The 55,853-nt window shown below is 70.1% G+C and carries 53 protein-coding genes, 5 pseudogenes and 1 riboswitch (1 of these 59 only partly in view); of the genes and pseudogenes, 20 read left to right on the top strand and 38 right to left on the bottom strand.

Translation table 11 applies throughout. The annotated features are described in order from the left end of the window. From DK427_RS24000 to DK427_RS23985, 4 genes are all read right to left on the bottom strand, one after another. Window positions 1–1,054, bottom strand: the 5' portion of a protein-coding gene (locus DK427_RS24000; RefSeq protein ID WP_109953572.1) for a peptide ABC transporter permease. Its footprint begins 185 nt before the window's first position; only the first 1,054 of its 1,239 coding nucleotides appear in the window; its start codon is at window positions 1,052–1,054; its stop codon lies beyond the left edge, outside the window. A gap of 137 nt (window positions 1,055–1,191) precedes the next feature. Next, the gene (locus DK427_RS23995) at window positions 1,192–1,716 is read right to left on the bottom strand and encodes a DUF2937 family protein (RefSeq protein ID WP_109953571.1); all 525 of its coding nucleotides are present in this window, start codon (window positions 1,714–1,716) and stop codon (window positions 1,192–1,194) included. Window positions 1,717–1,926: 210 nt separating this feature from the next. After that, window positions 1,927–2,931, bottom strand: a complete 1,005-nt coding sequence (locus DK427_RS23990; protein ID WP_109953570.1) for a WD40 repeat domain-containing protein — start codon at window positions 2,929–2,931, stop codon at window positions 1,927–1,929. An 11-nt stretch (window positions 2,932–2,942) separates the two neighbouring features. Then, window positions 2,943–3,602: a YoaK family protein gene (locus DK427_RS23985; protein ID WP_109953569.1), complete on the bottom strand. Its 660-nt coding sequence runs from the start codon at window positions 3,600–3,602 to the stop codon at window positions 2,943–2,945. A gap of 209 nt (window positions 3,603–3,811) precedes the next feature. On the opposite strand from DK427_RS23985, the gene DK427_RS23980 reads away from it, so the two are divergent. Then, entirely contained in the window at window positions 3,812–4,249 is a 438-nt protein-coding gene (locus tag DK427_RS23980; RefSeq protein WP_109953568.1) for a response regulator, read from the top strand. A gap of 21 nt (window positions 4,250–4,270) precedes the next feature. Beyond that, entirely contained in the window at window positions 4,271–4,645 is a 375-nt protein-coding gene (locus DK427_RS23975; RefSeq protein WP_109953567.1) for a photosystem reaction center subunit H, read from the top strand. A gap of 2 nt (window positions 4,646–4,647) precedes the next feature. Here DK427_RS23975 and DK427_RS23970 read toward each other — a convergent pair whose 3' ends face one another. The 25 genes from DK427_RS23970 to DK427_RS23850 all read right to left on the bottom strand — a co-directional run bounded on the left by DK427_RS23970 (window position 4,648) and on the right by DK427_RS23850 (window position 26,625). Then, window positions 4,648–5,307, bottom strand: a complete 660-nt coding sequence (locus DK427_RS23970) for a DUF2939 domain-containing protein (RefSeq protein ID WP_109953566.1) — start codon at window positions 5,305–5,307, stop codon at window positions 4,648–4,650. A gap of 28 nt (window positions 5,308–5,335) precedes the next feature. Further along, complete coding sequence (locus DK427_RS23965) at window positions 5,336–5,878, bottom strand: RNA pyrophosphohydrolase (protein ID WP_109953565.1); 543 nt, start codon at window positions 5,876–5,878, stop codon at window positions 5,336–5,338. Window positions 5,879–5,931: 53 nt separating this feature from the next. Continuing rightward, window positions 5,932–7,164 (bottom strand): divergent polysaccharide deacetylase family protein, encoded by a 1,233-nt coding sequence (locus tag DK427_RS23960; RefSeq protein WP_109953564.1) that lies wholly within the window; start codon window positions 7,162–7,164, stop codon window positions 5,932–5,934. 182 nt (window positions 7,165–7,346) lie between these two features. Continuing rightward, the gene (locus DK427_RS23955; RefSeq protein ID WP_109953563.1) at window positions 7,347–8,669 is read right to left on the bottom strand and encodes a S41 family peptidase; all 1,323 of its coding nucleotides are present in this window, start codon (window positions 8,667–8,669) and stop codon (window positions 7,347–7,349) included. Then, entirely contained in the window at window positions 8,669–10,015 is a 1,347-nt protein-coding gene (locus DK427_RS23950) for a murein hydrolase activator EnvC family protein (RefSeq protein WP_109953562.1), read from the bottom strand. Before DK427_RS23950 ends, DK427_RS23955 begins: the two co-directional genes overlap by 1 nt. A 15-nt stretch (window positions 10,016–10,030) precedes the next feature. Continuing rightward, a complete protein-coding gene (gene rlmH / locus DK427_RS23945; protein WP_109953561.1) occupies window positions 10,031–10,528 on the bottom strand; it encodes a 23S rRNA (pseudouridine(1915)-N(3))-methyltransferase RlmH in 498 nt (165 codons plus the stop codon). Between the two features lie 9 nt (window positions 10,529–10,537). Next, window positions 10,538–10,891 carry a ribosome silencing factor gene (gene rsfS / locus DK427_RS23940; RefSeq protein WP_204165349.1) on the bottom strand — a complete coding sequence of 118 codons (354 nt, stop codon included), beginning with the start codon at window positions 10,889–10,891 and terminating at the stop codon, window positions 10,538–10,540. A gap of 96 nt (window positions 10,892–10,987) precedes the next feature. After that, window positions 10,988–11,629 carry a nicotinate-nucleotide adenylyltransferase gene (locus DK427_RS23935; RefSeq protein ID WP_109953560.1) on the bottom strand — a complete coding sequence of 214 codons (642 nt, stop codon included), beginning with the start codon at window positions 11,627–11,629 and terminating at the stop codon, window positions 10,988–10,990. A 7-nt stretch (window positions 11,630–11,636) separates the two neighbouring features. Beyond that, window positions 11,637–12,938: a glutamate-5-semialdehyde dehydrogenase gene (locus tag DK427_RS23930; RefSeq protein WP_109953559.1), complete on the bottom strand. Its 1,302-nt coding sequence runs from the start codon at window positions 12,936–12,938 to the stop codon at window positions 11,637–11,639. A 100-nt stretch (window positions 12,939–13,038) separates the two neighbouring features. Further along, window positions 13,039–14,172 (bottom strand): glutamate 5-kinase, encoded by a 1,134-nt coding sequence (proB, locus tag DK427_RS23925; RefSeq protein WP_109953558.1) that lies wholly within the window; start codon window positions 14,170–14,172, stop codon window positions 13,039–13,041. After that, the gene (locus DK427_RS23920; protein ID WP_109953557.1) at window positions 14,169–14,573 is read right to left on the bottom strand and encodes a type II toxin-antitoxin system VapC family toxin; all 405 of its coding nucleotides are present in this window, start codon (window positions 14,571–14,573) and stop codon (window positions 14,169–14,171) included. Before DK427_RS23920 ends, proB begins: the two co-directional genes overlap by 4 nt. A 10-nt stretch (window positions 14,574–14,583) precedes the next feature. Continuing rightward, window positions 14,584–14,904 carry a type II toxin-antitoxin system VapB family antitoxin gene (locus tag DK427_RS23915; RefSeq protein WP_109953556.1) on the bottom strand — a complete coding sequence of 107 codons (321 nt, stop codon included), beginning with the start codon at window positions 14,902–14,904 and terminating at the stop codon, window positions 14,584–14,586. A gap of 83 nt (window positions 14,905–14,987) precedes the next feature. After that, window positions 14,988–16,019: a GTPase ObgE gene (gene obgE / locus DK427_RS23910; protein WP_109953555.1), complete on the bottom strand. Its 1,032-nt coding sequence runs from the start codon at window positions 16,017–16,019 to the stop codon at window positions 14,988–14,990. Between the two features lie 105 nt (window positions 16,020–16,124). After that, entirely contained in the window at window positions 16,125–16,721 is a 597-nt protein-coding gene (locus tag DK427_RS23905; protein WP_109953554.1) for a GNAT family N-acetyltransferase, read from the bottom strand. Window positions 16,722–16,920: 199 nt separating this feature from the next. Continuing rightward, a complete protein-coding gene (rpmA, locus tag DK427_RS23900; RefSeq protein WP_109953553.1) occupies window positions 16,921–17,187 on the bottom strand; it encodes a 50S ribosomal protein L27 in 267 nt (88 codons plus the stop codon). A 91-nt stretch (window positions 17,188–17,278) separates the two neighbouring features. Beyond that, complete coding sequence (gene rplU, locus DK427_RS23895) at window positions 17,279–17,593, bottom strand: 50S ribosomal protein L21 (RefSeq protein ID WP_109953552.1); 315 nt, start codon at window positions 17,591–17,593, stop codon at window positions 17,279–17,281. A gap of 183 nt (window positions 17,594–17,776) precedes the next feature. After that, the gene (locus DK427_RS23890) at window positions 17,777–18,745 is read right to left on the bottom strand and encodes a type II secretion system F family protein (RefSeq protein WP_109953551.1); all 969 of its coding nucleotides are present in this window, start codon (window positions 18,743–18,745) and stop codon (window positions 17,777–17,779) included. A gap of 24 nt (window positions 18,746–18,769) precedes the next feature. Further along, window positions 18,770–19,747, bottom strand: a complete 978-nt coding sequence (locus tag DK427_RS23885; RefSeq protein WP_245930695.1) for a type II secretion system F family protein — start codon at window positions 19,745–19,747, stop codon at window positions 18,770–18,772. Beyond that, window positions 19,744–21,204, bottom strand: a complete 1,461-nt coding sequence (locus DK427_RS23880; RefSeq protein WP_109953550.1) for a TadA family conjugal transfer-associated ATPase — start codon at window positions 21,202–21,204, stop codon at window positions 19,744–19,746. The genes DK427_RS23885 and DK427_RS23880 overlap by 4 nt, the downstream gene beginning before the upstream one ends. A gap of 31 nt (window positions 21,205–21,235) precedes the next feature. Then, a complete protein-coding gene (locus DK427_RS23875) occupies window positions 21,236–22,489 on the bottom strand; it encodes an AAA family ATPase (protein WP_109953549.1) in 1,254 nt (417 codons plus the stop codon). A 55-nt stretch (window positions 22,490–22,544) separates the two neighbouring features. Next, on the bottom strand, window positions 22,545–23,282 hold the full coding sequence (locus DK427_RS23870) for a CpaD family pilus assembly protein (protein ID WP_109953548.1): 738 nt from the start codon (window positions 23,280–23,282) through the stop codon (window positions 22,545–22,547). Window positions 23,283–23,356: 74 nt separating this feature from the next. Further along, window positions 23,357–24,865, bottom strand: coding sequence for a type II and III secretion system protein family protein (locus DK427_RS23865; RefSeq protein WP_109953547.1), 1,509 nt, complete (start codon window positions 24,863–24,865; stop codon window positions 23,357–23,359). Beyond that, on the bottom strand, window positions 24,865–25,665 hold the full coding sequence (gene cpaB, locus DK427_RS23860) for a Flp pilus assembly protein CpaB (RefSeq protein WP_109953546.1): 801 nt from the start codon (window positions 25,663–25,665) through the stop codon (window positions 24,865–24,867). The genes DK427_RS23865 and cpaB overlap by 1 nt, the downstream gene beginning before the upstream one ends. A 124-nt stretch (window positions 25,666–25,789) precedes the next feature. Further along, a complete protein-coding gene (locus DK427_RS23855) occupies window positions 25,790–26,296 on the bottom strand; it encodes an A24 family peptidase (protein ID WP_109953545.1) in 507 nt (168 codons plus the stop codon). Window positions 26,297–26,460: 164 nt separating this feature from the next. Then, window positions 26,461–26,625 (bottom strand): Flp family type IVb pilin, encoded by a 165-nt coding sequence (locus tag DK427_RS23850; protein WP_109953544.1) that lies wholly within the window; start codon window positions 26,623–26,625, stop codon window positions 26,461–26,463. Window positions 26,626–27,525: 900 nt separating this feature from the next. Between DK427_RS23850 and DK427_RS23845 the strand changes: the two genes are divergently transcribed. Continuing rightward, on the top strand, window positions 27,526–28,074 hold the full coding sequence (locus tag DK427_RS23845; RefSeq protein ID WP_204165231.1) for a PaaI family thioesterase: 549 nt from the start codon (window positions 27,526–27,528) through the stop codon (window positions 28,072–28,074). 47 nt (window positions 28,075–28,121) lie between these two features. After that, a pseudogene (locus DK427_RS23840) lies at window positions 28,122–29,306 on the top strand (thiolase family protein). A 1,101-nt stretch (window positions 29,307–30,407) separates the two neighbouring features. On the opposite strand, the gene DK427_RS23835 reads toward DK427_RS23840, so the two are convergent. Further along, window positions 30,408–30,941: a MarR family winged helix-turn-helix transcriptional regulator gene (locus tag DK427_RS23835; RefSeq protein WP_109954355.1), complete on the bottom strand. Its 534-nt coding sequence runs from the start codon at window positions 30,939–30,941 to the stop codon at window positions 30,408–30,410. Between the two features lie 137 nt (window positions 30,942–31,078). On the opposite strand from DK427_RS23835, the gene DK427_RS23830 reads away from it, so the two are divergent. The 11 genes from DK427_RS23830 to DK427_RS23780 all read left to right on the top strand — a co-directional run bounded on the left by DK427_RS23830 (window position 31,079) and on the right by DK427_RS23780 (window position 42,879). Next, on the top strand, window positions 31,079–32,362 hold the full coding sequence (locus tag DK427_RS23830; RefSeq protein ID WP_109953543.1) for an amidohydrolase/deacetylase family metallohydrolase: 1,284 nt from the start codon (window positions 31,079–31,081) through the stop codon (window positions 32,360–32,362). Continuing rightward, window positions 32,362–33,264, top strand: coding sequence for an alpha/beta hydrolase (locus tag DK427_RS23825; RefSeq protein WP_109953542.1), 903 nt, complete (start codon window positions 32,362–32,364; stop codon window positions 33,262–33,264). Before DK427_RS23830 ends, DK427_RS23825 begins: the two co-directional genes overlap by 1 nt. Beyond that, on the top strand, window positions 33,261–35,657 hold the full coding sequence (locus DK427_RS23820) for a xanthine dehydrogenase family protein molybdopterin-binding subunit (protein ID WP_109953541.1): 2,397 nt from the start codon (window positions 33,261–33,263) through the stop codon (window positions 35,655–35,657). The genes DK427_RS23825 and DK427_RS23820 overlap by 4 nt, the downstream gene beginning before the upstream one ends. Next, entirely contained in the window at window positions 35,654–36,520 is an 867-nt protein-coding gene (locus DK427_RS23815; RefSeq protein ID WP_109953540.1) for an FAD binding domain-containing protein, read from the top strand. The genes DK427_RS23820 and DK427_RS23815 overlap by 4 nt, the downstream gene beginning before the upstream one ends. Then, window positions 36,517–37,758 (top strand): xanthine dehydrogenase family Fe-S subunit, encoded by a 1,242-nt coding sequence (locus DK427_RS23810; protein WP_425452503.1) that lies wholly within the window; start codon window positions 36,517–36,519, stop codon window positions 37,756–37,758. The genes DK427_RS23815 and DK427_RS23810 overlap by 4 nt, the downstream gene beginning before the upstream one ends. Before the next feature lie 42 nt (window positions 37,759–37,800). Continuing rightward, entirely contained in the window at window positions 37,801–38,949 is a 1,149-nt protein-coding gene (locus tag DK427_RS23805; protein ID WP_109953539.1) for an ABC transporter substrate-binding protein, read from the top strand. 69 nt (window positions 38,950–39,018) lie between these two features. Continuing rightward, a complete protein-coding gene (locus DK427_RS23800) occupies window positions 39,019–39,891 on the top strand; it encodes a branched-chain amino acid ABC transporter permease (RefSeq protein WP_109953538.1) in 873 nt (290 codons plus the stop codon). Continuing rightward, entirely contained in the window at window positions 39,888–40,925 is a 1,038-nt protein-coding gene (locus DK427_RS23795; protein WP_109953537.1) for a branched-chain amino acid ABC transporter permease, read from the top strand. Before DK427_RS23800 ends, DK427_RS23795 begins: the two co-directional genes overlap by 4 nt. Next, a complete protein-coding gene (locus tag DK427_RS23790) occupies window positions 40,922–41,749 on the top strand; it encodes an ABC transporter ATP-binding protein (protein WP_109953536.1) in 828 nt (275 codons plus the stop codon). The genes DK427_RS23795 and DK427_RS23790 overlap by 4 nt, the downstream gene beginning before the upstream one ends. After that, window positions 41,742–42,446, top strand: coding sequence for an ABC transporter ATP-binding protein (locus DK427_RS23785; RefSeq protein WP_109953535.1), 705 nt, complete (start codon window positions 41,742–41,744; stop codon window positions 42,444–42,446). Before DK427_RS23790 ends, DK427_RS23785 begins: the two co-directional genes overlap by 8 nt. Next, window positions 42,418–42,879 carry a Rieske (2Fe-2S) protein gene (locus DK427_RS23780; protein ID WP_109953534.1) on the top strand — a complete coding sequence of 154 codons (462 nt, stop codon included), beginning with the start codon at window positions 42,418–42,420 and terminating at the stop codon, window positions 42,877–42,879. The genes DK427_RS23785 and DK427_RS23780 overlap by 29 nt, the downstream gene beginning before the upstream one ends. A gap of 155 nt (window positions 42,880–43,034) precedes the next feature. Here DK427_RS23780 and DK427_RS23775 read toward each other — a convergent pair whose 3' ends face one another. The 5 genes from DK427_RS23775 to DK427_RS23755 all read right to left on the bottom strand — a co-directional run bounded on the left by DK427_RS23775 (window position 43,035) and on the right by DK427_RS23755 (window position 50,176). Beyond that, complete coding sequence (locus DK427_RS23775; RefSeq protein ID WP_109954353.1) at window positions 43,035–44,120, bottom strand: acetyltransferase domain-containing protein; 1,086 nt, start codon at window positions 44,118–44,120, stop codon at window positions 43,035–43,037. A gap of 320 nt (window positions 44,121–44,440) precedes the next feature. Then, the gene (locus DK427_RS23770) at window positions 44,441–45,928 is read right to left on the bottom strand and encodes a DUF3526 domain-containing protein (protein WP_109953533.1); all 1,488 of its coding nucleotides are present in this window, start codon (window positions 45,926–45,928) and stop codon (window positions 44,441–44,443) included. After that, window positions 45,925–47,319, bottom strand: a complete 1,395-nt coding sequence (locus DK427_RS23765; RefSeq protein ID WP_109953532.1) for a DUF3526 domain-containing protein — start codon at window positions 47,317–47,319, stop codon at window positions 45,925–45,927. The genes DK427_RS23770 and DK427_RS23765 overlap by 4 nt, the downstream gene beginning before the upstream one ends. After that, window positions 47,316–48,050, bottom strand: a complete 735-nt coding sequence (locus DK427_RS23760; protein WP_109953531.1) for an ABC transporter ATP-binding protein — start codon at window positions 48,048–48,050, stop codon at window positions 47,316–47,318. Before DK427_RS23760 ends, DK427_RS23765 begins: the two co-directional genes overlap by 4 nt. After that, window positions 48,050–50,176: a TonB-dependent siderophore receptor gene (locus DK427_RS23755; RefSeq protein WP_109954352.1), complete on the bottom strand. Its 2,127-nt coding sequence runs from the start codon at window positions 50,174–50,176 to the stop codon at window positions 48,050–48,052. Before DK427_RS23755 ends, DK427_RS23760 begins: the two co-directional genes overlap by 1 nt. Window positions 50,177–50,371: 195 nt before the next feature. Continuing rightward, a riboswitch (cobalamin riboswitch) is annotated at window positions 50,372–50,579 on the bottom strand. A 214-nt stretch (window positions 50,580–50,793) separates the two neighbouring features. Between DK427_RS23755 and DK427_RS23750 the strand changes: the two are divergent. From DK427_RS23750 to DK427_RS23745, 3 genes and pseudogenes are all read left to right on the top strand, one after another. After that, window positions 50,794–51,114 (top strand): annotated as a pseudogene (locus DK427_RS23750) ((2Fe-2S)-binding protein); the annotation flags it as partial. Between the two features lie 10 nt (window positions 51,115–51,124). Then, window positions 51,125–51,352 (top strand): annotated as a pseudogene (locus DK427_RS27620) (hypothetical protein); the annotation flags it as partial. After that, complete coding sequence (locus DK427_RS23745) at window positions 51,294–52,049, top strand: SDR family NAD(P)-dependent oxidoreductase (RefSeq protein WP_425452610.1); 756 nt, start codon at window positions 51,294–51,296, stop codon at window positions 52,047–52,049. The pseudogene DK427_RS27620 and the gene DK427_RS23745, both read left to right, overlap by 59 nt. A gap of 275 nt (window positions 52,050–52,324) precedes the next feature. On the opposite strand, the gene DK427_RS27615 is transcribed toward DK427_RS23745, so the two are convergent. Next, window positions 52,325–52,483 carry an integrase core domain-containing protein gene (locus DK427_RS27615; protein WP_425452502.1) on the bottom strand — a complete coding sequence of 53 codons (159 nt, stop codon included), beginning with the start codon at window positions 52,481–52,483 and terminating at the stop codon, window positions 52,325–52,327. A gap of 22 nt (window positions 52,484–52,505) precedes the next feature. After that, window positions 52,506–53,026, bottom strand: a pseudogene (locus DK427_RS23735) (transposase); the annotation flags it as partial. A gap of 220 nt (window positions 53,027–53,246) precedes the next feature. Between DK427_RS23735 and DK427_RS23730 the strand changes: the two are divergent. After that, window positions 53,247–54,296, top strand: coding sequence for an eS19 family ribosomal protein (locus DK427_RS23730; RefSeq protein WP_162559884.1), 1,050 nt, complete (start codon window positions 53,247–53,249; stop codon window positions 54,294–54,296). Window positions 54,297–54,435: 139 nt separating this feature from the next. Continuing rightward, window positions 54,436–55,425: pseudogene (locus tag DK427_RS23725) on the top strand (integrase core domain-containing protein). Between the two features lie 4 nt (window positions 55,426–55,429). Here DK427_RS23725 and DK427_RS23720 read toward each other — a convergent pair. Further along, the gene (locus DK427_RS23720; protein ID WP_109953528.1) at window positions 55,430–55,738 is read right to left on the bottom strand and encodes a hypothetical protein; all 309 of its coding nucleotides are present in this window, start codon (window positions 55,736–55,738) and stop codon (window positions 55,430–55,432) included. Window positions 55,739–55,853 lie beyond the last annotated feature (115 nt).

Raw genomic sequence — 55,853 nt, 5'->3', positions numbered from 1 at the left:
CGCCCGGGACCAGGAGCGGGTTGTCGCGCCCCGCCCGCCGGATCGAGGCGTGGAGCGCGAAGGCGGCGGCGAGCGAGCCGACCACGCCGAGCTCGTACCAGAACTCGAAGAGCGCCGTCGTCGGGGCGTTCATCGGCACCAGCCCGGCGAAGCGCCCGCGCAGGGCCGTCTCGAAGCCGTGGCCGGTGATGAGGCGCAGGGGTTCGGAGGTGACGACCTTCTGCCAGCTCTTCAGCGACAGAACGCCGGGGGCGAGCGGCCCGAAGAGGGCCGCGCCGACCGGCCGGGCGATGAAGGGCAGGAGCGGGGCGGCCGCGAGCAGGCCGGCGCTGATCCCGGCGGTCAGAAGCACGCCGAGGCGCGGCCGGTAGCTCGTTACCGCGAAGGCCAGCGCGCCCACCACGAGCGCCACGATCTGCGTGAGGTTCGGCGAGATCGCGAGCGCGGCGGCCGTCACGAGCGCGATGGCGAGCGCCTCCCGGTCGCGGCGGCGTGAGCGCAGCCAGGCTACGGCCGGCCAGACCAGCAGGGCGAGCAGCGTCAGGCCGCGATCGAGAGCCCCGTCATCCTCCGGGCCGCCGCGCATCAACTGCTCGCCGAACAGGCCGAGCAACACCGCCACCAAGGCCGCGACGGTGACGCCGAGCGGCAGCAGGTAGAGGTTCGCCGAGCGCATCCGGTCGGGCAGGGCGAGGTAGCCCATCATCGTCAGCAAGATCACCGCGACGAGGTTGGCCAGCCGCTCGGCGGCCGCTCCGAGGAACGGCGTCCAGGCGAGGGAGAGGGCCGACCAGAGCACCACCAGCATCCCGGCCAGGAAGGCCGGTGAGCCGAGAAGTCGGAGACTGAGAGGTCCGAGCCGGCGCTGGCGCCCGTCGATCGCGCTGGCGATCACAAGGAGCACCACGGCGATCGGTGCGAGGATGATGGAGGCGCGCCGCGCCACCTGGGCCACCACCGGGACCACCACGAACAATCCGAAGAACCCGACGCGCCGCAGCAGGGCGGCGGCATCGAGGGCCGGATCGATGTTCGGGTTCGGTGCACGCGCCATCGGTCGGGACTCTGAGCACGGATCCCGGGCGCGCGGAGGTCGCACAGGTTCGTGACTTCTCCCTAGTGCAACGCGCGGGCAAGCGGCTGTAGATGCCCGGACACACCACGCCCGCGATGCAGTGCCGCGAAGCGGCTTCAGGCGGTCGTCGTCTCGGCCCGCGGCCGGCGCCGCACCGTGCGACGGCCGACATCCGAAACCACCCGCCAGCCGCCCCAGGCGGCCAGGAAGCCGAGGAGCCCGGCCACCAGGCCGTCCGCCGTGGTCGGCACCGCCGGCTGGTAGTCGCTGAGCGTCGCCCGCACGAGCCCAGGATCGGGATGACGCAGGATGGCAACGGTCCGCCCGAGCGGGCTCGTCGCCTCGGCGAGCGCCTGCTGCTGGGCGCTCAGGTCCGCGAGGCGCTCGATCGTGGCGCGGGCGGCCGCGCCGCGGCGGGCGACGAGTTCGTCCGGGTTGCCGCGCAGGCGGTCGACCGCGCCGTCGCGGGTGTTGCCGGTGGCGCGCGCGTCGGCGTCGAGGCTCGCGACCTCGCGGCGCAGCTCGTCCACGGCGCCGCCCAAACGCTGGGCGTATTGCTGCGCGAATTCCGGCCCCTGCGCGGCGACGCCGCCGCCGAGGAGCCCGAGCGCGAGGCCGAGGGTGCGGAACACGGCGAACACGGCGACCTCCGATGATGCGCCCGGGACAAGAGCATGCCGGGCGGGCCGAGGCCAGGGGCTCGCCCCCCGTCATGGATTCCAAAGGTCCGAGACCTTTGGCGGGTGCAGGGCTCCTCCGACCCGGCAAAGCCGGGTCGGAGGAGCCGATCCTGGGGCTGCGCGCCCCGGGACCCAGCCCAATGGCCTGGAGGCCCTTGGGGATCCCCGACGTCAGGCCGGGAGCGTCAGCAGGCCGGCCTGCCCGTCGGTGCAGCCGAAGGCGAGGCGGTTGCCGCGGCGGTCCCAGGCGAGCGCCGAGATCCCGCTTGCCTTCACGGCCGGGCGGACCAGCAGCTCGGCTGCGTCGCCGAAGCGCACGAGCAGAATGCAGCCGTCCTCGTAGCCGATCGCCAGCACCGGCGCCTTCGGGTGGAAGGCCACCCGCGAGACACGGGCCGGGCGCACCCCGCATTCCCGCGGGGCCTTGCCGGTGGGCCCCTCCTTCGAATCGAAGGGCCAGATGATCGCGGCCTCTGCGCCGCTGGTCGCGAGCCACTTGCCGTCCGCCGACCAGCCGAGGGAGCGCACCTTGGCGGGATAGCCCGACATCCGCATGTGGCCGGGATCGGGCTGGAGGCGCCAGCCGTGGAGCGCGTTCTCCTGCATTGTCGTGACCACGAAGCGGCCGTCCAGAGACCACGTCACGTCGATATGCGAGCCTTTCCACGAGACCACCTCCGGCGGAGTCTCGAGGTTTGGGTACCAGAGGCTGGCGCCGTTGTAGTGTGCTACGGCCAGCCGGTATCCCTTCGGTGCGAAGGCGAGGCCGCGGGCGGTCGAGGGCGCCTCGAAGGTGCGCTCGCGGCCCTTGGCGTCGAGCGCCACCACGCGGCGCCCCGCCGAGAAGGCGAGGCCGCCGTCCGGGTGCAGCGCCAGCGCATCGATCCAGGCGTTGTTCTTCGCCACTGCCGTCTCGGTGAGCGTCCCGTCCCTGGCGATCGCGACCACCCGCCCGTCGTCACCGCCCGTGAGCAGACGTGTGCCGTCGCCAGCCGCCACGAGGATCGACCCCTCCGGATGGGCCGCCGCCCGCACGGTGTCGCCGTCGGAGGCCAGCACCGCCGTGCCGTCACCGAGCGCCAGCGCCAGTGTGTCGCCGAGCCAGTGCGCCGCTGTCACGTGCGCGCCGGCCTCGACCGGGGCGACGTGGCTCGTCAGGGAGGCGGGCGTGCTCATGCGCGGATCCTTCAGGGTACGGCGGTGACCGTCCGAGCGGATAGGACGGCGGAGACCACCGCGAAAGTCCCCCCGACCAGCGCGGGCGCGAGGAGGGCATAGAGCTGGTAGGCATCGTAGGCGAGCGTGCCCACCAGCGCCCCCGCGAGCAGCGCCAGCCAGACCGCCGCGTCGCCCACCCAGCCGAAGGGCGGCCCCGTATGGGTGAACGCCTCGGCGATCTTCTGGGCGAGGGCGAAGAGGGCGCCGGTGACGAAGGTGGTGCCGGCACGGAACCCCTTCACCTGCGACAGCACCGCGTTCTGCGCGCCCATCGCCATCGCCATGAAGAAGGAGGCAAGGCCGAGCTCGGGCGTGGCGAGGCCGAGCGAGAGTGCAGCCAGGATCAGCAGGGTCTCGTAGGTGAGCACGACCGCCGTGACCCAGCGCCGCGGCAGCACGATGGCCAGCCCGCTGCCCAGCGTCGCGCCGAACAGGAAGCCCGAGACCAGCATGGCGGGTAGCGCGGCGTGCCGGAAGGCGCCGTTGGCGAGCGAGACCGAGAGCTGCGTCGTGTTCCCGCTCATGAACGAGGTGTAGAGGCCGCCGAGCCGCACGAAGCCGATCGCGTCGACGTATCCGGCGAGACCCGTGAGCACGAGACCGGTGCCGACCTGCCAGGATCTGTTCACGAATTCCTCCCCCCGAAAGCTTCGCAATAAGACTCTGTTAACCGTTTCTGGCGCTCCGTTCAGGCGGGGGCGGGCAGGGTTAAGGCTTCGCTCACCAAACCCGAGCAATTCGATCCAATCACGGCGAACACCGGCGCTGAGGGCCCCGTTGGTCCGACGATCCGGTGCCGGGGCCTCAAGCCCCGCGCCAGGTGAGTTGGAGTTGCGTCATGATCCCCTTCGCCTGCACCGCGCTCGCACTGCCCGCCTTCCTCGACAAGATCGATCACGCCTCCTCGACCGTGCTCGTCGTCGAGGACGAGCCCTTCGTCTGCGAACTCGCTGCCGAGGCACTGATGGACGAGGGCTACCGCGTGCTCACGGCGGCCGACGCCTGGGAGGCGGAAGAAATTCTTGCGCGCGAGAGCGTCGACTTGCTCTTCACCGACATCGACCTCGCCCGCAATACGAACGGACTCGCTCTCGCCCAGCACGCGCGATGCCAGTGCCCGGGCCTGCCGGTTGTCTACACCTCGGGCGGCCGGACCTGCCTGCCGGCGAGTGAGCAGGTCTCCGAATCCGTCTTCGTGCCGAAACCCTACCGGCCGAGCCAGCTCGTGGCGCTGACGAACGACCTGCTGCGCCGCGCCGATCCCCACCACGCCTGATCCGACCCTCCGAGACGATCCATGATCCGCATACGCCTCATCCTCGCCACCCTCGCGCTCGGCCTCTCGGCCGGCGGGGCCCACGCCGCCTGCGACGTCGCGGGCGCGCGGATCGAGGAGAAGCTCGCCGGCAAGAGCGACCTGCAGCAGGACGCCAACCAGCAGACGCTGCGCGACCTGCGCACCCTGCGCGACGCGGCGATCGTGCTGGACGCCTTCAAGTACGGTGCCGAGTGCGAGCGCCTGCTGGCGATCGTCACGGAGCTGGCCGCAAATCCCGAGCAGGCGATCGAGCAGGGAGGCGACACCGACGAGGACAAGGCCGAGAGCCTCGTCCAGGCCCGCAAGCCCCGCATCCCGGCGGGCGGGAACGAGCCGAACCCGAAGTCGCGCTGAGGTCAGGGCTGCGCCGGCGTCGGCGCCGGGGTAGGCGCCTCGCGCTCCCCGCGGGGCCGTTGATTGGCCTTGGCGAGCGTCCGGGCGAGGCCCGCCGCCATCTGCTGGCGCAGGGTCTCGGTGACCTCGATGTCGGTGAGCCGCCAGGCCCAACCGCGCAGGCGCATGCGGATCCGGGTCTGGTCCTGGCGGGGAGCGCCCGGCGGGATCGCGATCACGACGGTGCGGAAACCGCGCGTCTCCGAGGCGAGATAGTAGGGTAGCAGCGCGCTGACCCGGTCGATGCGCAGGCCCGCCTTTACCGTCGTATCCCTCCGCCCCTGCTCGACCTTGTCGAGCCAGCCGTCGTCGAGCAGGTCGATCACGGTGGCCGGCGTCACCATGGTCTCGGCGAGTGCCAGCGCGACGCCGGTCGCCGCCTCGCCGAGCTGCTGGCGCTCGCGGGGGGCGAGATCCGGGTTCTGGTCGGCGGCGGCCTTCACGGCGGCGGTGGTCTGCCGCACCAGCGAGAGGCGCAGTGTGCGGAAGTTGACGTGGTTCTCGACATAGGCCGCGTCCCGCGCCCGCACCGCCTGCGCGAGGTCGTAGAGCGACCAGAGCGGGCTCAGCGTGAACAGGATCCAGCCAAGCGCGATCGCGAGGGGGACGGCGAGCCAGCGCATCGGGCGGCTCAGCCGGGCCGGGTCGCGCTCAAGACTCGCGCGCCCACGCCGCCAGCGGCGCGAAGGCGGCGACGACCGATTCGTAGACCGGCCGCTTGAAGGGGACGACGAGCCCGGGCAGCTCCTCCAACCCGGCCCAGCGCCACGCATCGAACTCCGGCTTGTGCGCCCCGCCGCCCGGGTGGTCCACGTCGATCGCCTCGTCGGTGCCGAGAAAGCCGAAGGCGAACCATTTCTGGGTCTGGCCGCGGTAGCGCCCCTTCCAGGCCTGCTTCATCGCGTCCGGCGGCAGATCGTAGGGCAGCCAGTCCGGCACCTCACCGAGCGGGCGGATCAGGGCCGGGGAGACATTTGTCTCCTCGTACAGCTCACGCACGGCCGCGGCGGACGCCGCCTCGCCGTCGTCGACCCCGCCCTGCGGCATCTGCCAGGCATGGGCGCCGGCTTCGAGCCGGTCCGCATCCTTGCGGCGGCCCACGAACACGCCGCCCGCCCGGTTGATCAGCGCGACGCCGACGCAGGGACGATAGGGCAGGGAGGCCGCAAGGCCGGAGAAAGGGGCGCTCGTCATCGCGCGGGACCATAGGGAGGGCAGGGACCCGCCGCAACGGCCGGAGGGCCGCGCTACTCCGCCTTCGAGACGCGCTCGTCGGGCATCTGGTTCCGAAGAGCCGCGCTCACCGGCACGAGACGCAGGCCCCGCGCCTCCAGGTCGCGGCTCCAGCGGGCGATCCGGTCAATCGTAATCGGCAGGGCGCTGGCCGAGGCGAGCACGAAGCCCTTGGCCCGGGCCTGCGCCTCGAGCCGGGCGAGTTCGCGGTCGATCGCCTCGGGACGGGCGACGCCATCGAGGACGATGTCGGCGCGCGCGAGCGGCGCGCGCGCCTTCCGGGCCAGGTCGGGCGCGACGGGGCGAGAGCCTGTGCCGTCGTCCACGAAGCCGAGGCCGCGGGCACCGATCTCCCGGAGCACCGGCTCGAAGGCGCCCGCATCGCCCATCAGCTTCGCGCCCATGAAGTTCACGATCCCGACATAGCCGGTGAAGCGGCTCATCGCCCAGGCCAGACGGTCGGCGTTCTCGGGGCCCTTCAGGGCGGTGAGCAGGGTCTGAGGACCCGGATCGCTGTCGGGGTAGTCGAAGGGCTCCATCGGGGCCTGGAGCAGGGTCTCGTGCCCGGCCGCGCGGGCGCGGGCGGCGGCGCGCGCCACCTCGCCGCCGTAGGGCGCGAAGGCGAGGCTGACGGCCGGCGGCAGCTTGACGATTGCCGCCGCCGTCGCCGCCTGACCGATGCCGAGGCCCGTGACGAGGATCGCGATGCGGGCACCCTGGCCCGGCTCCTCGGGGCGGGCGTAGACGTCGAGGGCCCGGAGGCGCCCCTCGCCGAGCTTCGGCAGCGCGCCGTGCCGCCCGCGGTCGGTCAGGCGCGGGTCCGGTGCCGGGGCGAGCTGAGTCACGGGCGAGGGCACGCGGATCACTACCGCCTCGCTCGGCGCGGCCGTGCCGCTCGGGCGGACCACTGTGACGCCGGAGGCGGATTCGATCTCCTCGGCGCTGCGCTGCGCCCGGAATGGTGGGGCTTCCGGCTCCGCCCGGGGCGGGGCGGGGGCCTGCGCGACGGGCTGGGGGGCTGCCGGCTCCCGCAGGGTGATCGCCACCGTCACCCGGGGCTCTCCGCCCTGCGGGTCGCCGAAGGCGACGAGCGCGCCGGCGCCGAGGGCCAGGATCGCCGCGCTCCCGCCGAGGATCGCGCGCGCGGTGAGCAGGCCGCGGAGCCGGGCGCGCACGCGCTCGCCGCGGCTCTTCGGCTCGGCCACCCCCAGGGGACGTGTCAGGATATCGTCGGAACTCTCGCTCACCGGCGTCTCGACAGGGCCTGCGCCGGATCCACGGGACGCGGCGCGGGCGGGCTACCTCGGTATTGCCGGCCCCCACGGTTAATTTTCTCTCAACGGGCTGATCCGGTCGGGTTTGATAGGACAAAGAAAAACCCCGCCCGGCTCATGCCGGACGGGGCTCTTCGGTTTCGCGTTCGCGCCGATCAGTTCGGCAGGCTGGGCTTCTGCGTATTGGCCGCACCCTTCTGGATGCCGTGCAGGAAGTCCACCGCCGCGGTAATCTGCTTGTCCTTGGCAGGGTCCGACGGCATGTAGGCCGACGAGCCGCCGCGCTCCTCGGTGTCCTTCTGCTTGAGGTGGCCCTTCAGGCCGGCCTCGCCCTTGGTCTCGTCCTTGCCCTTCAGCTCGTCCGGCACGTCCTGCAGGACCTCCATGTCGGGCTCGATACCCTTCGCCTGGATGGAGCGGCCGGATGGTGTGTAGTAGCGCGCCGTGGTGAGGCGCAGGGCGCCCGAGCCGCCGAGCGGGATGATCGACTGCACCGAGCCCTTGCCGAAGGAGCGCGTGCCCATGATGGTCGCGCGCTTGTGATCCTGCAGGGCGCCGGCCACGATCTCGGAGGCCGAGGCCGAGCCGCCGTTGACCAGCACCACCACCGGCTTGCCCTTGGTGATGTCGCCGGACTTGGCCGAGAAGCGCTGGGTCTCATCCGGGTTGCGCCCGCGGGTCGAGACGATCTCGCCGCGGTCGAGGAAGGCGTCTGAGACCAGAACCGCCTGGTCGAGCAGGCCGCCCGGGTTGTTGCGCAGGTCGATCACGTAGCCCTTGAGCTTGTCCGCGCCGATCTCGCCGGAGAGCTTGTCGACGGCGGTGCGCAGGCCGTCGAAGGTCTGCTCATTGAACTGAGTCAGGCGGACGTAGCCGATGTCACCGCCCTCGACGCGCGAGCGCACCGGGCGGATCTTGATCACGTCGCGGGTCAGCGTGACCTCGATCGGGTCCTTCGCCTCCTTGCGGCTGATCTTCAGCTTCACGTTGGAGTTCACGGGCCCGCGCATCTTGTCGACGGCCTGGTTCAGGGTCAGGCCCTGGACTTGGTCCTCGTCGATCTGGGTGATCACGTCGTTGGCGAGGAGGCCCGCCTTCGAGGCCGGGGTGTCGTCGATCGGGGTCACGACCTTGATCAGGCCGTCCTCCATCGTGACCTCGATGCCGAGGCCGCCGAACTCGCCCCGGGTCGTGGTCTGCATGTCGCGGAACGCCTTGGCGTCCATGTAGCTCGAGTGGGGGTCGAGCGAGGTCAGCATGCCGTTGACGGCCGCCTCGATCATCTTCGACTCTTCGGGCTTCTCGACGTAGTCGGTCCGCACCTTCTCGAACACGTCGCCGAACAGGCTGAGCTGGCGATAGGTCTCGGCAGATGCGGCGACGGCGCGCGGGCCCGACAGGAAGTCGGTCTGGGTCGCCACCATCGACGTCCCGGCGCCCAGGAACGCGCCGAGCATGATGAGGGAAGTCTTGCGCATTAGCCGCGAACCTTCTCGCTTGGGCTCTTCGCCCACCAAGGCTCCGGATCGATGGAGCCCCCGTCCTTCTTGAACTCGACGTACAGGACCGGATCGGTACGGTCAGTGTCGGGCGCCGCCTGGGCCACGCTTCCCTCGCCCATGCTGCCCACCGGCTCTCCTGCGAGCACGAACTGTCCGACCTCGACGCTGATCTGATCCATCCCGGCGAGCAAGAGATAGTAGCCATCGCCCGCGTTGATGATCAAGAGACGCCCGTAGGACCGGAACGGGCCCGCGAAGGCCACCCAGCCGTCCGCCGGAGAGGAGACGACGGCCTTCGGCCGCGTCGAGAGCGATATGCCGCGCGTCAACCCGCCGTTGCCGTCGGGCTGGTTGAAGCCGCGCAGGAGCCGGCCGGCGACGGGCCGCGGGATATCGCCGCGGGCCTCCACGAACTTCACCTTCGGGGCGAGCCGGGCCGGATCGCGGAAGCCTGCGGCCGCGAAGCGCTCCTGAGTGGCCCGGGTCTCGCGCTCCTCGGCGGCCCTCGCGGCATCCGCTGCTCGGCGCGCTGCGGCGACCTCGGACTCCACCCGGTCGAGCAGGTCCTTGAGATTGCGGGCCTGATTGCCGAGCTCGGCTGCGCGCACGCGCTCCGAGGCGACGCTGCTCTCCAGTTCGGCCTGGCGGGTGCGGCGCGCCGCGACCAGCGCGTCGAGGCGCTGCCGCTCGCGGGCCCAGCCGGTGAGATCGTTCTGCAGCGCCTGCTTGTCGGAGGCGATGAGGCCGCGCAGGCGGACGAGTTCCGTGAGGTCGCCCGCCAGGGTGTCGACCTCGCCGCGCAGTTCCGGCACCACGGCGCCGAGCAGCATCGAGGTGCGGATCACCCGGAGCATGTCCTCGGGGCTCACCAGCACGGCCGGCGGCGGGCGCCGGCCCATGCGCTGGAGTGCGGCCAGGATCTCGGCGATGACGCCGCGTCGGGCGTCGAGCGAACGGCGGATGGCCGCCTCGCTGTCGCCGAGCGTCTTGAGGCGCTCCTCCAGCCGGTTCATCCGGTCCTCGGTCGCCTGGGCTTGGCGTCCTGCATCGAGGAGGGCCGTGTTCAACTTGGCGCGATCGCGCCCGATCTCGGCGATCTCGGCTTCGGCCTTCGCGCGGGCCCCGCCGCTGGCTGCGAGCGCCTCCTCGATTCGTTTCAGGTTCTCGGCGCGGCTGTCGCGCTCCTCCTGGGCCTTTCGGACGCGATCCGGGTCGGCGGACGCCTTCGTCTCGGGCCTCGCCTCCTGCGCCCGGCCGCGTTCGGGACCGGCCGCGAGGGCGGCGAGGAGCGCGAGGCAGAGGGCGCGGAGCGTGGGGGGCATGCGACGATCGACGATTCAGGCGCCCGCGTCGCCGCGGTGGTAGGGGTGCCCGGCCAGGATCGTCATGGAGCGGTAGAGCTGTTCGAGGACGAGCACGCGCACGAGTCCGTGGGGGAGGGTGGCTGCCCCGAAAGAGAGGATCAGCTCGGCCCGCGTCCGAATTGAGGCGTCGTGACCGTCCGCACCGCCGATCGCGACCGCGAGTGCCGGCCGGCCCGCGTCGCGCCAGCTGCCGATGCGCTCCGCGATGCGCTCGCTCGTGAGGTCCGAGCGCCCGCGCTCGTCGTAGGCCACGAGCACACCGTTGGACGGCAGATGGGTGAGGAGGCCCTGCGCCTCCTCGGCGCAGCGATCCGCGGCGCGCCGCGCCCGGCTCTCGGGGATCTCCAGGATGTCGCAGCCGGGGCATCCGAGCCCGCGCCCGACCTGGGCGGCACGCTCACGGTAGCGCTCGGCCAGATCCCGCTCGGGGCCGGCCTTCAGCCGCCCGACCGCCGCGACGAGGAGGCGCAAGGGAGCGCGTCAGCCGGCGAGTTGCTGGCCCGCCGGGCGATCGGCGCCCCACATCTTCTCAAGGTTGTAGAAGCCGCGGACCTCGGGGCGGAAGATGTGCACCAGCACGTCGCCCGCATCGATCAGCACCCAGTCGCAGGCCGGTAAGCCCTCGACCCGAGCGTTGCCGAAGCCCTTGGCCTTCATCTCCTGCAGGATCTTGTCGGCGATGGAGCCGACATGGCGCTGCGAGCGGCCGGACGCGATGATCATGGTGTCGGCCAGCGAAGTCTTGCCGGCAAGATCGATCGCGATCGTCTCCTCGGCCTTCATCTCCTCGAGGCACCCGAGCGCGAGCGACCTCAGATCGTCGATCCGCTCCAGCGCGGCGGTCTCGGGCTGTTGCGCCCCGTTGCGGCTCGTCTCGGACAGCGTCACGGTTCCTGATAACTGCGTTCGGTCCCGCCGGAGCGGTAGGCTTCAGAAGGTGGATGGTTCGGAAGCCGATTGCAATACGCTGTTCTGGCCTCGACCGCCATTGCGGATCTGCGTTGACGACAGCGTTGAGCGCGGCCCGTGCAGGTAGATCCAGGCCGGCGGCTCCCGCAGGGGCAGCGTGAGCGCCTCCGATTCCGGCACGCGGGCGCGGGCAAACAGACGGGCGGCGCGCGAAGCGGGCGCTTCGAGCGTGAAGCCCGGCCGGTCGACGATGGCGATCGGCATCATCGCGGCGATCTCGCGGGCCCCTTTCCAGCGGTGGAAGCTCGCCAGCGAATCGGCGCCCATGATCCAGACGAAGTGCACGCCGGGCCGCCGCTGCGTGAGGTAGCGCAGGGTCTGGCGGGTGTAGCGTGCCCGGATCGTCGCCTCGAAGCCGGTGACCGCGATGCGCGGATGGTCGGCGACGCGCTCGGCCTCCGCGCAGCGCCGCTCCAGCGGCGCCAGCACGCGCGCGTCCTTCAGGGGGTTGCCGGGCGTGACGAGCCACCAGACCCGGTCGAGGCCGAGCCGCCGTATCGCGGTCAGCGTCACGTGCCGGTGCCCGAGATGGGCCGGGTTGAACGAGCCGCCGTAGAGCCCGATCCGCATCCCCGGTGCGGAGGGCGGCAGGCCGAGCCGCACGGCCCCGTCAGACGGGGCGCGTCTGGCCGTTGCCGTGGACCCGGTACTTGAAGGTCGTGAGTTGCTCGACGCCGACCGGGCCGCGCGCGTGCATGCGGCCGGTGGCGATGCCGATCTCGGCGCCGAAGCCGAACTCGCCGCCATCCGCGAACTGGGTCGAGGCGTTGTGGGTGACGATCGCCGAATCGACCTCGGCGAGGAAGCGGGTCGCTGCCTCCGCATCCTCCGTGATGATCGCGTCGGTGTGGTGCGAGCCGTTTGTCTCGATATGGTCGATCGCCGCGTCGAGCCCATCGACCACGCGGGCCGAGATCACCGCGTCGAGATACTCGGTGCGCCAGTCGGCCTCGCTGGCGGGCGTCACGCGATCGTCGACCGCCTGCACGGCCGCGTCGCCGCGAACCGCGCAGCCGGCGTCGAGCAGCGCCGTGACGAGTGGCGTCAGGTGAGTCTCGGCGCAGGCCCGGTCGACCAGCAGCGTCTCGGCGGCGCCGCAGATGCCGGTACGGCGCATCTTGGAGTTGAGGAGCACGGTGCGGGCCATGTCGAGATCGGCCTGCCCGTGGACGTAGACGTGGCAGATGCCGTCGAGATGGGCGAAGACCGGCACCCGGGCCTCGCTCTGCACCCGCTCCACGAGGCCGCGCCCGCCGCGGGGCACGATCACGTCGACGCAGCCGTTCAGGCCGGCGAGCATGGCGCCGACCGCTGCGCGGTCGCGGGTCGGCACGATCTGGATCGCGTCGGCGGGCAGGCCGGCGGCGGCGAGTCCCTCGCTCATCGCCTGCGCGATGGCGACCGCGCTGCGATGGCTGTCCGAGCCCGCGCGCAGGATGGCGGCGTTGCCGGCCTTGAGGCAGAGCGCGCCGGCATCGGCCGTGACGTTGGGGCGGCTCTCGAAGATCACGCCGATCACGCCGAGCGGCACGGCGACGCGCTCGATCATGAGCCCGTTGGGGCGCTCGATCGCCGCGAGTTGGCGCCCGACCGGGTCGGGCAGGGCGCCGATCTTCTCGACCGCCGCGGCGATCCCTTCCAGGCGCTTCTCGTCCAGGGTGAGCCGGTCTATCAGCGCCTGAGTCTGGCCGGCGGCCTTGGCGGCGGCGACGTCGCGGGCGTTCTCGCGCAGGATCGCGTCGCGGCTCGCCCGCAGTCGCTCGGCGATGGCGCGGAGCGCCACGTCCTTTGTCTGGGCCGGAGCCAGCGCCATCTGCCGGGCCGCGGCGCGAGCGCGCCGGCCGATCCCCTCCATCAGGGTTGCCAGATCGTCGGAATTGGCGAGGTCCGACTTGAGATTCAGAGCAGGCACGTGACTAACCTCGTCGATCGCAGCGTCAAGCCCCGATCATCTGCAACGCGTCTTCGCATATTCGGATCCGGCGAAACAAGTCACGGATCGCACACCAGAGCTATTCCACGAACAGGGCGAGGTCGTCCCTGTGTACCATCCAGGAGCGCCCCGGATGGGTGAGCAGTTCGGCGATCCGCGCGCTCGGATGCCCGATGATCAGCGCCGCTTCGCCGCTGTCGTAGGCCACGAGGCCGCGCCCGAGCGTGCGGCCCGCGAGGTCCCGGATCAGCACGGCGTCGCCCCGCGCGAAGCTGCCCTCGACCCCGCGTACGCCCACCGGCAGCAGGCTCGCGCCGCCCTGGAGCGCGCGGACCGCGCCGTCGTCGACGATCAGGCTGCCGCGCGGCTCCAGCGAGCCCGCGATCCAGGTCTTGCGGGCGGCGCTCGGCGTCGAGCCCGAGAGGAACCACGTGCAGCGCCCGCCCTCGGCCACGCTGCGCAGCGGGTTCTTCTGGCGCCCGTCCGCGATGATCATGTGGGTGCCGCCGCCGACCGCGATCTTGGCGGCCTCGACCTTCGTGCGCATGCCCCCTCGCGACAGCTCGGAGGCCGGGCCGCCCGCCATCGCCTCGATCTCGGGGGTGATGCGCTCGACGAGCGGCAGATGCCGCGCGTCCGGGTGGCTTCCGGGCGGGGCGGTGTAAAGCCCGTCGATGTCGGAGAACAGCACCAGCACGTCGGCACCGATCATCGTGGCGACGCGGGCGGCGAGCCGGTCGTTGTCGCCGTAGCGGATCTCGCTGGTCGCCACGGTGTCGTTCTCGTTGACGACCGGCACGGCGCGCAGTTCGAGGAGCTTCTGAACGGTGGCGCGCGCGTTGAGGTAGCGGCGGCGCTCCTCGGTGTCCTGCGGGGTGACGAGGATCTGGCCCGCCACGATGCCGTGATGGCCGAGCGCCTCCGACCAGTGCCGTGCGAGCGCGATCTGGCCGACCGAGGCCGCGCCCTGGCTCTCCTCCAGCTTCAGCGCGCCCGGCGCCAGCCCCAGCACGGTGCGGCCGAGCGCGATGCTGCCCGAGGACACCACCAGCACGTCGACGCCGCGGGCGTGTAGCTCTGCGATGTCCTCGGCGAGCGCGGCGAGCCAGGCGTGGCGCAGCCGGCCGCGGGCCCGGTCGACCAGCAGGGCCGAGCCGACCTTGATGACGATGCGGCGGAAATCTTCGAGGACGGGTGTGGCGGCGGGCGTCATGGTGCGGGGCTGTGGGCGGGGACGATCTCCGTGTGGACGAAGTCGTCGCCCTTGAACAGGAGGGGCAGGCGCATGACCGACGCGACCGCGTAGGCCATGCAGTCGCCGAAGTTCAGGCCTGCCGGATGGCCCCGGCCCTTGCCGTAGCGGCGGAAGGCGTCCGCCGCCGTCTCGGCCATGGCGGAATCGAAGGGAACGATCGTGATCCCGCGCTCGGTGATAAGCCTGTGCAGGAAGATCCCGGCCCGGTCGGACAGGCGCCCTTCGAGAACGATCCGCGTCTCGACGAGGGTGGGAGCACCGACAATGCTCCTCTCCAGCACCAGGATCTTCTCGAATGCCGGCGCTTCAGGTTCATGCGGGATCGTGGCGATGATCGCCGAAGAATCGAGCGGGATCATCCGATGTCCGTCAGACCGGAAGGCCGTGTTCGTCGTAGAGGTCGCTGTGATCCGACGTCGCGCCGGGGAGCACGTAGGCACGCGCGTCCGCAACGAGCGCGTGCAGCGCCTCCAAAGCCGCGCGCTGGGCGGGCGTCATATCGTCGAGGCTCGGGACGATGACGGGACCCGGTGCGCGCTCGATGCGGGCTGCGGCCGGCTGGGAGGCGGTATCCAGCGCTGTGCGCAGCGAGTCGATCACCGCCTGCTCGACCGTGACTCCACGACGCTCAGCCAGTTCGCGCGCGAGTTCAGCCGCCTCGTGATCCTCGACGACCAGCGCATCGCTCATCGGCTTGCCTCTTCCGCATCAAGGGGCCGCTTTCCCGGGCGGAACGATGCGCGATCCCTCGCGCGACCGCAACGGGATCGGCGCTACGGCTGCCAAGCCGGCGCATCCGCCTCGGCCTCCTCCGCCGCGGCCGCCTCGATCGTGGCGGCGAGCGCCCGCAGGGCCTCCTGCACGCCCTGGCGGGTGGCGGAGGAGAGCACCAGCGGCGCGCGGCCAGCGGCCTCCGTCAGCCGGGCGACCTGCGCCTCCAGCGTCTCCGGGTCGAGCACGTCCGCTTTCGACAGGGCGACGATTTCGGGCTTCTCGGTGAGGTCGTTGCCGTAGGCCTCCAGCTCGCCGCGGACCAGCCGGTAGGCCTCGCCCGCATCCTCGCTCGTGCCCTCCACGAGGTGGAGCAGCACGCGGCAGCGCTCGACATGGGCCAGGAACTTGTCGCCGAGGCCGACGCCCTCGTGCGCGCCCTCGATCAGGCCCGGGATGTCGGCGAGCACGAACTCGCGCCCGTCCGTGCTGACGACGCCGAGCCCCGGATGCAGCGTGGTGAAGGGGTAGTCCGCGATCTTCGGCTTGGCCGCCGTCACGGTCGCCAGGAAGGTCGACTTGCCGGCGTTCGGCAGGCCGACGAGGCCCGCATCCGCGATCAGCTTCAGGCGCAGCCAGATCCACATCTCGGTGCCTTCCTGGCCCGGATTGGCGTGCTTCGGCGCGCGGTTCGTGGAGGTGGTGAAGTAAGCATTGCCGAAGCCGCCGTTGCCGCCCTTGGCGAGACGCACGCGCTGGCCGGTCTCGGTGAGGTCGGCGATCAGGGTCTCGCCGTCCTCGGCGAGCACCTGCGTGCCGGCCGGCACCTTCAGCACCACGTCGGACCCGTTGGCGCCGTGGCGGTTCGAGCCCATGCCGTGCTCGCCCTTCTTCGCCTTGAAGTGCTGCTGGTAGCGGTAGTCGATCAGGGTGTTGAGACCCTGCACGCACTCGATCCAGACGTCGCCGCCGCGCCCGCCGTCGCCGCCGTTCGGACCGCCGAACTCGATGAACTTCTCGCGGCGGAACGATACGCAGCCGGCCCCGCCGTCGCCGGAGCGGACATAGACCTTGGCTTCGTCGAGGAACTTCACGGCGCCACTTCCTTCCGGGAGCGTCCCCCGGGGCCCGCTCCGCCTGCATCACTCAATCAGCGGCCGGCCGCGGAACGAGTTCCCCGGCCGGCTCTCGCACGGCGCTCAGGCCGCGAACGCGGTCTCAGGACCAATGGCCGACGCTCCCAACCAACGTGCACGCTCCAAGCGGAACAGGTCCACCGTCACGTCGTCGCCGCGCGTCAGGAAGGACCGAGCCTCGGTCGCAGTGCGCACGAAGCCGCTCCGCTCCAGGAGCCGGCGCGAGGCCGGGTTGTCGAGCCGCGCGGAGGCCCGGAGGACATCCCCTCCCGCATAGGCGAAATAGGCGTCGCGGATCGCGGCGACGGCCTCGCCCATCAGGCCGGCGCCCCAGTGGGGCCGACCGAGCCAGTAGCCGAGTTCGGGCCCATCAGCACCGCCTGAGACCGCGACGATCCCGATGAGGTCCGCGGGTGCCGAGCGCCGTGCCAGGGCGAGGGTCAGGCCGGTGCCGGCCGCGTTCCCCCGGCGCGCCTGCAGCAGGAAGGCGTCCACCTCCGCCCGCGGCAGGGGGTGCGGGATCCGCGCGGTCATCTCCGCCACCGCCAGATCGCCGGCGAGGCGAAGCACGGCCTCCGCGTCCTTCGCGGTCGGCCAGCGCAGCCAGAGACGGCGGGTCTCGATCCGGAAGACGTCGTCGCGGGTCAGGTCGGGGAACATCGTGTCACCTCGCGGGCGGCGCCTCGCTCCTCGAGCGCGCCGCGGTCAGAGACGACGAAGGGGAGGATGGTGGCCCATCCTCCCCGCTGGTTCCGTCCGGTGCTGGCTCGCGCCTGGAGGCACGATGCTGGCTCGGGAACGCCTGCCGGGTGTCTGGGACACCGGCGGGACGCTCGCTTCGCCTACGCGCGCCCGCCGCTTACTCTGCCGCCTCGAGAGCCGGCACCACCGTCACGAAGGCGCGCCCGCGGCGCGTCTCGAACTGCACCTTGCCGGGTACGAGGGCGAACAGGGTGTGGTCCTTGCCCATGCCGACATTGGTGCCGGGATGCCATTTGGTGCCGCGCTGACGCACGATGATGTTGCCCGGAATGACGGCCTCCGAGCCGAACTTCTTGACGCCGAGGCGCCGGCCTTCCGAGTCGCGACCGTTGCGGGACGAGCCGCCAGCCTTCTTGTGTGCCATGGGAGATGCTCCGAATTCTGAGGTTCAGGGTAGCGGTCGCGGTCCGGACCCGGTGGCCCCTCGCGCGCCCAGCGATGTCAGGCCTGCAGGCTCAGGCCTGGATGCCGGTGATGCGGACCACCGTGTGGGCCTGCCGATGGCCGCGCTTGCGGCGCGAGTTCTGACGGCGGCGCTTCTTGAAGGCGATGACCTTCTTGCCGCGGCCGTGGCTGAGGATCTCGCCGGTCACGGTGATGCCGGAGAGGGTCGGGGCGCCGACCTGGGTCGCGCCCGCGCCATCGGCGAACAGCAGAACCTCGCCGAACTCGACGCTCGAGCCGGCCTCGCCCGGGAGGGTCGCGATCGTGATGGTGTCGTTGGCGGCGACGCGGTACTGCTTGCCGCCCGTCTTGATGACTGCGAACATCGTTCTCTCGTGTTCTCGAACGGCCTCCGGGGCGGATCCCCTGGACCGGCTTCTTGTTTGAGGTCGTGACCCCGGCTCAAGACCGGCATCAACGCGAAACGCGCGAACTTCTGCGAGGAAGCCGCGCGTGGTGGGCGGTGCATAGGCCGCGGGGCGGCCGATTGTCAATGATTCGGCCCGCGATCAGTTCACGCGCATGATCTGGATCACCGCGGGCGTGATGATCACCACGAAGAGCACCGGCAGAAAGAACAGGATCATCGGCACCGTGAGCTTCGGCGGCAGGGCGGCCGCCTTCTTCTCGGCGTCCGTCATGCGCTGGTCGCGGCTCTCCTGGGAGAGCACGCGCAGGGCCTGCCCGATCGGCGTGCCGTAGCGCTCCGCCTGGATCAGGGCGGTCGCGACCGCCTTCACGGGATCGAGGCCGATGCGGATGCTCAGGTTCTCGTAGGCGAGGCGCCGGTCGGGCAGATAGGACATCTCGGCCGTCATCAGCGCCAGCTCCTCCGCCAGCACGACCGAGGAGGTCGCGATCTCGGTGCTGACCCGCCTGAAGGCGTGCTCGATCGCCATGCCCGACTCGACGCAGATCAGCGTGAGGTCGAGGGCGTCGGGCCAGGCCTTCCGCACCTCGGCCTGCCGCTTCTTGGCGGCGTTGATGAGGAACAGTTCCGGCGCCTTGATGCCGAGATAGGCCGCCACGATCACCAGGGCGACGCGCACCAGCGTCGGCTGGTCGAGCACCTCCAGCACGAAGAAGTAGAAGATCGCGCCGAGCGTCATCGCCACCGGCATGATGAGGCGGAAGAACAGGAACGCGGTCTCGGATTGCGGACCGCGGTAGCCTGCCTGCATGAGCTTGACCTTTGCGGTCTCGGTGCCGAGCCAGCGGCGCAGGTCGAAACGCTCGACGACCTCCTTCATGTAGGTCTTGGTCTCGACCCGGAGCGTCGCCCGGGTCGAGGCCTTGTCGCGCTCTCGGCGGCGGATCTGCTCGCGCTCGTCGCTGACGAGCTTCATCCGCTTGGCGAGCTTGTCGGATTCAAGCAGCGGCTGGGCGATCGCGAAGGCGGTCGCGGCGGCGGCGATCGCGGTCAGCACCGTGCCCAGGGTGCGGGCATCGAAGAGCCACGCGGCGATCTGCTCAAGCATTGCGGGAGGCCTCCGGATCGGCCGTCAGAAGTCGAAGGCGATCATCTTCTTGATGGTGAAGATCCCGGCACCCATCCACAGGGCCGAGGCCACGAGCGCGATCTTGCCCGCATCGGTCGTCCAGAGCAGCGAGATGTAGTCGGGGCTCGTCAGCGTGGTGATGCCGGCGACGCCGAAGGGCAGGGCCGCGATGATCGAGGCCGAAGCCTTGGCCTCCATGCTCATCGCCTGGACCTTGCCCGCCATCTTCCGGCGCTCGCGCAGCACACGCGAGAGGTTGTTCAGGGCCTCCGAGAGGTTGCCGCCCGATTGCTGCTGGATGCTGATGACGATGGCGAAGAAATTCACCTCCGGCACCGGCACCCGCTCGTAGAGGCGCGACACGGATTCGGCGAGCGAGAGGCCGAGCGCCTGCGTCTCGATGATGGTGCGGAACTCGCTGCGCACCGGCTCCTCGGCCTCGCGCGAGACCATGCGGAAGCAGTCGCCCACCGGAATGCCGGTGCGGATGCCGCGCACCACCACGTCGACGGCGTTCGGCAGCTCGGCCGTGAACTTCGCGATCCGGCGCTGGCGCAGGGTGCGGAGCATGTACTGGGGCACGCCGAGAGCACCCACGAAGGCGCCGCCGAGCGCCACCAGGGGGCTCTCGGTGATCATCAGGAGGATCAGGGCCAGCGCGAAGCCGATGCCGGCCGAGACGCTCCAGAAGGTCTTGACGCTCCAGGGCAGGCCGGCGCGGGCGATCTTCAACTCCAGCGTGACCTTGGTGGTGCCCTTAGCCTTTGCGTCGATCTCGCTCAGCGTCTTGGCGATCTGGTCGCGCCGGCTCACGCCGGCCACCCGCACGGAGGCGTTGCCGGCGGGCAGCGTCATCGTCTTCAAGCGCTGCGCGGCGCGCCGCTCTCCGCCCATCAGCGGCAGCACGAAGACGTAGACGAGGCAGGCGGCCGCGAAGGCGCCGAGCCCGATCGCGATCCGGGGATCGACCGCGCCGCTCACGCCGCCGCTCCCGTCTCGGCGGCGTCGAGGGCCGCCGAGAGCTTCTGCTCCAGCCCATAGTAGCGCGCTCGCTCCCAGAATTTCGGTCGGCCGATCCCGGTCGAGCGGTGGCGTCCGATCAGGCGGCCGTTCTGGTCCTCTCCGACGATGTCGTAGAGGAAGACGTCCTGCGTGGTGATCACGTCGCCCTCCATGCCGATCACCTCGGTGATGTGCGTGATCCGGCGCGAGCCGTCGCGCAGGCGCATGGCCTGAATCACCACGTCGATCGAGCCGACGATCATCTCGCGCAAGGTCCGCGAGGGCAGCGTGAAGCCGCCCATCGAGATCATCGACTCGATGCGGGAGAGGCACTCGCGCGGCGAGTTGGCGTGGAGCGTGCCCATCGAGCCGTCGTGGCCGGTATTCATCGCCTGGAGGAGGTCGAAGGCCTCCGGTCCGCGCACCTCGCCGACGATGATCCGCTCGGGCCGCATGCGCAGGCAGTTCTTGACGAGGTCGCGCATGGTGACCTGACCCTGGCCCTCCATGTTGGGCGGGCGCGTCTCGAGGCGGACCACGTGGGGCTGCTGCAGCTGCAGCTCGGCCGCGTCCTCGCAGGTGATGATGCGCTCGTCGTGCTCGATAAAGGCGGTGAGGCAGTTCAGGAGCGTCGTCTTGCCCGAGCCCGTGCCGCCCGAGATCACCACGTTGCAGCGCGAGCGCCCGATGATCTTCAGGATCTCGGCGCCCTCCGGCGAGATCGCGCCGAAGCGCACGAGCTGGTCGAGGGTGAGCTTGTCCTTCTTGAACTTGCGGATGGTGAGCGCCGGGCCGTCGATGGCGAGCGGGGGCGCGATCACGTTGACGCGGGAGCCGTCCGGCAGGCGCGCGTCGCAGATCGGCGAGGCGTCGTCGACGCGCCGTCCAACCTGGCTGACGATGCGCTGGCAGATGTTCATCAGCTGCTGGTTGTCGCGGAAGCGCACGCTCGTCAGCTGGATCTTGCCGCTGACCTCGATGAAGGCCCGGTTGGCGCCGTTGACCATGATGTCGGCGATGTCGTCGCGGGCGAGCAGCGGCTCGAGCGGGCCGTAGCCCAGCACGTCGTTGCAGATGTCGTCGAGCAGCTCCTCCTGCTCGGAGATCGACAGGACGATGTTCTTGAGGCCGATGATCTCCGAGACGATGTCGCGGATCTCCTCCCGCGCGGTCTCGCCGTCGAGGCGGGCGAGCTGGGCGAGGTCGATGGCCTCGATCAGCGCGCCGAAGATCATGCTCTTCGTGCGGTAGTAGTCCTCCGAACGCTGCGTCTCCACGACGACCGGTGCCGTCGCCGGGATCGGATCGGAGCGGCGGGCGGGGGCGTCGGGCTGGACGAGGACGGGGGCGGTGGGCGCCTTCGGCACCGGCGCGGCCGCTACCGAGGCGCCGACCGGGACGGCCGGGCTGGCGGCGGTCTGTCTGCGACCGAACATGGCGGGCCTCCTCGGGCTCTCGGGGCCGGACTCAGGACGCCTTGCGGCGGGCGAGCTTGGCCAGGAGTGGCTGCAGCGGTTCGAGCAGGTTCGTGCGGGTCCGGCGCGGCTCGGGCCGGCCGAGGATCGTTGCGGAAAGTTCCGAGAAGATCTCGGCGACCTTCGAGCCCGCCTGCACCTCGGCGATCATCTGACCGTTGTTGGCCGCCGTGCCGAACAGCGCCGGCTCGAAGGGGATCGTGGCCGCGAGCGTCGTGTCGAGCGCCTTCGCGAATTCCGCCGCCCCGATCTCCGGCCGCTTGGGCAGGCCGATGCCGTTGAGGACGACGCGCGGGGCCCGGTCGTTCGGGCGCCCGTGCTGGAGCGCGGTGAGCAGGTTCTTGGCGTTGCGCAGGGATGCGAGGTCCGGCCCGGCCACGACCACCAACTCGTCGGCGCCGGTGAGCACCCGTCGCGACCACGCGCTCCAGAGATGGGGCACGTCGAGCACGATGCAGGGCACGGCCGCGCGCAGGTGCTCGATCAGGCCGTCGAAGGCGGGCTCGGCGAGGTCGATCGTGCGGTCCAGGGTGGCGGGTGCCGAGAGCAGGCTCAGATGATCGCTGCACTTCGAGAGCAGGCGCTCGACCAGCGCGGAATCGAGGCGCTCGGGCGCGAACACCGCCTCGGCGATGCCCTGGGGCGGATCCTGGTTGAAGTTGAGGCTCGCGGTACCGAAGGCGATGTCGAGGTCGGCGATGACCGTCTGCAGCTTCTGGCTGCGGGCGACCGTCCAGGCGAGATTGTGGGCGATGGTCGAGGCGCCGACGCCGCCGCGCACGCCGCAGACCGCGACCGTGCGGCCGACCGGCTTCACGCCCGGCGCCGAGAACAGGTCGGAGATCGAGGCGATCAGGTCCAGCGGATCGACCGGCGCGATCAGGTAGTCGCTGACGCCGCGCTGGATGAACTGACGGTAGAGCCCGACGTCGTTGACGTGGCCGATGACGATAACTCGGGTACCCTCGTCGCAGACCTCGGCGAGCTGGTCGAGATATTCGAGGGGCTTGGTGCGGGACCCCTGCGTCTCGATCAGGATGACGTTCGGTGTCGGCGCGTTCCGGTAAGCCTCGACCGCGGCGGCGGCGCCGCCCATCTGGACCTTGAGGTGAGCTTTCTGCAGGCGCCGGTCGGCGCCCGCGCTCTCCACGGCCGCGGCGGCCTCCGGCGTCTCGCAGTAGGCCTGGATGGTGATCCGCGGCACCGGTGCGATCATGCGCTCGGGTGTCTCGGAAGGGTCCGGCATGGGTCTGGTGTTCCGTCTCGGATCCGGAGCGGGGAGGTTCGCGGTAGGGGCTGGTTCAGAGGCCCAGGCGGCTGCTCACGTTCGTCTGGCCATCCTGCCGCCAGTTGGTTGACGGATCCTTGCCTTCGCGCACCTGACCGATGTCCTTGACGCGTCGCGCCGTGTCGAGCCGCCCCTCGGTGCGACCGCGCACGAGATCGATCGGGTCGGCGATCTGGGCGGCGACGTTGGACTGCGTGGCGCAGCCGAGGTTCCAGGCGGGCTCGTTGCGCAGGTTCGTCATCGGGGTGCTGAAGCCGAGATCCTGCGGGTAGAGCCCGCACTTGTCGGCGACCTGCGCCTGGAGGCGCTGGAAGCTCAGGCGTACCGGCGCCGCGAGGCCCGGATTGGCCACCGGATAGCCGGCGACCACGAACTCATGCGAACCCACGCCGCCCGTGGCCGCGAGGCGTCGCAGGGCCAAGAGCGTGCGCTCAGCGGCCGCCCCGGCGCCCGGCCCGACGCCGCGCGGCACCTCGACGGTCAGCGTCCCGCGGCCGTAGCGCCGGTACTCCAGCACGAAGGCGTCGATGTCGGCGGTCTGGCGCGGGTCGAGATGGCCGACGCCGGTCGGAAAGACGTCGAGCATCCGCGTTCCGTCGGTCAGGACGATCGGGTGCCGGGCCCGGTAATCGTGGGGGTAGAGCGAGCCGGTGGTCGCGCGGTCGGCCTGGCAGCCGCCGAGCGCGGTGCCGACGAGGACGGCGAGGGCCGCGGCGGCGCGGCGGGTCGGACGGGGCAGGAGGGGGTTCATCGCGCGGAAGGATCCTGGTCGGGGCGCAGGCCCGGGCGATGCCGCCCGAGGAGTCTCGGTTGCCGGGAGGCGGCTCAGTCGGTGATGAAGCCGACGCGGCCGCGATAGGAGCGGCCGAGCGGCTGCGCGCCCGCCACGCCATAGAGGCGGTTGATCTGGCCGAGCAGCACACCCTGGCCGTCGGTGGCGTCCACGAAGCCCTCGTCCGGCCGGGTGACCTGCCGGGTCTCGATCGGCTTGGCGATGTAGGGCGTCACCATGATCATCAGCTCCGTTTCCTGCCGCTGATAGTCACGGCTGCGGAAGAGGGCGCCGAGGATCGGCAGGTTGACGAGGCCGGGGAGCCCGGCCACCGCCGCCTTGCTCTTCTGCTGGATCAGACCCGCCGTCATCATGGTGCTGCCCGAGGGCAGCTCGACGGTGGTCTCGGAATTGCGCACCGTCAGCCCCGGCACGGCCGCCGTCGCGTTGCCGCTGACGAAGCTGTAGGAGTTCGCCGGATCGATCTCGCTGACCTCTGTGCCGACGCGGATCGAGATCCGGTTCTCGGACTGGACCACCGGGGTGAAGTTCAGGCTCACGCCGTACTTCTTGAAGGCGATGCCGACCACGCAGGTGGGCTGCTGGCCGGCGACGAGGGCCGGCGTGCAGGACTGGCTCGAGGGCACCGGAAGCTCGCCGCCGGCGGTGAACTTGGCCGATTCGCCCGAGATCGCGGTCAGCGTCGGCTCCGCCAGGATGCGGGAGACGCCGGCCTGCTCGAAGGCCTTCAGCGTCGCCGTCAGGCTCGCGCCGCCCGCCCCGTTGATCGTGCCCGAGATCAGGTTGCCGGTGGGGAACTGGCCACCGGAGATCGCCAGGGGTGCGGCGTTGACGAGGTTGAGGTTCGACCAGCCGCCGCTCAGGTTGACGCCGAGCTGCTTCAGCACGGTGCGCGAGACCTCGGCGACCGTGACGCGCAGCATCACCTGATCCTTGCCGCGGATCGTCAGGTTGTTGATCACCGCGCCGCGCGCGCCGCCCGCAATGCCCGCGCTGCTGGCCCCGCCGCCGCCGCCGGTGCCCACGAAGGCGTTGGCGATGTCGATGGCCTGCTGGGCCTCGGCCGCCGAGTTCACCGAGCCCGAGAGCAGAACGGAATCGCCGCTGGAGCGTACGTCGAAGCGCCCGCCCGAGATGCTCTGGCCGAGGATCTGGCGCAGCACGCCGAGGTTGAGGTCGCGCGCCACCGTGACGTCGAGGGCGGCGATCTGCCGACCCTCCGCGTCGAGGATGAAGATCGAGGTGGTGCCGTTCTCCATACCGATGACGAAGACCTTGCGGGTGGAGCGCACCACCGCGTTCGCCACCTTCGGGTTGGCGACGAACACCTCCTTGGCGTCGCGCGGCAGGTCGACGATCACCGAGCGCCCGGCCGTCATCTCGACCTTGCGCGACGCGTTCGCTTCCGCGTTGCCGATCGTGATGGCTGGCGCCGGGCCGAAGGCCTGACGCTCCTGCGCGGCAAGCGTCACCGGAAGGAGCGCGAGGCCGAGGGTGAGCGCGGCGCGCAAGCGGGCGGAGATGTGGGGCATCGCGGCCATCACCGGGTGGATTGCTGACGGGCGACGCCGAAGCGCACGACCGTGAGGGCGTTGCTGGTCTGTTGCGGCTCGGGCTCGGCGACGCGGCCCGAATCGGCGAGGCTCCGGAGCGACAGCGAGAGCGCGCCGACCTTCTGGGCGAGGGTGATGGTCTCGGCCTGCGAGGGCGTGAGCGCGAGCGTCGCGGTCTCGCCGGTGACGACGTTCGTGCCGTTCTTCTCTTGGATCAGCTGCCCGACCGCCAGAACGCGCACGTCCGTGAGGATCGTCTGCGCGGTCTGCACGTCGGCGCCGCTGGAACGGGAATTGTCCTCGTCCCGGGCGGTGCGGATCACGTCGACCCGGTCGTTCGGCAGGATGAAGCCGCCCGCCGAGTTGGTGCCGCGGCTGTCGGTGACGATGGCGACCGCGCGCATGCCCGGCGGCAGGATCGCCGCCATGAATCCGCTCTCGGGCTTCACGAGCTTCTGCGGGCGCACGGGCTCGCCCGGCAGGAAGGGCGAGCGCACGGTGGCGCCGACCGTCTCCTCGAGAGCCTTGGGGTTGCTCCTGCGGGCGATGTAGCCGGAGGCCAGGGCGTCGTCGGGCCATTTCTGCCAGCGCAGGTCGGCGGCCTGGAGCACCTGCCCCATCGGCAGCTCGGCTGCGGCCACCAGGACCTCGCTGACCGGCGCGGGCGGCGGCGCCTCCACCCGCACGACCGGCGGCGGGGGCGGGGGGTCCCCACCGCTCATCAGGAACGCCGCCCCACCGCCCGCGACGAGGGCGATGGCGAGGACGGCAAGGCGTGCTGGTTGCATGTCGGCCCACGGCATCCGCGACGGCGTGAGGTTCGCCGTCTGGACCAGTTTGCCCGGCCATTCGTGTAAGTATGGTTAAGCGGAGGTCACCGCCCGCGATCGTGACTGTCCCGATACCGGGTGATCATGCCGAGAGTGCGCGCGCCCAGACGATCGTCTCGGGAAACACGAGAAGTGCTGCGGAGGCCAGAGCGATTCCGTACGGAATGCCGGTCTTGGCGTCGTGCAGGTGCAGGACGAAGGGCAGGCGCGCCGCGGCTCGGGGCAGGGGGTGGCTGCGCGCGGCGAGGATCGCCAGCGTCAAGCCGCCGCCGAGCAGCGAGGCGACCAGCAGGTAGTCCACGAGCCCGTCGAAGCCGAGCCAGAGGGCGGTCGCGGCGGCGAGCTTGGCGTCGCCTCCCCCGATCACCCCGAAGGCGAACAGGCCGAAGGTGACGGCCAGCACGAGGGCGGCGGCGCCAAGATGCAGGCCGATCTCCTCCACGGACATCAGGCCGGTGCAGGCCAGGGCCGCGAAGGCCGCCACGAGCGCCAGCGAGATCCGGTTCGGGATCAGCATGGTGAGGAGGTCGCTCGCCGCGGCGTAGGCCATCAGGAACGGGAAGATCACCAGGATTCCGAGCGTTGCCATGGCGTCTCGTGCTCGCGGCGGGCGTGCGGACAGTCGGCGCGGTGCCCGCGGGCGCGCCGAACGCGACGCGGCCGATCCCGCGCGGTGGCGGGATCGGCTGCGTCGCCGGTGAGGGGCGGCGCGTCGCTGGACCGCCGTGACGCTGGTCCGGCGCGCCGGTCGGATCAGTTGAGCTGAGCCGAGATCGAATTGAACTTCGCGTTCAGCTGGGTGCCGATGATCTTGAGGGTGCCGATGATGACGACGGCGATCAGGGCGGCAATCATGCCGTACTCGATCGCGGTGGCGCCGGATTCGTCGGAAGCGAAGCGCTTGAAGACAGACTTCATGAGAACGATCCTTGGTGCAACGACTTGCGAGGGCCGTCGAAGCTGCGAGGTCTCGATCGGCGACGGGGGCAGGATGTCTCAGGGCGCCTTGATATTCGGTTAAATGGAACGTCCTCATACGCGCCTCGCGAGGCGGCGCTGAACTTGGTGAAGAGGTGGTTAGCGAGCTGTCGGCGCTAGCGGAATCCTTTTGTTGAATGAGGATTTAAGCTGTTTGGGAGGTCCGTCCTGCGCATCGCCGGTGATAGCGCGGACCTGCTGGGCCGGTGCTTTGCGGCCCCGCCCCGATAGGGAGCGGACCAATACGGCGTGGGCGTGCGCCTCCCGGCCCGCCGGCGCCTCCGCGGGGTGCTGCGCCCCCGGACCGCTTCCGAAAGCAAGCTCCCCGCTCGCGCCAAAATCCTCGTTGACCGGCCCTGCACACTTAAATAGATTATGTTAATCATGATAGGGATGCCGATCCCGAGTGGATCGGGCGATGGCGGGACGATGACCCGTCGAAGCCGTTGAAGGAAGAAACGGTGAGAAACCCAAATCGCCCCGCGCGTCGGGCCTGCCGGTGTGACGGTCTCCGGTGACAGGCTTAGGTTGGCCGAGGTTCGGTTGGGCCTCATGTCAGGGCCGGCCGAGGCCGGCAGTGAGGCGCCGAGCTTCCATCTTTACCCGCACGCCAATCAATAAAACATCATCCGAATAGCCCAATTCCCCAAAACTCAGTCATGCAGGTGTAGAATATAATAATCTATCTAACTGGAAATACTAATCGGCAATGTCGGCAAGTGCGCATGTAATTTTGCATATTTTCAATTTAGCGCCGCAATAAAACGTCTAAATCGGATAGATCATCGTTCGAAAAGCCGCAAAAATTTTCCGATCAGAAGACACCATGAAGGCTGATCAATGATCCTGGACGATTCTCCGAAAACCCATCCGCCTTCACGGCGAAGGACCGTCGAGTGGGACGATCCACGTACCACCGCCGCGGCGGGGCAGAGTCTTGCCGGGGTCGATTTCCTGCGCGCGCTCCTGGCTGGCGAGATCCCGCCGCCGCCTGCGATCCAACTGCTCGGCATTGAGTTCGTCTCGGTCGATCCGGGCACGGCCAGCATGCGCATGCCGGCCGCGGAGTACCTCTTCAATCCGCTCGGCTCCGTCCACGGCGGCTCCCTGGCGACGCTCCTCGACAGCGTCATGGGGTGTGCCGTGCACTCCACGCTGCCGGTCGGTCGCGGCTACACGACCCTCGAGTTCAAGATGAACTTCCTGCGCCCGGCGACCGGGCGCTCCGGCCTGCTGACCGCCGTCGGACAGGTCATCCACGCGGGTCGTCAGCAAGCGGTGGCCGAAGGCCGTCTCAGCGACGAAGCCGGACGCCTCGTCGCGACCGCGAGCACGACCTGCCTCGTCTTCGATCTGCCCGTAACCGGGGCGCCTGTCTCGGGCGGATGATCGAGCAGACCCTTCACCGTGCACTTCCCGCTTCAGCGAGTCTTCCGATGACGTCACGTCAGATCGTTCTCTGCCATCCTGTCCGTACGGCGATCGGCGCCTATGGCGGCAGCCTCAAGGACGTCGCCGCGACGGAACTCGGTGCGGTCGCGGTCCGGGAAACCCTGCGCCGCGCCGGCCTCGACGCGCGGCGGCTCGGCAGCGTGACGATGGGGAACGTCGTGCAGGCTGGCAACCGCATGAACCCAGCCCGGCAGGCTGCAGTTAGCGGCGGCGTGCCGGTCACCGTTCCGGCGCTGACCGTCAATCGCGTCTGCGGCTCGGGCGCGCAGGCCATCACGACAGCGGCCGACGAGATCCGGCTCGGCCATCACGACGTCGCGGTGGCGGGCGGCATGGAGAACATGGACCGGGCACCCTACTTGATGGAGGGCGGGCGCTGGGGCCATCGGATGGGCCACGCTCAGATCCTCGACAGCATGCTCAACGACGGCCTGGTCGATGCTTTCTCGGGGGAGCATTCCGGCTGACACACCGACGAGCTGGCAAATCGGTCCCAGATCGGCCGGGAAGCGCAGGATGCCTGGGCGGCTCGCTCCCAGGAGCGGTTCGCGAAGGCGCTCGCGGCAGGCGCGTTCGAGGCCGAGATCGCGCCTGTCGAGGTCAAGGGCCGCAAGGGCGTCGAGACCTTCGCGCGGGACGAGGCGCCACGTCCTGAGACGAGCGTGGAGACGCTGGCGCGGCTGAAGCCGGCCTTCCGCAAGGACGGGACGATCACGGCCGGCAACGCGCCGGGCCTCAATTCGGGCGCCGCCGCGATGGTAGTGGCCGAGCGGGGCTTTGCGGACGCCAACGGGCTCGACACCTTCGGGCGCCTCGTCGCCTACGGCGTCGGCGCCTGCGAGCCTGGCCTGTTCGGTCTCGGGCCCGTCCCTGCGGTCCGGCAGGCCCTGGGGCGGGCCGGCTGGTCGCTGGGCGACCTCGACAGGGTCGAGATCAACGAGGCGTTCGCGGTGGTGCCGCTCGCCGTCGCGAAGGACCTGGGCCTGCCCGAGGATATCGTCAACGTCGAGGGCGGGGCCATCGCCCACGGCCACCCGATCGGCGCGACCGGCGCGGTTCTGACGACGCGCCTGCTCCATTCGCTGCGCCGGGATGGGCTCAGGCGCGGGTTGGTCACGCTCTGCATCGGTGGCGGCCAGGGCATCGCGCTGGCCATCGAGACCGCCTGAGCAGGAATGCTCGATGGTGGATCCTCAGGCGATCCCGGGCTTGCAACGCCTGCCTTCGTGAGGGTCCCGTCGTGGACACGTGCACGCAACGCCTGCTGGAAGCGCCTACCGTGCCGATTGCGACCCGGATGACGGCGCCAGTGTCGCGGCCTTGCCGGCCGCGGAGGAGTAAAGGCACGCCATGTTGCTCGACCCGCCCGCGGCCTCGGGTTGGCGCCGTCTCCGAAGACGTCGCTGATCTTCGAGGCGCGGCTCGCCGACGAGGGCCGGCTCGTCGCGAACCCGCACAGGCAGTGATGGCGCCTATGCCTGGACCGAACATCTAGAACACTGACAAGACACACATAATGCGATCTCATCCCGGCATCTACGCAAGGCCTTTCGACCTCAACTTTCGACCTCAAACTGGTAAATTAGTCATCCGGTTTGGGTCAGGGCGAGATATTCGGCACCGGAAGGTTATTTTTCGATCAACTAGGCTCCGAATAGGCTCCGAACGGCCATAAAAGGGAAACTCAGACTCGTAGAGCCATGCTCCAAAAGGTTCCGCTTGCCGAATGCTTCGCCCAATATGGCGGCAATCTTCGTTGCAAGACTGGGCCTTGCTTGACTTAACGCACAAACCGACAACGGCCGTGCACGACGTTCCGAGATCGAACGGTGAAACGATCGTGCGCCCGGCTCCAGCGCATCGCTGGCCTGCGCGCCTGTGCTGAAAGATGCGTTGCGATCGCGCCGAGGATGGCGACACCATCCGCGACGAAGCCGTTGCACGAGGCGAAGTCGATGGTCAACAGCGTGCAAGCACAGCCGCCGACCTCATCGACCGCTCGGAGGAAGGCCGCGCCGTCATGCCGGAGATGCAGCGCCACTGTGCTGCCCGCGATAGCAGGATGATCACAATGTGTGCATCAAGATTTCTCTTGCAAAGCAGAGGGTTGAGCGGAAATTCGATTAAATCTTGATCGACCGCGGCAGCGACACCGCACGTGTCGGATAATCCAGCGCCCACCATCATCGAAGCATCCCGAACGATCGATGCCTCGAAAGTTTTGCTTCAATCGTCCTTCGATGATGAAAGCGCCGGCACTGGTTCTCGGATCACAGGTCCGCGGCCTCATGACGTTGGCCGTGCGCAACGGCGACTTTCTTCATGAGCTGGGTGAGAATCTGCCGCTCTCCTGAGGAGAGGACAGCCACGGTCGCTTCATGAGCCTGCCGGGCGGCATCGGCCATGGCATTGTGAATTTTAATTCCTTCTTCGGTCAATCGACAGCTTTGTGCGCGACGGTCCGCCGTCGAGGTCGTCCGGCTAACCAGGCCGCGCGCTTCGAGGCGACGGAGCGCTCCCGTCGTCGTCGTTCTATCCAGAGCTACAGCGTTCGCTAGCGTCGTTTGATCGGCCTCTATCCGAGACAACAACTCCGACAAAAGGCTGTACTGAAGAGGCGTAATGCCGAACGCGCCGCATCGTTCGGCAAAAAGACTGACATGTATTTGGTGCAACCGCCGAATCAAAAACCCAGGACGTTCGGCCAGCGGCCAGGATCGTTCTGAGACTTCAGGCTTCCGGAGTTCCGGGTGCCTGTCGGGTGCGAAAGCGTCACCCTCGTTCTTTCCTGCACCATCAACCATCGCCGCCCCCCCCTCCTTCACCAGCTCACACTGGCACGGATCATGCTACCTCTGAAAATACGAAGCATGCTTCCTTTTTTGGAAATATTCTGCCTATTCTCGATCGGACAATGAGACTCAACGGACAAGGTGGTGTGATGAACGAGACCCGCTATGACCTGATCCTGCGCGGTGGGCGTGTCATCTGCCCAGCATCCGGCATCGATGGCGTCCGCGACGTGGCGGTGCAGGGCGGTCGCATCGCGGCGATCGAGGAGACGATCCTGCCCTCCGCCGCCGCCGAGGTCGTCGACGTCTCGGGCAAGCTCGTGCTGCCCGGCATGATCGACACCCACGCCCACGTCTACCAGTACGTGACCGGCCGCTTCGGCCTGAACCCCGACATGGTCGGCGTGCGCTCCGGTGTCACCACGGTGGTGGACCAGGGCGGCCCCTCCTGCATGACCTTGCCGGGGTTCCGCCACTTCATCGCCGAGCGGGCCGAGACGCAGGTGCTCGCCTTCCTCTCGGCCTACCTGGTCGGCGGCCTTGAAGGCCACTTCTACCCGAACCTCTACAGCCCGGACGGCGTGGACATCGACGCCACGGTGAAGTCCGCGGCCGAGAACCGCGACCTCGTGCGGGGCATCAAGGGCCATGCCGAGATCGGCGGCTTCGCCCGCTGGGGCATCAAGGTGATGGAGATGGCCGCCGAGATCAGCCGGCGGGCAGATCTGCCCCTCTACGTGCATTTCGGCCAGCTCTGGGGCCTGCCGGAATCGGGCGCCAATGGCGAGGATGCCGACACCATCATGGAGCGCGTGATCCCGCTGCTGCGCCCCGGCGACGTGCTGGCCCATCCCTTCACCCGCCACCCCGGCGGCTTCATCAACGAGCAGGGAGAGGTCCACCCCATCATCCGGGCCGCGATGGACGCGGGGCTGAAGGTCGATGTCGGTCACGGCAGCCACTTCTCCTACCGCGTCGCCCGCGCCTCTCTGCCGGCGGGCGTGATTCCCTACACGCTCGGCGCCGACATGCACGGCTACAACACCGAGGTGCCCGAGGCACCTCGGCCCGCCGGCACGCCGGACGAGCACCACGACGACGAGAACCACCCCTTCCTCGGCCAGGCCCGCTTCAGTCTAACCCAGGCGATGAGCTCGATGATGGCGCTCGGGCTATCGCTGGAGGAGGTGGTGCCGATGGTGACCTCGCACCCCGCCGAGATGCTGCGCATGAGCGACCGCATCGGCGCCCTCAAGGTGGGTTTTGCCGCCGACGTCTCGGTGCTCCACGACGACCGCGGCCGCTTCCTGCTGCGCGACAACGAGGACACGAAGGTCGTGGCCGAGCGCCTGCTGCGCCCCGCCTTCTGCCTGCGCGCCGGCCGCCGCTTCGACTCCGATTCGCCGATCCTGCCGCAGGCGATCGCGGCCTGATGGCGGCCCCCGGGACTGCTTCCTCCGCGGCGTCGGGCTTCGTCCTCGCCGCGCCCGAGCCCGCCGATCCCCGGCTTGCCTGGGAGAGGCTCGACGATGCGGCGCGGGGCGCCTGCTACGACAACAACGCGGGCGTCCCCGACAGCGCCGCGCAGGTCGCGGCCCGCAACGCGGCCTCGGCCGCCTACCGGGCCGCGCACCCGGCCGGCCTCGACATCCCCTATGCGGGGGCCGAGCGCACCGCCTTCGACATCTATCCGGCCGCCGATCCCGGCGCGCCGTGCCTGGTCTTCGTGCACGGCGGCTACTGGCAGCGCAACGCGCGCTCCGACTTCGCCTGCTTCGCCGAGGGGCTCAACGCCGCCGGCTGGTCCGTGGCGATGCCGGGCTACACGCTCGCGCCGGAGGCGAGCCTCGCCGGCATCGTCGCCGAGATCGGAGCGGCCCTCGACTGGCTCGCCGAGCATGGGGCGGGGCACGGGCTCGGCGGCCCGATCGTCCTGTCGGGCTGGTCGGCCGGCGCGCAACTCGCCGCCATGAACCTGGGTCACCCGGCGGTGACGGCGGGGCTCGCGATCTCCGGCGTCTACGACCTCGCGCCGATCCGCGAGACCTACCTGAACGAGAAGCTGCACCTGACGGACGCGGAGATCGCGACGCTGTCGCCCCTGCGGCTGCCCGTCGTCGCCAAGCCCATGGCCATCGCCTACGGCAGCCGCGAACTGCCCGCCCTCGTCCACGACGCGCGCAACCTGCACGCCCGGCGCGCCGCCGCCCACGCGCGGGGCGCGCTCCTGCCGGTGCCGGGCGCCGACCACTTCTCGATCCTCGACGCGTTCCGCCGGCCCGACGGCCTTCTGGCGCGCGCGGCACGCGACCTCCTTGAGGGAGCTTCTCGATGAGCGACACGGTCCCGCCGGGGGGCGTCCTCGCCCGGGGCAGCCTCGCCCAGGGCGTCGGCGCGCCCCTGCCCCGCAAGGAGGACGACCGCCTGATGCGCGGGCGCGGCCAGTATGTCGGCGACCTGCGCCTGCCCGGCCTGCAGGACGTCGCCTTCGTGCGCAGCCCGCTGGCCCACGCCCGCATCCGGGCGATCCACGTTCCGGAAGCCTATCGCGACCGCGTCTTCACCGCGGCCGATCTGGAGAGCGTGCAGCCGATCCGTGCCGTCTCGGGGCTGCCGGGTTTCAAGGTCTCCGAGCAGCCGGTGCTCGCCGCCGGCAAGGTCCGTCAGGTCGGCGAGCTGGTGGCGATGTGCGTGGCCCCCACCCGCGCCGAGGCCGAGGACATCGCTGCCGCGATCGTGCTCGACCTCGAGGAGCTGCCGGCCGTCCACGACATGCTGGCGGCGCGCGCGCCCGGCTCCGCCCTCGTCCACGAGCACTGGGGCGACAACGTCTTCCTGGAGACGCTGGTCGACATCGACATCGCGGCCGCCCTCGACGCGCCGATCAAGGTCAGCCGCACGATCTCGACCGGGCGCCAGTGCATGGCGCCGATCGAGGGCCGCGGCACCGTCGTCCAGCTCGACCACCGCCTCGACCAGCTCGTGGTCCACACCGCGAGCCAGATGCCGCACATCGTGCGCAACGGCCTGTCCGAGTGCCTCGGAATCGAGCAGGGCCGCATCCGCATCGTCTCGCCGGACGTCGGCGGCGGCTTCGGCTACAAGGCGATCCTGCTCGCCGAGGACGTGGCCCTGTGCTGGCTGGCGCTCCGCCGCGGCCACCCGGTGCGCTGGCTGGAGGACCGGCGCGAGCACCTCACCGCCAATGCCAATTGCCGCGAGCACCACTACCGCATCACGGCCTACGCGGAGCGCGACGGCCGCCTGCGCGGCATCGACTGCGAGGCGACCGTCGATTCCGGGGCCTACTCGGCCTACCCGTTCTCGGCCTGCCTGGAGGCCGCGCAGGTCGCCAGCATCCTGCCGGGCCCCTACGACTTCCCCGCCTACCGCTGCCGCACGTGGTCGGTGGCGACCAACAAGTGCCCGATCCTGCCCTACCGGGGGGTGGCCCGCACCGGCGTCTGCTTCGCCCTCGAACTCGTGCTCGACGCGGTCGCGCGCGAGGCGGGACTCCCGCCGGAGGTCGTGCGCGAGAAGAATCTCGTGCGGCCCGAGCAGATGCCGTTCGAGAACATCACGCGGAAGCACTTCGACAGCGGCGACTACCCGCAGGCGCTGGCCCGCGCGCTCGCGGCAATCGACGTGGAGGCCGTCCGCGCCCGCCAGCGCGCGGGCGAGCCCGACGGGCGCCGGATCGGCCTCGGCCTGTCGGTCTACTGCGAGCAGGCGGCCCACGGCACCTCGGTCTACTCGGGATGGGGCATCCCGATGGTGCCGGGCCACGAGCAGGCCTCCGCGCGGCTGACCCCGGACGGCGGGCTGGAACTGCGGATCGGCGCGCATTCGCACGGCCAGGGCCTGGAGACGACGCTCGCCCAGGTCGCCCACGAGATCCTGGGCGTGCCGGTGGCGCGCACCCGCCTCGTCCACGGCGACACCGCGATGACGCCCTACTCGACGGGCTCCTGGGGCTCGCGCGTGATGGTGATGGCGGGCGGCGCGGTCGCCGCCGCCTGCGAGGAATTGCGCGACCGCGCCGTCAGGATCGGCGCCCACCTGCTCCAGGCGCGTCCCGAGGATTGCCGCTTCGCGGGCGGCCACGTGGTCGGGCCCAACGGCGACGTGCCGCTCGATGCGATCGCCCGCACCTGGTACCGGCGCCCGCAGGACCTCGCGCCCGACACCGACCCGGGCGGGCTCGAAGTCACCGCCGGCTACAAGCCGCAGCGCGATTCCGGCACCTTCTCGTATGCGGCCCACGCGGTCGTCGTCGCGGTCGATCCCGATCTCGGGGCGGTCGAGATCCTCGACTACGTCATCGTCGAGGACGGCGGCACACTGGTGAACCCGCTCGTCGTGGACGGCCAGATCTACGGCGGCCTCGCGCAGGGCATCGGCACGGCGCTGTTCGAGGAGATGCGCTTCGACGCCCGCGGCCAGCCGCTCGCCTCGACCTTGGCCGATTACCTGCTGCCGGGCCCCGCCGAGGTGCCGATGGCGCGCATCGACCACATGGAGACGCCGTCCCCCTACACGCGCTTCGGCCAGAAGGGCATCGGCGAGGGCGGGGCCATCGCGCCGCCCGCGGCGCTGGCCAACGCGATCAACGACGCGCTTAGCCCCCTCGGCGTCGAGCTGCTGCACAGCCCTGTCACCCCGCACCGGATCGTCGAGGCGGTGCTCGCCGCCAAGCCGGCGCAGACCCGCGCCCGGGAGGCCGCATGAAGCCCGCCGCCTTCGCCTGGGAGCGCCCGGCGAGCCTGCCCGCGCTCCTCGATCGTCTTAGGCAAGCCACGGGCTCCGTGAAGCTGATCGCGGGCGGCCAGTCGCTCGGGCCGATGCTGAACCTGCGCCTCGTCGAGCCGGACCTCGTCATCGACATCACCGGGATCGCCGAACTCCGCCAAGCCCGCATGGAAGGCGGCACCCTCGTGCTCGGCGCCTGCGTGACCCATGCCGACATCGAGGACGGGCGCGTGCCCGACAACACCGGCGGCGCCCTGCGGCGGGTGGCGTCCGCCATCGCCTATCGGCCGGTGCGCAACCGCGGCACCGTCGGCGGCAGCCTCGTCCACGCGGACCCCGCCGCCGACTGGGTGAGCGCGCTGACCGCGCTCGGCGCCGAGGTCGAGATCGCCGGCCGCGGCGGCCGCCAAACCCTCCCCGTGGAGCGCTTCATCACCGGCGCCCTCGACGTTGCGCTCGGGCCCGACGAGATCCTCGCCGCGGTCCGGGTTCCGGCGCTGCCGGACGGCGCGGCCTGGGGCTACGTCAAGCACTGCGCCAAGATCGGCGAGTTCGCCCACGCCATCGGCGCCGTGCGGATCGAGCCGGCGGCGGGCCGCGGCCGCGCGGTGATCGGTGCCGTCGACGGACCGCCCGTCCTGCTCGCGGATGCCCGCCCGCTGTTCGGTGGCCGCATCGGCCCCGACTTCGCCGCGCGGTTCGAGCCGCGCGTCGCCGACGCGGCGCTCGCCGAGGCCGGCATGGCCGACCGGGTCGCGCGCCACGTCCACGTCACGGTGCTGGCCCGCGCGGTGGCGCAGGCGGCACGCCCGACCCCCCTGTCCGTACCGGAGGCCGCATGAGCGCCGCCCTCGCCGCGCCCCCCGGCCGCATGGCGCCCCCCGGCCGCATGGCGCCCCCCGGCCGCATGGTCCTCGCGCTGACGGTGAACGGTGTGGACCGGCGGATCGAGGCCGAGCCGCGCAGCCATCTCGGCGACGTTCTGCGGGACGGGCTCGACCTCACCGGCACGCATCTCGGCTGCGAGCACGGCGTCTGCGGCGCCTGCACGCTTCTGCTCGACGGCGAGCCGGCGCGCGCCTGCCTCACCTTCGCCGGCGCCTGCGCGGGTGCCGCCGTCACGACAATCGAGGGCCTGGACGACGACGCCGTCGCGACGGAGCTGCGCGCGGCCTTCAACCGCGAGCACGCGCTCCAGTGCGGATACTGCACGCCCGGCATGCTGGTGGCCGCGCGCGACCTCGTGCTGAGGCTGCCCGAGGCCGACGAACGCCGGATCCGCGTCGGGCTGTCGGGCAATCTCTGCCGCTGCACCGGCTATGCGGGCATCGTGCGGGCGGTGATGAGCGTGATCGCCGACCGCCGCGCCCGGGGCATCGGCCCCTCTGCGGGCAACGAGCGCGGGCTCGGCCCGGTCGGGGCCCGGAACGGCGAGGCGGTTGCCGCGCTCGCGCCGCCGGCACGGACGGCCGCGGCGCTCGCGCCGGCCCGGAGCTTCACCCAGGCCCAGGACCTCGCCGAGGCTTTCGCACCGGCCCAGAGCTTCACCCAGGCCCTCGACCTCGCCCATCCGCCCGAAGCGGTCTTCGCGCTCCTCGCCGATATCGAGGCCGTCGCGGCCTGCCTGCCCGGTGCCGTCCTGACGGCGCGGCCCGCGCCCGACATGGTGGAGGGCGGACTGCAGGTGCGGATCGGCCCAATCGCTGCGACCTTCCGCGGCCGCGCCCGGATCGAGCAGGACGCGGCGGCGCTGAGCGGCCGTGTCCGCGGCGCCGGCGCGGATGCGGGCGGGCGCTCGGCGACCGAGGGCGAGATCCGCTACCGGGTTGGCCCTGGCCCGGCCCCCGGTACGGCGCGGCTCGACCTGGAAGTCGGCTACACCCTGACCGGGCCGCTCGCACAGTTCGGGCGTCCCGGCCTCGTGCGGGACCTCGCCGGCCGGATCAGCGCGGATTTCGCCCGCAACCTCGACGCCCGCCTCTCGGGCGTCGCCGCCCCGGCGCCCGCCGACCTCAACCCGCTGCGCCTCCTCCTCGACCTCGTCCGCTCCCGCCTCGCGGCGTGGCGCGGACGCGCCTGATCTCGTCCCGAGCCTCAAGCTCAAGCCCCCGGAGACCCCAGAATGCCGAGCCGGTTCACCCTCACCACCGCGATCCTGCTGGCGCTGACCGTCACCGGCGCGCGGGGCGACACGATCCGCATCGGCGTCAACGAGCCGCTGACCGGGCCGTTCGCGGCCTCAGGAACCTACGTGGTCAACGGCGCGAAGATCGCCGCCGACGAGATCAACGCGCGGGGCGGGGTGCTGGGCAAGAAGCTCGAACTCGTCATCGAGGACAACAAGAGCAACCCGACCGAGGCCGCGGCGGTCGCCGAGAAGCTCATCACCAGCGACAAGACCCCTGTGATGATGGGGGCCTGGGGATCGAGCCTGACGCTCGCCGTGATGCCCAAGCTGGTGGACTACGAGGTGCCGATGCTCGTCGAGACCTCGTCGTCGGGCAAGATCACCACCTCCGGCAATCCTTACGTCTTCCGCATCTCCCCGCCCTCCTCGCTCGAGGCGGAGACCTTCGCGCCGATGGTGGCCAAGCTCGGCATGAAGAAGGTCGACTTCCTGGTGCTGAACAACGATTTCGGTCGCGGCGCCGCGACCGATTTCGGCAAGATGCTCAAGGAGAAGGGCGTCCAGGTCGGCCTCACCGAGACCATGGACCAAGGCGCGCAGGATATGAGCGCCCAGCTCTCGAAGCTGAAGGCCTCCGACAGCGACACGATCATGATCACGAGCGCCGTCGATCAGCTCGTGCTGCTGTTCAAGCAGATGTCGGCGCTGGGCCTCAAGAAGCGCGTCATCACCACGGGCGGCTCGCAGAACCCCGATCAGATCATCGCACAGGCCGGCTCGGCGGCCGACGGCACGATGCACCTCACCACGTTCCTGCCCTGGATTCCCGAGAAGACCCCGGACCCGAAGGCGACCGAGACCTTCATCGCCGAGTGGAAGAAGCGCGGCTTCGAGTTCGCCGGCGTCACCGAGAGCTTCCGCGGCTACGACGGCATCCGAGCGATCGCCCACGCCATCGAGAAGGCCGGCAAGACCGAGTCCGCCGCGATCGCCAAGGCCTTCTGGGCGGTCGACTTCGTCGGGCTCAACGGGCCGATCCGCTTCGCCAAGTCCGGTCCCGCCGGCAAGGAGAGCGGCCAGAGCAAGCCGCAGGTCTACCTCATCGAGATCAAGGACGGCCGCGTAGTCGTGCCGACGCTCTGACGCCGCCCGGGCCGGCCCCCGGGCCGGCCCGCCACGCCCATCGCACGCACGCCATCGGGAGGGCCGCCCATGGACCAATTGATCCAGCACCTCGTCAACACGCTGATCCTCGGCGGCACCTACGCCCTCCTGGGGATCGGGCTGACCCTGATTTTCGGGATCATGAACGTGGTGAACTTCACGCACGGCGCCCTCTACACGGTTGGGGCCTACCTCACCTACCTCGCCGTCGCGGCACTGGGGCTCAACTTCTTCCTGGCGCTGCCGGTTGCGATTCTCGGCGGCCTGCTGCTCGGCGCCGGGATCGAGATCGCGCTGCTGCGCCCGTTCCGGGGCCAGGACATCGACACCACGATGCTGGTGATGATCGGTGCCGGCATCGTCCTTCAGTCGGGCACGCTCTGGATCTTCGGCGGGGTCGCCAAGGCGGTGCCCTCGCCGTTCCCCGAGGCGCCGCTGCAGGTCGGTCCGGCCTCCGTCTCATGGCTGCGCCTGTTCGTGCTGGGCGCCGCGCTCGGCCTCATCGCGTTGACCTACGCGCTGATCAACCGGACGAAACTCGGGCTCGCCATGCGCGCCGCCTTCCAGGACGCCGACACGGCGGCGCTGATGGGGGTCAACGTCCGGGTGATCTACACGACGACCTTCGCGATGGGCTCAGGCCTGGCCGCCGCGGCCGGCGCCCTGCTCGGGCCGGTCTACGTCGTCCACCCGCAGATGGGCGGGCTCGCCGAGCTGAAAGCCTTCGCCATCGTCATCCTGGGCGGCCTCGGCAACGTCACGGGGGCGGCGATCGGCGGCTTCATCCTGGCGCTCGCCGAGGAACTCGGCGCCGGCTACGTCTCCTCCGGCTACCGGGACGCGATGGGCTTCCTGATCATCATCGCGGTGCTCCTCTACAAGCCGACCGGCCTGTTCGCGAAGGCGGAGCGCATCGGATGAGCCGGCTCCTCCCCCTCGCGCTCCTGACCGCCCTCGTCGCCCTGCCGCTGGCGCTGGGCTCCAACCCCTACCTGCTCAACGCGCTGATCATCACCGGCATCCTGACCATCGGCGCGATGAGCCTGAACCTGCTGCTCGGCTTCACCGGGCAGCTCAGCCTCGGCCACATCGCCTTCTTCGGCATCGGCGCCTATGTCAGCGCGCTGACGAGCCTCGGCTTCGACGTGGAGATCGGCTTCGGCTACCGCGTGGTGCACGAGCCCTGGCCGGCGGCCGTCGGCTTCCTCCTGGCGGTGGCGGCGGCTGGGCTGTGCGGCTACCTGATCGGCCGTCTCTCCTTCCGGGTGCGCGGGGCCTACTTCGTGATCGTCACCATCTCGTTCGCCGAGGTGGTACGGCTCGTCGCCCTCAACTGGGTGGAGCTGACACAGGGGCCGCTCGCGCTCACCAACATCCCGGCGATGACGCTGGGTCTGCCCGGTCTCGGCACCTGGACGCTGCGCACGAAGCTGCAGAACTACTACCTCGTCCTCGCGGTGGGGACGCTCTGCTACCTCGTCATCGCGCGCCTCGTCGGCTCGCGCTTCGGCCGCGCCATGCGGGGCCTGAAGGAGAACGAGTCCCTCGCGCTCTCGGTCGGCATCAACGCCACGCGCACGCTCACCGTCGCGGCGGTGGTCTCGGCCGCGATGGCGGGGGCGGCGGGCAGCCTCTACGCGCATTACCTGCGCATCATCGATCCCGACGTGTTCCTGTTCGCCACCACGGTCAGCATGGTCATCATGGTGGTGGCCGGCGGCAAGGGCACGCTGATGGGACCCGTCGTCGGCGGCCTGATCTTCGGGCTCCTGCCCGTGGCGCTTCGGCCGGTGATGGCACCGGAGGCCCAGTGGATCGTCTACGGGCTGGTGCTGATCGTGATCCTGTTCGTGATGCCGCGCGGCATCGTGCCGGGCCTGGCCAAGGTTCTTGCCCGTCGCCGGCCGGCGCGCGCCGTCCCCGTCCTCAAGGCCAGCCCGGCGGTGCAGCGATGAGTGCGATCCTCTCGGTCGAGCATGTCGGCGTGCGCTTCGGCGGCCTCGTCGCCATAGCCGACCTGCATTTCGACGTTCAGGAAGGCGAGATCGTCAGCTTGATCGGCCCGAACGGGGCCGGCAAGACCACCGCCTTCAACGTGATGACGGGCTTCCTTCGCCCGAGCCAGGGCGAGGTCCGCTTCCGGGGAACCGCCTTGCGGGGGCTGCAGCCGCACGAGATCACCCGGCTCGGCCTCGCCCGCACGTTCCAGCGCACCAGCGTCTTCCCGGACGACACGGTGTTCGACAACGTGATGATCGGCCTGCACCGGCAGGGCGCGGCCGGAGCACCCGGCATCGGCAGGGCACCGCTCCTCGACGCGCTGCTTGGCCGCGCGGGCGCGAGTGAGCGCGCCCTGCGGGAGCGCGCCGCGGCCCTCATCGACTGGGTCGGCCTCGGGGGCCGAGCCCAGGAGAAGGCCGGCAGCCTGGCTTACGGCGAGCAGCGCCTCGTCGGTGTCGCGCTGGCGCTCGCCACCGAGCCCGCCATGCTGCTGCTCGACGAGCCCGTCTCGGGGATGAACGCCTCGGAGACCCGCGTCTTCGTGCGCCTGATCCACCAGATCCGCGAGCGCGGCGTCACCATCCTTCTCGTCGAGCACGACATGCCGATGGTGATGGAGGTCTCCGACCGCATCGTCGTGCTGAACTACGGACGGCTGATCGCGGAAGGGCCCCCGGACCGGATCCGCAGCGATCCGGCGGTGATTGAGGCCTATCTCGGCCAGGGCAGCGCCGCCCGCCGGACGGCCAGCCAAGCGCAGGAGGCCGCCCATGCTTGAGATCCGCGACCTCGTCTGCGGCTACGGCCAGGTCACCGCCCTGAAGGGATTGACGATCGAGGTGCGCGAGGGCCAGCTCGTCGCCCTCGTCGGGGCGAACGGCGCCGGCAAGTCGACGACGCTGCGCGCCATCTCCGGGCTGGTCCCGGCCCGGTCCGGCACCATCCGGTTCGATGGCCGCGACATCGCGGGCGCCGAGCCCCGCCGCATCCTGGCCGCAGGCATCGCCCATTGCCCGGAGGGGCGGCGCGTCTTCCCGCAGATGAGCGTCGCCGAGAATCTCGCCATGGGCGCGTATCTCCGCCGCGACCGGGCGGGCATTGCGGCGGACTTGGAGCGCATCTACGGGGAGTTCCCGCGGCTCGCCGAGCGCCGCGACCAGGCGGCCGGCACGCTCTCGGGCGGCGAGCAGCAGATGCTGGCGATCGGGCGCGCCCTGATGGCGCGCCCGAAGCTCGTGCTCTTCGACGAGCCCTCCCTCGGGCTTGCCCCCAACATCGTCGAGCGCATGTTCGCGGTGATCAGGGCGATCTGCGATGCCGGCACCACCGTGCTTCTGGTCGAGCAGAACGCCTTCGCGGCCCTCGAACTCTGCGATCACGCCTACCTGCTGGAGACCGGCCGCATCGTGCTCGAAGGCTCCGGCGACGCCCTGATCGCGGATCCCCATGTCCGGGCAGCCTATCTCGGCGCCTGACGGCGTGCCCGCTCCCGAGGGAACGTCGGACTCGGACCATCCGCGCGCTGAGGAAGCCGCCTGGATCCGCGTTGCCGCCCTGGCGGCATTCGGGAGCAGCCGGATCGTCCCGGTCACGGTCGGCGGGCAGCCTCTCCTCATCGTGCAGGATGGCGACCGGATCTTTGCGCTCGAGCGGACCTGCCCGCACGAGGGCGCCGATCTCGCCAGGGGGCGCTGCGTGGCGGGCCGGCTGCACTGTCCCCATCACCAAGCCTCGTTCGCGCTCGCGGATGGTGCGGTTTCTCCGGGCTGGTCGTTCCGCCCACTGCGCACCTATCCCGTTCGGATCGTGGACGGTGATCTGTTTATCGACGCGCCCGATCTCATCGGGGATCGATCCGGTGCGCCATCAGAGAGTGTTCGATCCCAGATTTGGACGGTGCAGGCTTGAGGCTCGCGGCGATGCGCCGAGCGATCTGCCCGTTGCCGAGGTCCCGCGCGGAACTAGAGCCGTTCCCGATCGCGTTGCAATCGGGAATGGCTCTAAGTCCTTGCTTTGACGCGCTCTCTTGCGCCGAACCGGCGTCCACTTCGGCGGAGAGCGCTCTAAAGGTACCTCAGGACCGGCCACGCCCTCAATTGCTTCAGGCGCACCATGGCGCGGCACGCCAGCCAGAGGGGAACGCTCACGGCGGCCGCGATGACCCAGAGTGCGAGGGGCGAGCCCGCTTCGACCCGGCCCGACGCTCCGGCGAAGCCGAGCGCATGCGCTCCATCGTACAGGACGCGCAGGAGCGCGAGGTGGAGCAGGTAGAAGAACAGCGGCGCACCACCGAAGACACGGAGACCCTCGAGGAGGCGCCGCGGCACCATCTCGAACAACGCCAGCAGGCCAAGGCCGAGCCCGAGCGTCAGGAGCAGGAAGTCGGCCGACGGCGGGTACTTGGTCAGGTTGACGAAGGACAGGGCGGTGGCAAGCGGCGAAGCCCCCTGCTGCCACGGCACCGGCTCGCCGTAGCCGTTCAGCGCGCGCAGGACGAGGACGGTGGTGAGCGAGGCCATACCCAGCGCCAGGAGCCAAGCCTGCCGCCGGACGGCGTCCGCCCTCTCGGCAAACAGCGGCCCGAGGGCATAGCCCGCCGCGATGACGCCGATCCAGGGCAGGAGCGGGTACGAGGTCCGCGCCGCACCGCCCCAGGGCAGGGCGATCATCCCGCGCTGATGCAGGATGGACCAGAGCACGTAGCCCGGCTCGTCCGCCCGAAGCACGATCCCGTCGAGCAGGTTGTGGCCGAGCATGAGCGCCAGGGCCCCGGCCACGAGGAGGGCGCGCGGCAGCCAGATGAGCGCGGCCAGTGCCAGCATGCAGAGTCCGATCACCCAGATGACCTGCAGGTAAAAGATCGCCGGCCGAAAGCTGCCGGTCCAGGCGAAGCTGACGAGCGTCAGTTCCAAGAGGATCAGGAGCAGGCCGCGCTTGAGCAGGAACACGGCGGTCTCCTCCGTGCCGTGCCTCTGGCCGTAGAGGCTCGCCGACAGGCCGGTGAGCAGGATGAAGACCGGCGCGCAGAGATGGGAGGCCAACCGGGTCAGGACGAGGTCGGGCGGCGTCGCGGCGAGGTCCATCGGGTCACGGACCTGGGAGTGCAGGTAGAAGAATTCCCGCACATGGTCGACGAGCATCAACAGCATCACGAGCCCGCGCAGGGCGTCGATCGAGAGGATGCGCGCGGGGCGCTTCACACCTGTGTTCGTCACGGATCGGACCTGCTCTCAAGATGGCGCAGCAGTTTGCGCAGATCGGCCGGCAGCCAGACGCTACCCCCGCGCGACTTGGGGTAACCGCGGCGGCTCAGGGTGTCGGATTGCCGTCGTGGTAGGTGCGCGCAGCATGGCTGTCGGCACCCGCCGGAGGGCGCGTCTGTAGCGCGGCGCGCCGAGCGATGCGGTTCGCCGTCCCACATCACGCGGGCGCGCCCCGCGCTCCGAGGTGGCGGGAGACGCTGGCGCGCTCAAACGGACCATACCGCGAAGCGACGCAGGGCCAGCCTGACCAGGATCAGGGTCATGCCCCACAGGCTGATCGCACCGAGCAGCGCCTGCCACCGCGCCGCGTCCAGCGCCGGGGCGGCGGGGAAGCTCGGGACGGAATCGTAGGCATCGAAATCGAGGCGGGCAGGGCAGCCCGCGCAGACGGCCGCGGGGCGCACCTCCTGCGCCAGGATGCGCGGCTCGAAGAACGCGCGCAGGGTCTGCCGGTGTGCGGAAGCCGCGGCGAGGAAGGCGGCGTGGCGGGCGGCGTCGGTGCCGGCCGCCGTGTCCAGCGAGAGGGCGAGCGCCGTGGCCGGGGACAGGAGACCCAGTCGGGCGCTCCAGACCGCCGCGCCCTCGGCCCGGGCCTGCATCGCCGCGCGGTAGGGCGCGAGCGTCGCATCGTAGAAGGCATCCCGGGCCAGCCGCTTGATCTGCGGCGTCTCGCGCAGGTCGGGCCGGTCCGCACCGGCGGGCACCCGCACCGCCAGCCAGGCCGCCGTGACCCTCGACGCCTCGTCACCCCTGTAGAAGGCGTCCTGAACCCGGCGGCTCGCGTCGATGGCTTCGATCCGCGAGGAGGGTGGGGCCAGGGCAGCGACCGCGAGACCGAGGAGGGCGGGCAGGACGATCGTGAGGCTCGCCCATGCCAGGACGAGGATCGTCAGCGCCGCCACGCTCCCCCGCCACAGGCTGGCGGCGAGCGCGCAGGCGGCCACCCACAGCACGGTGTAGGCGCAGAGCGCGGTGGCCAGCAGGGCGAGGGTGACCGCCCAGCCCGGGGAAAGCGCCGGCTGACCCGCCAGCGCGAGGGCCAGCGCCGTCCCCCCGAGGACGGCGGCGACGAGGACCAGCGCCGCCGCACCGAACTTCGCGCCCGCGACGATCCGGGGCTCGACGGGCTGGGCCGCGATGAGGCGGAGAATGCCGGCATCCCGCTCCGCCGCGATGCGCGTCCCGGCGAGCGCGATCACCGCCAGGGGGACGAGATAGACGAGGACGAAGGCGAGGTCGAACGGCCCGAGCCTCAGGGCGGCGGCCGAGCCCGGTTCGTAGGCGGTATCGTCGAAGACCGTGCTGAAGCCGAAGCTCGTCTTCATCACGGCGGGCTGGATCTCGCTCTGCCCCGCCGAGAGGGCGCCCAGGGGTGTCGGCGGCTTCACGGCGTAGGTCGTGAGGAAGTAGTGCATGTAGCCGAAGGCGTGGGTCGGATCCTGCCAGTAATTGACCTTCAGCGCGCTCGGCTGCGCGTAGCGGGCGGAGGCCTCCCTGGCCTCGCGCACGGAGCGCGCGGTGTCCTCGCGAGCCTCAGCGATCGCCTTCCCTTCGCCGGCCACCCGTCGGGCGCCGGTCTCGGCGCCGAGGCAGAGCGCCGCCAGGAGCGCGGCGAGGATCGCCCATGTCATCCGCTCGCGCAGGATCAGGCGCAGTTCGCTGCGCAGCAGCGGCAGGAAGCGGCGGGCGCTCACGGCGCGAGCCTGCGGATCAGGGGAACGCTCGCTGCGGCGAGCAGCGCCAGCCACAGACCGAGCGCGAGGGCCGGCACCCGGACCTCACTGAAGGACCGGGACAGCGGCAGGGGCGTGTAGGAGAAGGCCGGTATCACCCGCCACAGGTCCGGCCCCGCCAGCAACGCGCTGCCGTCGCGCCGGGGGTTGTCGCGGATCTCGGCGTTCATGCGCTCCGAGATCGCCCGCCGGTAGGCCTCGGCGGACCAGACGAAGTGGGCGTGCTGCGCGAAGTCCGTTCCCGCGAGGCCCTGCGAGACCTGCTGGAGGGCGATGCGCGGCGAGAGCAGCCCCGCCCAGCCGAACGCCGCGTCCTGCGCGGACAGGGCCGCGAAGAACGCCCCCAGTTCCCGATCATAGACCGCGAAGGCGTGGTGGTCGTTCTCCACCATCATCAGGCCGCGCAGATCCACGGGCAGCTCCTGCGGATCGCTCACGCCGTAGCGCGCGAGCGCCTCCTGCGCCCGCGCATCGCTGGACTCGGCGGATCGATGGGGCCGCAGGTCCGCCTCGATCCGCAGGCGGGCCTCGCGATAGGACGGGGCTGGCGAGACCACCGCCATGCCGGCGGTCGCGAGGCGCGGTGCAACGACGCAGAGCGCGACCCAGACCGCGAGGGAGAGCGTCAACGCCCCTCGCGCCGTGCGGGCCAGCAGGGAGGCCAGCATCGCGACGAGCAGGAAGGTGGACCCGTAGACGGCCTGCACCCCGACCCAGGCGACGAGGCGCGGCCAAGCCTGCCAGCCCTCGGTGCCGAGACTCGCGACCGCCACGCCGCCGAGGGCGAGGAGGGGCAGGCAGACCAGGACCACTAGGACCAGGGTCAGGGCGGCCAAGCGGGCGGCGAAGAGCGGGCCGGGCGGCGCGCCGTTGCCGAGAGCAAGGCGCAGAGTGCCGCGTTCGCGGTCCGCCGCGAAGGCGGCGAAGCCGAGGAGAAGCGCGACCAGGGGGACGACGAGCCCGACGATGTCCGAGACATCGGAGAGGCCGGCCCTGTCGAAGGGGCCGGCATCCTGCGCGGCGCGGTAGACCGCGTCGTTGAACAGGTGCGCCTCGATCCGCACCATCCGGCCCATGTAGGGCTCCGTGCCGGGATCGAGGACGGCCAGGGGCGACGAGAGGCGGAACGCCCAGAGGCCGTAATGGTCGGCGGAATGCGGGTTCTTGGCATCCTGCCCGAGCCAGCGCGCCCGCTCGGCGGCGGTGACCCGTGCGACCTCGGCGCCGGATTGCCGGGCGGATTGCCACGCGCCGAGGCCCGTCACCGTCATCAGCAGGACGAGCACGGCGCCGATCCAGCGGACCCGCGCGTCCCGCCACAGCAGCGCCAACTCGGCACCGACGCGCCTCATGCCGCCTGCCCCGACAATCGCTCGATGTAGCGGCGTTCGAGTTCGATGTGATCGATCTCCCGCGGGTCCATCTCCTCGGCGACGCGCCCAGCCGCCAGCACGCCGACGCGGTTCGCCATCTCGCTCACCCGGAACAGATCGTGGGTCGCCATGAGCACCGCCGTGCCGCGGCGGGCCGTCGCCCGCACGGTTTCGGAGAAGGCGGCGGCTGCCGCCGGATCCAGGCCGGAGGTCGGCTCGTCGAGCAGCAGCAGCCGGGTCTTGCGCGCCAAGGCGATGGCGATGCCCACCTTCTGGCGCATCCCCTTCGAGTAGCCGGCGGCGGGCCTCGCCCACGCCTCGGACGCCAGACCGGCCTCGGCTAGGTGCTCCTCGGCCTCCGCCCTGCCGAGGGCGAGACCGGCGAGCGTCGCGAAGTAGCGGAGGTTCTCCAGGCCCGATTGCCCGGGGTACAGGGCCACCTGCTCAGGGATGTAGGCCGTGTGCGCGCGGGCCCCGACGGGATCCGCCCCCGCATCGAGACCGCACACGCGAACCTCCCCCGCCTCGGCCTTCAGGAAGCCGAGGATGAGGTTGATCGTCGTCGTCTTGCCCGCCCCGTTGGGCCCGAGCAGGGCGTAAGCCTCCCCCGCCCGCAGGGTGAGGTCGAGGCCGTCGAGGGCGATCCTGGAACCGAAGCGCTTGACCACGCCGCGCAGCGCCAGAACCGGCTCGACCCCGTCCGCCGCCATCAGAACCGCACCGTCACGGAGCCGGTGATCCGCCGGGGCGAGCCCGGATAGACGCGGAAGACGTTGAGGGAGCTCTCGTAATACGCGGTGTCGAACACGTTCTCGACGTTGAGCGCGAGGCGGGCATTGCCGAACTTGTAGTAGGCGAGCGCATCGACCGCGATGAAGCCGGGGAGCGTGAAGCCGGTACCCGCCGCATCGCCCGCCCGCTCGCCCACGCCGCGCACGCCGCCGCCGATCCCGAAGCCTCGCCACGCGCCTCCCGGCTCGTAGACCGCGAGCAGGCTGCCGGAATGGCGCGGTACGTTGACGAGGGGTGCACCCACGGGGAGCACGTTGTCCCGGGTCACCTTCGCGTCGGCGTAGACGTAGCCGGCGAGCAGCTTCAGTTCCGGCGTGATCTGCCCCTGGGCGGTCAGCTCGAAGCCCTGGCTGCGCACGGCGCCGGCCGCGAGCGAGAACCCCGTATTGGCGGGATCGGGCGTGAGGACGTTCTCCCGCTCCACCCGGAAGGCGGCGGCGGTGAGGAGCAGGTTGCCGCCGAACAGCTCGGACTTGGCGCCGACCTCGTAGCCGAGGCCGGTCTCGGGCGGCAGGGCCGTCCCGCGCGTCACGGCGGCGGCGTCGGGTCCGATGTTCGGCCGGAAACTCGTCCCGACATTGGTGTAGACGGCCAGTTCCGGGATCGGCCGGTAGACCAGGCCCGCCCGGGGCGAGGCCGCGACCCGCGACTGATCCGCCTGGGACCGCGGGATGCGCTCCCGGAAGGACTGTTCGAAGATGTCGAACCGCACGCCGACCAGGGCCCGCCATTCCGGGCTCAGCACGATCTCGTCCTGCGCGTAGAGACCCGTGTTGGTGATGCGCTCGATGTTGTTGCGCGGGATGGTGATCGGCGGCAGCGCCTGCCCGTAGACCGGCGAATAGATGTCGAGGGCGAAGGGGCTCGTGCGGAAGTTCGAGCGCAGATAGACCGTGCGGCTGTCGGTGCTCTCCCGGTCCATGCCGAGGAGGAGCGTGTGGCCGATGCCCCCGGTGTCGAAGCGCCCGATCAGGTCGGCCTGGCCGACCGCCACGTCCCAGCGGTAGTCGCGCACGTTGCGGTCGCGCGAGACGGTGCGGTTGTTGGCGGCGATGGCGCGGATCTCCGCCGATTCCCCTTCGAGATCGCCGGTGTTGAAGTAGGCGGCGAGCCGCATCTGCCAGTTCTCGTCGAAGCGATGATCGACGCGGACCTGCAGCGAATTGTTGTTCTGGACGGTGCTCTGGCCCGGCTCGCCGAGGAAGCGCGACAGGGGCAGGAAGCCGAGTTGGCGGTTGATCGCGATGACGCCCCGGTCGAAGACGATGCGGTTCTTCACGAACTCGGCCTCGACCGTGACGCGCGTGTCCGGCGTAACCTGCCAGCTGACGACCGGAGCCACGAGGAGACGATCGCTGTCCACGAAGTCGCGGAAGCTACCCGCGCCCTGCGCGGCGAGATTGAAGCGATAGAGAACCGTCCCGTCCTCGTTCAGGGCGCCGCCGGCATCGATGGTGCCGCGCGTCAGACCGAAGGAATCGACCTGGTTGCCGAACTCGACGAACCGCTCGGCGGTGGGCTGCTTGGTGATGAGGTTGACGAGGCCGCCCGGATCGCTGCGCCCGAACAGGGCCGCGCCCGGCCCCTTGAGCACCTCGATGCGCTCGACGTTCTGCGCGTCGGGCGGAGGCGGCGTGCCCCGATTCAGGGGAAAGCCGTTCTTGTAGATCTCCGAGGTCGTGACCCCGCGGATGGCATAGCTGAAGATCGAGAGTCCGCCGAAATTGTTCTGCTGGGCGACGCCGGGCAGATAGTTGAACGCCCGATCGACACGGGTGACGGCGAGGTCTGTGATCGTCTCGCGGGGCGCCACGGAGACGGCGACCGGCACATCGATCTGCGGGGTGGAAGTGCGCGTCGCGCTGACGGCGGTGTTCGCGCCATACCCCGGCGTCGGGCCGATCAGACCGATCGTGCCGCGCCCCGACACGGTCGTCCGGGCATCTCCCTCGCCGACCTGCTCGACCGAGAGCTCTCCCAGGGTCACGCTCTCCTGCGCGCGAATCGCCCCGACCGGCGCGCCGGCCGAAAGGACTGCAGCCAGGGCCAACCGCCCGCGGCGCCTCGGTCCCGTCCGGCGGCCGAACGACTCTCGGCTCCGCCCGGCGCTCACGTGGAAGGAAGGCTCTCGATCCGCGGCCACCGCACACTCGCTACTGTCGGGTGGCGGCCACGCGGAAGCGAGCGGAGCACGCCCGAACAGGCGGCACCGCGCGCTCCACGGGGCACCCCGCCCGAGGGACGTCATCGTGCCGAAGGCAGGTCTCCTGGCTCACGGGTCCCAGCCTCTGCCAGACCTTCCCGATGCGGAGCATCAGTGGTCGTCGCTGGCAGACGCTCGCCGTTCACAGTTGCGGGGTCAGCTTCGGATTCGCTCCGGAAAGCTCACCGAATTCCCATCTTAGCTCCGGGCCGGGACCCGGAGAACCTTGGCTTGACGATACTTGCCTTGCCATCCTCTCCCGTCAACGGGCCGAGCAAAAATTGTAACACTGTTACAGGAGGCGTGGCCGAGCGGCCACAGCTTCCGGGCCGACCCCGGCGAACCTAGAGGGATGCTGTCGGAGCTGCGGCAACAGTGTCCTGTGTCTTTCAGGAGGCGCAGGAAGCCCCCGCGATCCCACGTCCACGACGGCTCTCCAAACGACAGTCCGGGTCCTGTGCGGCGCCTGCACCGTGCATCTCGACGGCCAGGCGACCCGATCCTGCCAGGTGCCGCTGGAGAGCGTCGGCAGCCAGACCATCACCACCATCGAGGCGATCGAGCAGGATGCGGTCGGCCGGAAGGTCGTCGAGGCCTGGGTCTCGATGCAGGTGCCGCAATGCGGCTACTGCCAGTCCGGTCAGGTCATGGCCGCCGCCGCCCTGCTGAAGCAGACGCCGCACCCGACCGACGGCGACATCGCCGACGCGATGACGAACCTGTGCCGCTGCGGAACCTACAACGCCATCGCCGCCGCGGTGCGGCAGGCCGCCGCCTGAGGAGCCCGGCATGCATCCGCTTCTCTCCCGGACCGCCCCGTCCCGCCGCCGCTTCCTCGGCACGGCCGGAGGTGCCCTCGTCCTCAGCGGCCTCCTGCCGGCGCGCATGGCCCGCGCCGAGGCGCAGGGCCCCGCGGAAGGCGCGGGCGCTCTCGCCTCCAAGCCGGGGACCCGGGTCGCTGCCTTCCTGGAGATCCACCCGGACGGGACCATCAAGCTGCTCAGCCCCTTCGTCGATCCTCGTCGCTCGCGATGCCGCCCGGCTGCGGGGGGCGGCCGACCCTATCGGGCACGAAACAGGCGTGGCCGTCGACGTCATGGCCGCCGATTTGACTCTGCCGGCGGACCTCGCGGCGGTCCGGGACCGCGTCGGTGAGGATTCGGGTCTCGGCTTCCTCGTGAACTGCGCCGGGCTCGGCCCCCTCGGGCCATCGCTCCACAGTCCGGCAAAGCTCTACGATCGAATGCTCGATCTGAACGTCAGGGCGTTGCAGACCCTGACATTCGCGGCGGCGAGGGCTTTCGCGGAGCGGGGCGGCGGGACCATTGTCAATGTCGCCTCGGCCGTCGCCCTCAATCCGGAATGCTTCAACGCCGGCTACGCCGCGCAGAAGGCCTTTGTCCTCGCGCTGACGCAGGGGCTCGTAGCCGAGATGGGAGGCAAGGGTGTGCGGCTCCAGGCGGTGCTGCCCGGCGTCACCCGCACTGAATTTTTCGAGCGGGCGGGGGCGGATATCGGTCAGATCCCAGCGGAGATGATCATGGAGGCACACGACCTCGTGGTGGCGGCGCTCGCCGGATTGGATGCGGGCGAGATCGTCACGATCCTCTCTCTCACGGATTGCGGCGACTGGCAGGCGTTCGAGGCCGCCCGCTTCCGTCTCGGTCCGATCCTGTCCCATCGCAAGCCGGCCGCGCGCTACGGGCTCGCATAGGACCGCGGACGGCCCGACGCCTTGTTGAGTGGGAGATCATCGATGCCGCAGGTCATATCGGACGCGCGGAGCGAACGAGATGCCGAGGCCGCGCTGACTGCCCATCGCACTCCGGATGAGCCAAAGCTGCCGGGCGGTTGGAGACAGCTCGAGGCGTTGCCCGTCGGCCCGTTCGCGGGGGTGATGGGTCTGACGGGGTTGAGCGTCGGCTGGCGGCTCGCCCAGGGCCGCCACGGGGTGCTCCCTTTGATCGGCCCGCATGCGGTGGACCAAGGTCAAAGTTCGTGCAGGATGGGCCTCTGCTCCACGGGTCGCTTGGCCGGCGGAGCCGGTCGGGTGAGCGCAGCATGCGAGCGGACGCCGTTGTAATGTCGTCGCCAACTCTCGATCACGATCTGCGCCTCCTTGAGTGTGTAGAAGATCTCACCGTTCAACAGCTCGTCCCGTAGCCGTGCGTTGCTTGTCGTTGACCAGCCAGCCGGCTGCCTTCAGCAAGGCGCTGATCTTCCGATAGCCGTAGCGGCCGTACCGCTCCGCCAACGCGACGAGGTCGGCTGTCAGTGCGGCCTCGTCGTCTCTGCCCCGCGGCACCTTGCGCTGCGTCGAGCGGTGCTGTCCGAGCGCCCGGCAGGTCCGGCGCTCGGACACCTTGATCGTCTGAACGATGTGCTCGACACAGGCGCGTCGGCGTGCGGGGCTTAGACGTTTCCCCGAGCCGCTTCCTGCAGGATCAGCTTGTCCAGCGTCAGGTCGGCAAACGCCTTGCGCAGCCGCTGGTTCTCGAGCTCCAGGTCCTTCATCCGCCGGACCTGATCCGTCTTCAGACCGCCGAACGCCTTGCGCCAGCGGTCGTATGTCACCTCGGTCACACCGAGAGTGCGGATCACGTCGGCCACGCTCTGGCCCTGCGCGATCAACACGTCCGCCTGCCGCAGCTTGGCGACCACGGCCTTCAGCTTGTGCCGCTTCGATCCCATCTGTCCGTCCTCATCCTGGCCGCAGGCCCATACCTCAGGGCGGACCACGTCGATCGGGGCGGATCAGAAGTGCCGCAGCGAGAGGGATCATATGTCCAGTCAAGTGGCAGGATCGCGCCTTGAAATTGCACGTACTATTATAGACTACTTTTAGTTGCGCTGTGATACAGAAACAATGCTAAAAGGTACGTTTTGAGACAATGTCTTTCTTGACTGCTTGTTGCGTCAGGTAGAATTGCTTTCCACGATTCGCGTGTGGATAGTCAATGAAAAAGCAGATCTTGCTCAGTACGGGCCTACGCAAATGAGTGAGGGGTTGCGGCTGCAGCAGGTCAGTACGCTCAGGCAGGCCGTGCCGTTGCCGGATTACCTGTTCGAGCGACATATGCCCGACGTCGACCATCGCACAGCCGGCGAGGTGCTCTCGCATCCGGCCTTCGCCACTGTGCGGCGAAGCTATGTGGTCGGCACATTGGCCAACTACGAGATCACACGCTTTCCGGGCAACATACAGGCCGCGGCCTATCGCACGGCGGCCATCGGCGTACTTGTCTGCCTTTGGTCGGCCTCCGACCCCGCTGATCGCGCGACGTGGCCGACGGTGGCTCATTTTAAACAGTTGGTTTCTGCCTTCAGCCTAGCAGGCACTCGCCAGATCGACGATTTCATCGGTCGCCTCGTCAGAACAGGCGACATCGTTCTGGATCGTGTTGCAACCGACGGTCGCGTGCGCCTACTGCGCCCCACGGACAAGCTTTTGGCCTGGGACCGGCAGACCCTCAAATCCTACTATGATGTGCTGCAGGCGCTCTACCCGGAACCAGGGTACGGACCGGCCGTCGCATGCGATCTGACATTTCAACGAGCCCACCGCAAAGGCGCCCTGGCGGTTTTTCCGGCGATCGGGAAGTTCCTTCACCGGAACGTCGACCTGCTCCCGTTCCATCAGATGTACCAGGGCGGCCACATACTGATGGTACTGACAGATCTGGCATTAGCCGACCCGGGAAAGCCAATACGGGAACGCGATCTGATCCACCTTCGAGACCGCTTCGGCGTCTCTCGCTCGCATATCCGCAACATCCTGCAGGCGGCCGAGACCGCGGGCCTCTTAGTCCGGACCGAGCAAGCTCGGCAAGGTTTCGTGCCGACGCCCCGCGGGCTTACAGCAGTCGATATTTTCATTGCCAATACCCTCGCGGCCCATGATTTGACATACCGACTGGCGTTCCATGAGATGGGGCGAGATGTGTGTGCGCCATTGCGGTAATGCGCTGGGCGGTTTCGGCATAATCCGCCCCGATCGAGGTGGTCCGCCCTGAGGTATGGGCCTGCGGGCCAGGATGAGAACGGACAGATGGGATTGACCTGACCGGCTGGTTTTGGACCGGGCTGATTGAGAGGATCAGCTGGGACCGAAGGCGTCGGACAAGCGGCGAGGACAGAAGACGCGCGCGGAGCAGGTCGTGCTGAAGCTGCGCCAGATCGAGGTGCAGACAGCATAGGGCAAGAGTTTGGCGCTGGCTCAGCTCAGGAGGCAGAGATCTCTGAGCAGAGCTATTACCGCTGGCGCAAGGAGTACGGTGGCCTCCAGGTCGATCAGGCCAGGAAGATGAAGGATCTTGAGCGCGAGAATGCTCGGTTGCGCCGCCTCGTGGCCGATCTATCCCTGGAGAAGCAGGTGCTGGCGGACGTCGCTTCGGGAACCTTGGTTCGCCCCGAGCGACGCCGGCAGGCGGTGGCCGGCATTCGGGAGAAGTATGGCCCTTCGGAACGTCATGCCTGCCGGATCGTCGGCCAGCACCGGGGCACGCAGCGCTACGTGCCGACCGTACTGGCCGACAAGGATGAACTGACCCGCGCCGTCATTGCTCTGGCGTCCGAGTACGGGCGCTATGGCTACCGCCGCGTCACCGCGCTGCTGCAGGCAGGCGGCTGGCAGGTGGGCAAGGATCGGGTTCAGCGCGATCCAAGCGTCGCGAGGGGCTCAAGGTCCCGCAGAAGCACCGCCCGCGCAGCCGCCTCTGGCTGAGAGGCGCTGGCCGACGTCATGTGCCTGCACGGCATCCCCGATGCACATCCGCTGCGACAATGGCCCTGAGATGATCGCGAAGGCCCTGCGCAAGCGGGTCGCCAAGACAGGCTCGCAGATCCAGTACGTCGCCCCGGGCTCACCGTGGGAGAACGGGTACTGTGAGAGCTTCAACGGCAAGCTGCGCGACGAGTGCCTGCGCCAGGAGATCGTCTACTCACTGAGACAAGCGCAGATCGTGATCAGTCTCTGGCAGAACACATACAACCGCGTCGGGCCGTACGCGTCCTTGGGCTACAGACCACCCGCGCCCGTGAGCTTCCCCGATCCGGCCTTCCGCCTACCCATGGCAGCGGCCATGCAGTAGCCTCTCACGCGGCTCGGTCCAAAATACCGGTCTGGTCAATCGCCCCGCGTTCCATCAGGCTGACGCCTTCCTGCTTCAGACGAGCATCGAGTTTGCCGTCGCACCCGGCTTCGAAGCCTTCCTCAGCGGCCAGCGCCTGCAGACGCCCGAAGATGCGGTACTCTCGCGCACGCCTCTCCATCAGCGCCGGCCAGTCGCCGACGAGCGGATCACGCGGCGGATCGAGGTCGCGCCGCAGGCGCGTCAAGCGCGCGCTTCGCTCCCGGTCGACATAGGCGCGGAGATGGTCACGGATCTGGCTGGTGGTGCGCATGGCGGGATCGTCCCGAACGCGGAGGCTTTCCGCGTTGAGCGCCCAGCCGAGCGTGCGCGCACTGGATGGGTCGGTCGTGCCCAGGCTCAGAGCGACCGTGGTGGAATTCCCCTCA

The organism is Methylobacterium radiodurans (assembly GCF_003173735.1).
Taxonomy (GTDB): Bacteria; Pseudomonadota; Alphaproteobacteria; order Rhizobiales; family Beijerinckiaceae; genus Methylobacterium; species Methylobacterium radiodurans.
This window is presented reverse-complemented; position numbering and strand designations above follow the sequence as displayed.

Excerpts from the sequence above, each read along its gene's own strand:
- DK427_RS23920 (WP_109953557.1), bottom strand. The coding sequence starts at position 14,573 with ATGATCCCGCTCGATTCTTCGGCGATCATCGCCACGATCCCGCATGAA.
- DK427_RS23825 (WP_109953542.1), top strand. The coding sequence starts at position 32,362 with ATGGCGGCCCCCGGGACTGCTTCCTCCGCGGCGTCGGGCTTCGTCCTC.
- DK427_RS23845 (WP_204165231.1), top strand. The coding sequence starts at position 27,526 with ATGATCCTGGACGATTCTCCGAAAACCCATCCGCCTTCACGGCGAAGG.
- DK427_RS23980 (WP_109953568.1), top strand. The coding sequence starts at position 3,812 with ATGATCCCCTTCGCCTGCACCGCGCTCGCACTGCCCGCCTTCCTCGAC.
- DK427_RS23975 (WP_109953567.1), top strand. The coding sequence starts at position 4,271 with ATGATCCGCATACGCCTCATCCTCGCCACCCTCGCGCTCGGCCTCTCG.
- DK427_RS23830 (WP_109953543.1), top strand. The coding sequence starts at position 31,079 with ATGAACGAGACCCGCTATGACCTGATCCTGCGCGGTGGGCGTGTCATC.
- proB (WP_109953558.1), bottom strand. The coding sequence starts at position 14,172 with ATGACGCCCGCCGCCACACCCGTCCTCGAAGATTTCCGCCGCATCGTC.
- DK427_RS23955 (WP_109953563.1), bottom strand. The coding sequence starts at position 8,669 with ATGCGCAAGACTTCCCTCATCATGCTCGGCGCGTTCCTGGGCGCCGGG.
- DK427_RS23880 (WP_109953550.1), bottom strand. The coding sequence starts at position 21,204 with ATGTTCGGTCGCAGACAGACCGCCGCCAGCCCGGCCGTCCCGGTCGGC.
- DK427_RS23810 (WP_425452503.1), top strand. The coding sequence starts at position 36,517 with ATGAGCGCCGCCCTCGCCGCGCCCCCCGGCCGCATGGCGCCCCCCGGC.
- DK427_RS23835 (WP_109954355.1), bottom strand. The coding sequence starts at position 30,941 with ATGGTTGATGGTGCAGGAAAGAACGAGGGTGACGCTTTCGCACCCGAC.
- DK427_RS23790 (WP_109953536.1), top strand. The coding sequence starts at position 40,922 with ATGAGTGCGATCCTCTCGGTCGAGCATGTCGGCGTGCGCTTCGGCGGC.
- DK427_RS23805 (WP_109953539.1), top strand. The coding sequence starts at position 37,801 with ATGCCGAGCCGGTTCACCCTCACCACCGCGATCCTGCTGGCGCTGACC.
- DK427_RS23875 (WP_109953549.1), bottom strand. The coding sequence starts at position 22,489 with ATGCCGGACCCTTCCGAGACACCCGAGCGCATGATCGCACCGGTGCCG.
- DK427_RS23780 (WP_109953534.1), top strand. The coding sequence starts at position 42,418 with ATGTCCGGGCAGCCTATCTCGGCGCCTGACGGCGTGCCCGCTCCCGAG.
- DK427_RS23815 (WP_109953540.1), top strand. The coding sequence starts at position 35,654 with ATGAAGCCCGCCGCCTTCGCCTGGGAGCGCCCGGCGAGCCTGCCCGCG.
- DK427_RS23870 (WP_109953548.1), bottom strand. The coding sequence starts at position 23,282 with ATGAACCCCCTCCTGCCCCGTCCGACCCGCCGCGCCGCCGCGGCCCTC.
- DK427_RS23965 (WP_109953565.1), bottom strand. The coding sequence starts at position 5,878 with ATGACGAGCGCCCCTTTCTCCGGCCTTGCGGCCTCCCTGCCCTATCGT.
- DK427_RS23795 (WP_109953537.1), top strand. The coding sequence starts at position 39,888 with ATGAGCCGGCTCCTCCCCCTCGCGCTCCTGACCGCCCTCGTCGCCCTG.
- DK427_RS23775 (WP_109954353.1), bottom strand. The coding sequence starts at position 44,120 with ATGCTGTTGATGCTCGTCGACCATGTGCGGGAATTCTTCTACCTGCAC.
- DK427_RS23855 (WP_109953545.1), bottom strand. The coding sequence starts at position 26,296 with ATGGCAACGCTCGGAATCCTGGTGATCTTCCCGTTCCTGATGGCCTAC.
- DK427_RS23765 (WP_109953532.1), bottom strand. The coding sequence starts at position 47,319 with ATGAGGCGCGTCGGTGCCGAGTTGGCGCTGCTGTGGCGGGACGCGCGG.
- cpaB (WP_109953546.1), bottom strand. The coding sequence starts at position 25,665 with ATGCAACCAGCACGCCTTGCCGTCCTCGCCATCGCCCTCGTCGCGGGC.
- DK427_RS23760 (WP_109953531.1), bottom strand. The coding sequence starts at position 48,050 with ATGGCGGCGGACGGGGTCGAGCCGGTTCTGGCGCTGCGCGGCGTGGTC.
- DK427_RS23990 (WP_109953570.1), bottom strand. The coding sequence starts at position 2,931 with ATGAGCACGCCCGCCTCCCTGACGAGCCACGTCGCCCCGGTCGAGGCC.
- DK427_RS23890 (WP_109953551.1), bottom strand. The coding sequence starts at position 18,745 with ATGCTTGAGCAGATCGCCGCGTGGCTCTTCGATGCCCGCACCCTGGGC.
- DK427_RS23905 (WP_109953554.1), bottom strand. The coding sequence starts at position 16,721 with ATGTTCCCCGACCTGACCCGCGACGACGTCTTCCGGATCGAGACCCGC.
- DK427_RS23785 (WP_109953535.1), top strand. The coding sequence starts at position 41,742 with ATGCTTGAGATCCGCGACCTCGTCTGCGGCTACGGCCAGGTCACCGCC.
- rpmA (WP_109953553.1), bottom strand. The coding sequence starts at position 17,187 with ATGGCACACAAGAAGGCTGGCGGCTCGTCCCGCAACGGTCGCGACTCG.
- DK427_RS23950 (WP_109953562.1), bottom strand. The coding sequence starts at position 10,015 with ATGCCCCCCACGCTCCGCGCCCTCTGCCTCGCGCTCCTCGCCGCCCTC.
- DK427_RS23865 (WP_109953547.1), bottom strand. The coding sequence starts at position 24,865 with ATGGCCGCGATGCCCCACATCTCCGCCCGCTTGCGCGCCGCGCTCACC.
- DK427_RS23800 (WP_109953538.1), top strand. The coding sequence starts at position 39,019 with ATGGACCAATTGATCCAGCACCTCGTCAACACGCTGATCCTCGGCGGC.
- DK427_RS23915 (WP_109953556.1), bottom strand. The coding sequence starts at position 14,904 with ATGAGCGATGCGCTGGTCGTCGAGGATCACGAGGCGGCTGAACTCGCG.
- rplU (WP_109953552.1), bottom strand. The coding sequence starts at position 17,593 with ATGTTCGCAGTCATCAAGACGGGCGGCAAGCAGTACCGCGTCGCCGCC.
- DK427_RS23720 (WP_109953528.1), bottom strand. The coding sequence starts at position 55,738 with ATGCGCACCACCAGCCAGATCCGTGACCATCTCCGCGCCTATGTCGAC.
- DK427_RS23970 (WP_109953566.1), bottom strand. The coding sequence starts at position 5,307 with ATGCGCTGGCTCGCCGTCCCCCTCGCGATCGCGCTTGGCTGGATCCTG.
- DK427_RS23850 (WP_109953544.1), bottom strand. The coding sequence starts at position 26,625 with ATGAAGTCTGTCTTCAAGCGCTTCGCTTCCGACGAATCCGGCGCCACC.
- DK427_RS23820 (WP_109953541.1), top strand. The coding sequence starts at position 33,261 with ATGAGCGACACGGTCCCGCCGGGGGGCGTCCTCGCCCGGGGCAGCCTC.